This is a genomic window from Nocardioides taihuensis (assembly GCF_042657275.1).
GTDB lineage: Bacteria > Actinomycetota > Actinomycetes > Propionibacteriales > Nocardioidaceae > Nocardioides > Nocardioides taihuensis.
This window is the reverse complement of the sequence record NZ_JBHSKD010000026.1, coordinates 1-56,694: the sequence shown is the minus strand read 5'-3', so window position 1 is coordinate 56,694 and position 56,694 is coordinate 1. Positions and strand designations below refer to the sequence as shown.

Annotated in this window: 52 protein-coding genes and 1 riboswitch (1 of these 53 only partly in view); of the genes, 16 read left to right on the top strand and 36 right to left on the bottom strand. The window is 72.5% G+C overall.

What is annotated here, in order from left to right:
* Positions 1-1,518 carry the 3' portion of a DPP IV N-terminal domain-containing protein gene (locus tag ACFPGP_RS17975; RefSeq protein WP_378592212.1) on the top strand. It extends 357 nt beyond the left edge of the window, so the window shows 1,518 of its 1,875 coding nt (coding positions 358-1,875); the start codon falls outside the window, past its left edge; the stop codon is at positions 1,516-1,518.
* Positions 1,519-1,534: 16 nt separating this feature from the next.
* On the opposite strand, the gene ACFPGP_RS17970 is transcribed toward ACFPGP_RS17975, so the two are convergent.
* A complete protein-coding gene (locus ACFPGP_RS17970; protein WP_378592211.1) occupies positions 1,535-2,071 on the bottom strand; it encodes a hypothetical protein in 537 nt (178 codons plus the stop codon).
* 148 nt (positions 2,072-2,219) lie between these two features.
* Between ACFPGP_RS17970 and ACFPGP_RS17965 the strand changes: the two genes are divergently transcribed.
* Positions 2,220-2,936, top strand: coding sequence for a LysM peptidoglycan-binding domain-containing protein (locus tag ACFPGP_RS17965; RefSeq protein ID WP_378592209.1), 717 nt, complete (start codon positions 2,220-2,222; stop codon positions 2,934-2,936).
* Positions 2,933-3,457 carry an Rv3235 family protein gene (locus ACFPGP_RS17960; RefSeq protein WP_378592208.1) on the top strand — a complete coding sequence of 175 codons (525 nt, stop codon included), beginning with the start codon at positions 2,933-2,935 and terminating at the stop codon, positions 3,455-3,457. The genes ACFPGP_RS17965 and ACFPGP_RS17960 overlap by 4 nt, the downstream gene beginning before the upstream one ends.
* 4 nt (positions 3,458-3,461) lie before the next feature.
* On the opposite strand, the gene secA is transcribed toward ACFPGP_RS17960, so the two are convergent.
* Positions 3,462-6,290 (bottom strand): preprotein translocase subunit SecA, encoded by a 2,829-nt coding sequence (gene secA / locus ACFPGP_RS17955; RefSeq protein WP_378592206.1) that lies wholly within the window; start codon positions 6,288-6,290, stop codon positions 3,462-3,464.
* A 166-nt stretch (positions 6,291-6,456) separates the two neighbouring features.
* Between secA and ACFPGP_RS17950 the strand changes: the two genes are divergently transcribed.
* Together ACFPGP_RS17950 and ACFPGP_RS17945 are read left to right on the top strand one after the other, a co-directional pair.
* Complete coding sequence (locus ACFPGP_RS17950; protein ID WP_378592205.1) at positions 6,457-7,047, top strand: TetR/AcrR family transcriptional regulator; 591 nt, start codon at positions 6,457-6,459, stop codon at positions 7,045-7,047.
* A 37-nt stretch (positions 7,048-7,084) separates the two neighbouring features.
* The gene (locus tag ACFPGP_RS17945; protein ID WP_378592203.1) at positions 7,085-8,200 is read left to right on the top strand and encodes a glycosyltransferase; all 1,116 of its coding nucleotides are present in this window, start codon (positions 7,085-7,087) and stop codon (positions 8,198-8,200) included.
* Here the strand turns inward: ACFPGP_RS17945 and ACFPGP_RS17940 are convergent.
* From ACFPGP_RS17940 to ACFPGP_RS17870, 15 genes are all read right to left on the bottom strand, one after another.
* Positions 8,172-8,660 (bottom strand): VOC family protein, encoded by a 489-nt coding sequence (locus ACFPGP_RS17940; protein ID WP_378592202.1) that lies wholly within the window; start codon positions 8,658-8,660, stop codon positions 8,172-8,174. The genes ACFPGP_RS17945 and ACFPGP_RS17940 overlap by 29 nt on opposite strands.
* 74 nt (positions 8,661-8,734) lie before the next feature.
* Entirely contained in the window at positions 8,735-9,919 is a 1,185-nt protein-coding gene (locus ACFPGP_RS17935; protein WP_378592200.1) for a winged helix-turn-helix domain-containing protein, read from the bottom strand.
* Positions 9,920-9,956: 37 nt separating this feature from the next.
* Positions 9,957-10,613 carry a response regulator gene (locus ACFPGP_RS17930; RefSeq protein WP_378592199.1) on the bottom strand — a complete coding sequence of 219 codons (657 nt, stop codon included), beginning with the start codon at positions 10,611-10,613 and terminating at the stop codon, positions 9,957-9,959.
* Positions 10,614-10,745: 132 nt separating this feature from the next.
* Complete coding sequence (gene hpf / locus ACFPGP_RS17925; RefSeq protein WP_378592197.1) at positions 10,746-11,363, bottom strand: ribosome hibernation-promoting factor, HPF/YfiA family; 618 nt, start codon at positions 11,361-11,363, stop codon at positions 10,746-10,748.
* 361 nt (positions 11,364-11,724) lie between these two features.
* Positions 11,725-12,486, bottom strand: coding sequence for a ComF family protein (locus tag ACFPGP_RS17920; RefSeq protein WP_378592196.1), 762 nt, complete (start codon positions 12,484-12,486; stop codon positions 11,725-11,727).
* A gap of 99 nt (positions 12,487-12,585) precedes the next feature.
* Positions 12,586-14,343, bottom strand: a complete 1,758-nt coding sequence (locus ACFPGP_RS17915; RefSeq protein WP_378592194.1) for an LpqB family beta-propeller domain-containing protein — start codon at positions 14,341-14,343, stop codon at positions 12,586-12,588.
* A complete protein-coding gene (mtrB, locus tag ACFPGP_RS17910) occupies positions 14,340-15,956 on the bottom strand; it encodes an MtrAB system histidine kinase MtrB (RefSeq protein WP_378592193.1) in 1,617 nt (538 codons plus the stop codon). The genes ACFPGP_RS17915 and mtrB overlap by 4 nt, the downstream gene beginning before the upstream one ends.
* A gap of 12 nt (positions 15,957-15,968) precedes the next feature.
* Entirely contained in the window at positions 15,969-16,667 is a 699-nt protein-coding gene (mtrA, locus tag ACFPGP_RS17905) for an MtrAB system response regulator MtrA (RefSeq protein ID WP_378592191.1), read from the bottom strand.
* Positions 16,668-16,725: 58 nt separating this feature from the next.
* Positions 16,726-18,171, bottom strand: a complete 1,446-nt coding sequence (gene ahcY, locus ACFPGP_RS17900) for an adenosylhomocysteinase (RefSeq protein ID WP_378592190.1) — start codon at positions 18,169-18,171, stop codon at positions 16,726-16,728.
* A 125-nt stretch (positions 18,172-18,296) separates the two neighbouring features.
* Positions 18,297-19,226, bottom strand: a complete 930-nt coding sequence (locus ACFPGP_RS17895; RefSeq protein WP_378592188.1) for a DUF808 domain-containing protein — start codon at positions 19,224-19,226, stop codon at positions 18,297-18,299.
* A gap of 9 nt (positions 19,227-19,235) precedes the next feature.
* Entirely contained in the window at positions 19,236-20,312 is a 1,077-nt protein-coding gene (locus tag ACFPGP_RS17890; protein WP_378592187.1) for an acyltransferase family protein, read from the bottom strand.
* A 53-nt stretch (positions 20,313-20,365) separates the two neighbouring features.
* On the bottom strand, positions 20,366-21,403 hold the full coding sequence (locus ACFPGP_RS17885; protein ID WP_378592186.1) for an SIS domain-containing protein: 1,038 nt from the start codon (positions 21,401-21,403) through the stop codon (positions 20,366-20,368).
* 13 nt (positions 21,404-21,416) lie between these two features.
* The gene (locus ACFPGP_RS17880; RefSeq protein WP_378592184.1) at positions 21,417-21,581 is read right to left on the bottom strand and encodes a Trm112 family protein; all 165 of its coding nucleotides are present in this window, start codon (positions 21,579-21,581) and stop codon (positions 21,417-21,419) included.
* On the bottom strand, positions 21,578-22,945 hold the full coding sequence (locus ACFPGP_RS17875; RefSeq protein WP_378592183.1) for a phosphomannomutase/phosphoglucomutase: 1,368 nt from the start codon (positions 22,943-22,945) through the stop codon (positions 21,578-21,580). The genes ACFPGP_RS17880 and ACFPGP_RS17875 overlap by 4 nt, the downstream gene beginning before the upstream one ends.
* A gap of 54 nt (positions 22,946-22,999) precedes the next feature.
* On the bottom strand, positions 23,000-23,368 hold the full coding sequence (locus ACFPGP_RS17870) for a DUF3499 domain-containing protein (RefSeq protein ID WP_378592181.1): 369 nt from the start codon (positions 23,366-23,368) through the stop codon (positions 23,000-23,002).
* Between the two features lie 49 nt (positions 23,369-23,417).
* Between ACFPGP_RS17870 and ACFPGP_RS17865 the strand changes: the two genes are divergently transcribed.
* Positions 23,418-23,849 carry a metallopeptidase family protein gene (locus tag ACFPGP_RS17865; protein WP_378592180.1) on the top strand — a complete coding sequence of 144 codons (432 nt, stop codon included), beginning with the start codon at positions 23,418-23,420 and terminating at the stop codon, positions 23,847-23,849.
* Between the two features lie 455 nt (positions 23,850-24,304).
* On the opposite strand, the gene ACFPGP_RS17860 is transcribed toward ACFPGP_RS17865, so the two are convergent.
* Positions 24,305-24,952 carry a response regulator transcription factor gene (locus ACFPGP_RS17860; protein WP_378592178.1) on the bottom strand — a complete coding sequence of 216 codons (648 nt, stop codon included), beginning with the start codon at positions 24,950-24,952 and terminating at the stop codon, positions 24,305-24,307.
* Between the two features lie 197 nt (positions 24,953-25,149).
* On the opposite strand from ACFPGP_RS17860, the gene ACFPGP_RS17855 reads away from it, so the two are divergent.
* The gene (locus tag ACFPGP_RS17855) at positions 25,150-25,497 is read left to right on the top strand and encodes an STAS domain-containing protein (protein ID WP_378592177.1); all 348 of its coding nucleotides are present in this window, start codon (positions 25,150-25,152) and stop codon (positions 25,495-25,497) included.
* Between the two features lie 39 nt (positions 25,498-25,536).
* Here ACFPGP_RS17855 and ACFPGP_RS17850 read toward each other — a convergent pair whose 3' ends face one another.
* Positions 25,537-26,517 carry a YihY/virulence factor BrkB family protein gene (locus ACFPGP_RS17850; protein ID WP_378592175.1) on the bottom strand — a complete coding sequence of 327 codons (981 nt, stop codon included), beginning with the start codon at positions 26,515-26,517 and terminating at the stop codon, positions 25,537-25,539.
* Positions 26,518-26,545: 28 nt separating this feature from the next.
* Complete coding sequence (locus ACFPGP_RS17845) at positions 26,546-26,884, bottom strand: transglycosylase family protein (protein WP_378592174.1); 339 nt, start codon at positions 26,882-26,884, stop codon at positions 26,546-26,548.
* A gap of 15 nt (positions 26,885-26,899) precedes the next feature.
* A riboswitch (cyclic di-AMP (ydaO/yuaA leader) is annotated at positions 26,900-27,062 on the bottom strand.
* A gap of 91 nt (positions 27,063-27,153) precedes the next feature.
* On the opposite strand from ACFPGP_RS17845, the gene ACFPGP_RS17840 reads away from it, so the two are divergent.
* Together ACFPGP_RS17840 and ACFPGP_RS17835 are read left to right on the top strand one after the other, a co-directional pair.
* Complete coding sequence (locus ACFPGP_RS17840) at positions 27,154-27,609, top strand: GNAT family N-acetyltransferase (RefSeq protein ID WP_378592172.1); 456 nt, start codon at positions 27,154-27,156, stop codon at positions 27,607-27,609.
* A gap of 65 nt (positions 27,610-27,674) precedes the next feature.
* On the top strand, positions 27,675-28,442 hold the full coding sequence (locus ACFPGP_RS17835; RefSeq protein ID WP_378592171.1) for a class I SAM-dependent methyltransferase: 768 nt from the start codon (positions 27,675-27,677) through the stop codon (positions 28,440-28,442).
* Positions 28,443-28,451: 9 nt separating this feature from the next.
* Here the strand turns inward: ACFPGP_RS17835 and ACFPGP_RS17830 are convergent, their stop codons facing one another.
* The 4 genes from ACFPGP_RS17830 to ACFPGP_RS17815 form a co-directional block, all read right to left on the bottom strand.
* Positions 28,452-29,003 (bottom strand): dihydrofolate reductase family protein, encoded by a 552-nt coding sequence (locus ACFPGP_RS17830; protein ID WP_378592169.1) that lies wholly within the window; start codon positions 29,001-29,003, stop codon positions 28,452-28,454.
* Between the two features lie 33 nt (positions 29,004-29,036).
* Positions 29,037-30,476, bottom strand: coding sequence for a DUF5719 family protein (locus tag ACFPGP_RS17825; RefSeq protein WP_378592168.1), 1,440 nt, complete (start codon positions 30,474-30,476; stop codon positions 29,037-29,039).
* Positions 30,473-33,331: a glycosyltransferase gene (locus ACFPGP_RS17820; protein ID WP_378592166.1), complete on the bottom strand. Its 2,859-nt coding sequence runs from the start codon at positions 33,329-33,331 to the stop codon at positions 30,473-30,475. The genes ACFPGP_RS17825 and ACFPGP_RS17820 overlap by 4 nt, the downstream gene beginning before the upstream one ends.
* A gap of 118 nt (positions 33,332-33,449) precedes the next feature.
* Positions 33,450-33,704, bottom strand: coding sequence for a WhiB family transcriptional regulator (locus tag ACFPGP_RS17815; RefSeq protein WP_378592165.1), 255 nt, complete (start codon positions 33,702-33,704; stop codon positions 33,450-33,452).
* A gap of 372 nt (positions 33,705-34,076) precedes the next feature.
* Here ACFPGP_RS17815 and cofD point away from each other — a divergent pair, with 372 nt between their 5' ends.
* From cofD to ACFPGP_RS17800, 3 genes are all read left to right on the top strand, one after another.
* Positions 34,077-35,090 carry a 2-phospho-L-lactate transferase gene (cofD, locus tag ACFPGP_RS17810; RefSeq protein WP_378592164.1) on the top strand — a complete coding sequence of 338 codons (1,014 nt, stop codon included), beginning with the start codon at positions 34,077-34,079 and terminating at the stop codon, positions 35,088-35,090.
* Positions 35,087-36,064, top strand: coding sequence for a coenzyme F420-0:L-glutamate ligase (gene cofE, locus ACFPGP_RS17805; RefSeq protein ID WP_378592162.1), 978 nt, complete (start codon positions 35,087-35,089; stop codon positions 36,062-36,064). Before cofD ends, cofE begins: the two co-directional genes overlap by 4 nt.
* 66 nt (positions 36,065-36,130) lie before the next feature.
* Positions 36,131-36,874 carry a DUF3105 domain-containing protein gene (locus tag ACFPGP_RS17800; RefSeq protein WP_378592161.1) on the top strand — a complete coding sequence of 248 codons (744 nt, stop codon included), beginning with the start codon at positions 36,131-36,133 and terminating at the stop codon, positions 36,872-36,874.
* A 33-nt stretch (positions 36,875-36,907) separates the two neighbouring features.
* Here ACFPGP_RS17800 and ACFPGP_RS17795 read toward each other — a convergent pair whose 3' ends face one another.
* Complete coding sequence (locus ACFPGP_RS17795) at positions 36,908-37,987, bottom strand: mannose-1-phosphate guanylyltransferase (protein ID WP_378592160.1); 1,080 nt, start codon at positions 37,985-37,987, stop codon at positions 36,908-36,910.
* Between the two features lie 55 nt (positions 37,988-38,042).
* On the opposite strand from ACFPGP_RS17795, the gene ACFPGP_RS17790 reads away from it, so the two are divergent.
* A complete protein-coding gene (locus ACFPGP_RS17790; RefSeq protein ID WP_378592159.1) occupies positions 38,043-38,750 on the top strand; it encodes a TIGR03089 family protein in 708 nt (235 codons plus the stop codon).
* A gap of 9 nt (positions 38,751-38,759) precedes the next feature.
* Here the strand turns inward: ACFPGP_RS17790 and ACFPGP_RS17785 are convergent, their stop codons facing one another.
* The 11 genes from ACFPGP_RS17785 to ACFPGP_RS17735 form a co-directional block, all read right to left on the bottom strand.
* Positions 38,760-41,627, bottom strand: a complete 2,868-nt coding sequence (locus tag ACFPGP_RS17785) for an FG-GAP-like repeat-containing protein (protein WP_378592157.1) — start codon at positions 41,625-41,627, stop codon at positions 38,760-38,762.
* A 189-nt stretch (positions 41,628-41,816) separates the two neighbouring features.
* Positions 41,817-42,593 (bottom strand): ABC transporter ATP-binding protein, encoded by a 777-nt coding sequence (locus ACFPGP_RS17780; RefSeq protein ID WP_378592156.1) that lies wholly within the window; start codon positions 42,591-42,593, stop codon positions 41,817-41,819.
* Positions 42,594-42,595: 2 nt separating this feature from the next.
* Positions 42,596-43,489 (bottom strand): ABC transporter permease, encoded by an 894-nt coding sequence (locus ACFPGP_RS17775; protein ID WP_378592155.1) that lies wholly within the window; start codon positions 43,487-43,489, stop codon positions 42,596-42,598.
* A complete protein-coding gene (locus tag ACFPGP_RS17770; RefSeq protein ID WP_378592154.1) occupies positions 43,482-45,524 on the bottom strand; it encodes a glycosyltransferase in 2,043 nt (680 codons plus the stop codon). Before ACFPGP_RS17770 ends, ACFPGP_RS17775 begins: the two co-directional genes overlap by 8 nt.
* The gene (glf, locus tag ACFPGP_RS17765) at positions 45,521-46,738 is read right to left on the bottom strand and encodes a UDP-galactopyranose mutase (protein WP_378592153.1); all 1,218 of its coding nucleotides are present in this window, start codon (positions 46,736-46,738) and stop codon (positions 45,521-45,523) included. Before glf ends, ACFPGP_RS17770 begins: the two co-directional genes overlap by 4 nt.
* Positions 46,739-46,770: 32 nt before the next feature.
* Positions 46,771-47,679: a glycosyltransferase family 2 protein gene (locus tag ACFPGP_RS17760; RefSeq protein ID WP_378592152.1), complete on the bottom strand. Its 909-nt coding sequence runs from the start codon at positions 47,677-47,679 to the stop codon at positions 46,771-46,773.
* Positions 47,676-48,608, bottom strand: a complete 933-nt coding sequence (locus ACFPGP_RS17755; RefSeq protein WP_378592150.1) for a glycosyltransferase family 2 protein — start codon at positions 48,606-48,608, stop codon at positions 47,676-47,678. The genes ACFPGP_RS17760 and ACFPGP_RS17755 overlap by 4 nt, the downstream gene beginning before the upstream one ends.
* Positions 48,609-48,643: 35 nt before the next feature.
* Entirely contained in the window at positions 48,644-50,104 is a 1,461-nt protein-coding gene (locus tag ACFPGP_RS17750; protein WP_378592148.1) for an LCP family protein, read from the bottom strand.
* A 214-nt stretch (positions 50,105-50,318) separates the two neighbouring features.
* The gene (locus tag ACFPGP_RS17745) at positions 50,319-50,948 is read right to left on the bottom strand and encodes a hemerythrin domain-containing protein (protein ID WP_378592147.1); all 630 of its coding nucleotides are present in this window, start codon (positions 50,946-50,948) and stop codon (positions 50,319-50,321) included.
* 10 nt (positions 50,949-50,958) lie between these two features.
* Entirely contained in the window at positions 50,959-51,453 is a 495-nt protein-coding gene (locus tag ACFPGP_RS17740) for an acyl-CoA thioesterase (protein ID WP_378592146.1), read from the bottom strand.
* A gap of 11 nt (positions 51,454-51,464) precedes the next feature.
* Positions 51,465-52,844 carry a wax ester/triacylglycerol synthase family O-acyltransferase gene (locus ACFPGP_RS17735; protein ID WP_378592145.1) on the bottom strand — a complete coding sequence of 460 codons (1,380 nt, stop codon included), beginning with the start codon at positions 52,842-52,844 and terminating at the stop codon, positions 51,465-51,467.
* A 163-nt stretch (positions 52,845-53,007) separates the two neighbouring features.
* Between ACFPGP_RS17735 and ACFPGP_RS17730 the strand changes: the two genes are divergently transcribed.
* The 3 genes from ACFPGP_RS17730 to ACFPGP_RS17720 are packed head-to-tail and all read left to right on the top strand — an operon-like array spanning position 53,008 to position 56,564.
* On the top strand, positions 53,008-54,405 hold the full coding sequence (locus ACFPGP_RS17730; protein WP_378592144.1) for a wax ester/triacylglycerol synthase family O-acyltransferase: 1,398 nt from the start codon (positions 53,008-53,010) through the stop codon (positions 54,403-54,405).
* A 52-nt stretch (positions 54,406-54,457) separates the two neighbouring features.
* Positions 54,458-55,672 carry an LCP family protein gene (locus ACFPGP_RS17725; protein WP_378592143.1) on the top strand — a complete coding sequence of 405 codons (1,215 nt, stop codon included), beginning with the start codon at positions 54,458-54,460 and terminating at the stop codon, positions 55,670-55,672.
* A 7-nt stretch (positions 55,673-55,679) separates the two neighbouring features.
* A complete protein-coding gene (locus ACFPGP_RS17720) occupies positions 55,680-56,564 on the top strand; it encodes a crotonase/enoyl-CoA hydratase family protein (RefSeq protein ID WP_378592142.1) in 885 nt (294 codons plus the stop codon).
* The last annotated feature ends 130 nt before the right edge of the window (positions 56,565-56,694 follow it).

Below are 56,694 nucleotides of genomic sequence, written 5' to 3'. Positions count from 1 at the left end.
GCCGTCGAGCCCGACGGCTCCAACATGGTCACCCTGGTGGCGACGGGCACCGACGAGGCCCAGCCGGCGTACTCGCCGGACGGCGACCGGATCGCCTACCGGAGCTCGGACGCAGGGAGTGCTGACATCTACGTCGCGAACGCCGACGGCACGGACCCGGTGCGGCTGACGTCCAGCCCGGCGGTCGACGACTCCCCGTCGTGGTCGCCGGACGGCCAGCAGATCGCCTTCGACAGCGATCGGTCAGGCTCCTTCGACATCTTCTCCGTGCAGTCGGACGGCTCGGACGTCACGCGCCTGACCTCGACCCCGGCGAACGACTTCTTCGCGAGCTGGGCGCCCGACGGCCGGCGGATCGCCTTCGACCGGGGGGCTGACATCCACTGGATGTCCGTGCCGGGAGGGGAAGTCAGGCGCCTGACGTCAGACTCGGCGAGCACCATGCCTGAGTGGTCACCCGACGGCACCAGGCTCGCGTTCGTCCAGAACGGGCAGGTCGCGGTGATGAACGCAGACGGCACCGGCGTGACCTCGCTGGGGGACGGCAGCTGGCCGGCATGGGAGTCGCTCGGCGGGCAGGGAGACGCCAGCATCTGGTTCCTCAGCGATGCGCACGTCGACGTCGGGCGCAAGGTCTCGCTGGCAGGCTGGCTGTCGATCCCGGGGGCATCGAGTGCGGGCCGTGTGGTCACGGTCGAGGCGCGACCGCCGGGCGGCGCCTTCGCGAGCATCGGCACCACGACGAGTGAGCTCGACGGGCAGTTCCGCTTCACCTCGGTTCCCCACGAGACCGGCACCTGGACCTACCGGGTCACGTGGAGCGAGGAGGGTGCGACTCCCGCGACCTTCCAGGCGACCATCGAGGCGCGCAAGCGTGTCGCGGTCGTTGCCGTGGCGCTCTCGGACCAGAAGCTCCACTACGGGCAGTCCGCCAGGGTGACCGCGCGGATGGAGGACGGCCCAGCGCGGGCGGTCGTCTCCATCTACGGTCAGCCCGAGGGCCGGGCGCGCTTCCTGGTGGACCGAGGGCGGGTCGACCGCCACGGCACCCGCTCGACCACGGTCCGCCCGAAGGCCCACACGACGTACTGGGCGCAGTTCGCTCCGACCAGGGGATGGACGGGGGACCGGTCACGGACGGTCCGCGTGCACGTCGACGCCGCGTGGACGGCACGAGCACGCGGCGGCTACGCGACCGCCGGCCGCTACCGGCTCTACCACTACTCGCGGACCTGCATGTCGAACCCGCCGCAGGGCTGTCCGCAGTACCTGTTCACGCTCCACCCGAAGCACCCCGGGGCCCGCGTGGAGTTTCGCTTCGAGTACCACTTCCGCGGGCGATGGCGGGGCACGAGCTCAACAGGAGAGCTCGGCGACAGGAAGCGGATCCTCGCCTGGACCTGGTACAGGGACGACAGGGTCCTCGGCGTCCCGCTGCGCATGAGGGTGCGGTTCCCCGGCGATGACGACCACGGCGCCGCCTCGTCCGCCTGGGTGTACGCCAAGGTGACTCGCTGAAGCAGCCACGTCCGCCTCACGTCGAGGCGCTCTGCACCGCCGCAACGGCCGGGAAGGCCACCAGCACCTCTCGCCCCTCGGGGCCGCGGCCCTCGACGAAGTCGGCGCCCACACGGGTCGGCACCAGCTCGTGGCGTCCACCGTCGCGGCGGTGCACGACCACCGGCTCGCCGGCATCGGCGAGGCGGCGCAGCGCTGAGCCGAGGCCGAGCCGGGCCACGGCCGGCCACGCGACCTCCGGCACGGCACGCCCGGAGGCGCCGGTGACCGCCGCGACCGCCGCCAGCGGCACGATCCAGTCGTGCCCGGGCCGCTCGAGCAGGCACCACTCCCCCGCCACCCGGACCAGCCGGCCCGCCACGGTCCCGACGCCCGTCACGTCGAGGGCCAGCTCGTCGTCCACGGAGGACATCAGGCGCCCGGCGAGCGTCACCGCGGCGTACTCCGCCCGGGCGCGGTCCCCCAGCTCGGCCGCCCGCTCGGCGTCGTAGAGGGCGGCCGCCTGCTGCTCGAGGTCGTCGAAGGTCGCGAAGAGCCGCTCCTCCCAGTCCACGGGGTCCCCCTTCCGCGGCGCGCCCCGAGCGCGCGGCTGAGCCGACCCTAGGCCACGCCGGGCGCCCCTGGGCTGGGGACGACGCTCTTGCCAAGTGCACGTTTCCATGATTGAACTGGGTCAAACACAAGCAAACTCAAGGTTCGACATGCACATTCTCTCGGGACACCAGCCTCGTGCGGCGCTGTGCTGGGTGCTGCTGACCGCGGTCGTCGCGCTCGCGACGGTCGCGCTGGCGCCGGGGCTCACCGGTTCGGCCACGCCGCGCACCGGGCCGGTCGGCGGGTTCGAGGCGATCCTCGTCCGGGTCTGCGCCGTGTCGGGGCTCGCCAGCCTCGGCTGGCTCTGGGTCGTCGCCACGGTGGTCGTGGTCGACACCCTGCGGGGGCGGACCGGCCCCCGCCGCGGCGTCCCCGAGGGCGTGCGCCGACTGCTGCTCGGCGCCTGCGGCCTCGCGCTGGCCGGGAGCGTCGCGTCGACGCCGGCCCACGCGGGCCAGCCGGAGACCCACCACCCGCGCAGCGGCGTCGCGGGCCTCCCCCTGCCCGACCGGACCAGCGCCGTGTCGCGGATCGCCTGGCTCGTCGACCACCCCCACCGCACCCGCCACCCCGAGCACCACGCACACCCGCGGCCCGAGCCGTCCCCCCGACGGGAGGCGCGGGTGTGCGTGGTCAGCGACGGGGACACCCTCTGGACGCTCGCTGCCGAGCACCTCGGCCCGAGTGCGGACGACGCGGCCGTGGCGCACGCCTGGCGCGCGCTCTACCGCGCCAACCGGGCCGCCGTCGGCCCCGACCCCGACCTGATCCGTCCCGGCCAGCGACTGCGCGTGCCGGACCACCTGCGAGGAGGAACCACATGACCGGCTCGACGCTCGTCCGCACCCACACCGGCACCGTCGTCCCGCTGCGGACCGCACCGGTCGGCAGCATCCAGGGCACGCTGGCCCTCGATCTCGAGCCGGTCGTCGAGCCGCCCGCCCCGCCGCCGCTGCGCGCCCTGGGCGCCGGCGACGTGGTCAGCGTGGACGCCGGTGCGCGCGGACGCCTCGAGCAGTGGTCCCTGCGCTACGCCCAGGCCGCGGCCGAGATCGCCGGCGGCGACCGCCCGGTCGCCCAGCTGCTGCGCTGGACCGACCCCGACGTCTACCTCGACCTCGCGCGCCGGGCGCAGCTCGTGGCCCACGCGGTCGGCCAAGCCGCCGGGCAGGGTCGCGTGCAGTCGGTGCGACCGCAGGTGCTCGGCGTCCGCACCTGCTTCGTCGCCGACGACGCCGCCGAGGTCAGCGCCCACCTGCGCTACGGTGCCCGCTCCCGCGCCCTCGCGATGCGGTTCGAGGTGCGCGGGAGCCGGTGGATCTGCGTGGCGCTGGAGTTCGCCTGACGCCTCAGCCGGCCGGGCGCGCGGTGAGGCCCGTCGGACCACCCGGAGCGCCGTGGCACTTCTTGAACTTCTTGCCCGAGCCGCAGGGGCACTCCGCGTTGCGGCCGACGCCGGCGAACTCGTCGTCGGCGTTGCTGGCAGTGGCCCCGCGCACCTCGACCGCCCCGTCCTCGGTGGGCGCGGAGTAGGAGAGCTGCTGCGGCGTCTGGGGACGCGACAGGCCCTTCGCCTTGATCAGCGGCGACGCCTCGCGGGCAGCAGCGGTCTCGGGGGCGTCCGCCGCCGGCACCGGCTGGCGCATCGGTTCGACGACCTCCTCGACCTCGGGCTCCTCCTCGTCGACCTGGACCTCGAGGTTGAACAGGAACCCGACCGACTCGGCCTTGATCACGTTCATCATGGCCGCGAACATGTCGAAGCCCTCGCGCTGGTACTCCACGAGCGGGTCGCGCTGGCTGTAGGCACGCAGGTAGATGCCCTCGCGCAGGTAGTCCATCTCGTAGAGGTGCTCGCGCCACTTGCGGTCGAGCACGGAGAGCACCACCTGGCGCTCGAGCTCGCGCAGGACGTCGGCCCCGACCTCCTCCTCGCGCCGGTCGTACGCCGCCTGGGCGTCGGCCTGGAGCGTGGTGATGAGCTCGTCGCGGTCGAGGTTCTCCCGGCCGCCGGCCTCCTCCTCGAGCCGGACGCGGTCGACCGAGATCGGGTAGAGCTGGCCGAGCGCGACCCAGAGGGCCTCGAGGTCCCACTCCTCCGCGAAGTCCTCGGTCGCGCCGGAGACGTAGCCCGCGATCACCTCGTCGATGAACGTGCGGATCTGCTCCTGCAGGTCGGCGCCCTCGAGCACCCGCCGCCGCTCGCCGTAGATGACCTCGCGCTGGCGGTTCATCACGTCGTCGTACTTGAGGACGTTCTTGCGGGACTCGAAGTTCTGGCCCTCGACCTGGCCCTGCGCGTTCGCGATCGCGCTGGTGACCCGCTTGTTCTCGATCGGGACGTCGTCCGGGATCTTGAGGACCTGCAGCACGCGGTCGACCCAGTCGGACTTGAACAGCCGCATCAGCTCGTCCTCGAGCGAGAGGTAGAACCGCGACTCGCCCGGGTCGCCCTGGCGGCCGGAACGACCGCGCAGCTGGTTGTCGATGCGCCGCGACTCGTGCCGCTCGGTGCCGATCACGTAGAGGCCGCCGAGCTCGCGGACCACGTCGTGTTCGGTCGCGACCTGCGCCTTGATCGTCTCGAGCGCGGCGGGCCAGGCCGCCTCGTACTGCTCCGCCGTCTCGCCGGCGGGTTCGAGGCCCTCGGCGCGCAGCTTCTGGTCGGCGAGGAACTCGACCGAGCCGCCGAGCATGATGTCGGTGCCGCGACCGGCCATGTTGGTGGCCACGGTGACGGCGCCCTTGTGACCGGCGAGCGCGACGATCTTCGCCTCGTTGGCGTGGACCTTCGCGTTGAGGACGGTGTGCGGGATGCTGCGCTTCTTCAGCAGGCCGGAGAGCAGCTCGGACTTCTCGACCGAGACGGTGCCGACCAGGATCGGCTGGCCCTTCCCGTGCCGCTCGGCGATGTCCTCGACGACGGCGTGGTACTTCGCGATCTCGGTGCGGTAGACCAGGTCGGGCTGGTCGACGCGCCTCATCGGCTTGTTGGTCGGGATCGGGACGACGCCGAGCTTGTAGATCTTGTCGAACTCGCTCGCCTCGGTCATCGCCGTACCGGTCATGCCGGAGAGCTTCTCGTAGAGGCGGAAGTAGTTCTGCAGGGTGACGGTGGCGAGGGTCTGGTACTCCTCGCGGACCTCCACGCCCTCCTTGGCCTCGATCGCCTGGTGCAGGCCGTCGTTGTAGCGGCGCCCGGACAGCATCCGGCCGGTGTGCTCGTCGACGATGAGCACCTCGCCGTTCATGACGACGTACTCCTTGTCGTTGCGGAACAGCTCCTTGGCCTTGATCGAGTTGTTCAGGAACGAGATGAGCGGGGTGTTCACCGACTCGTAGAGGTTCTCGATGCCGAGGTGGTCCTCGACCTTGGTGATGCCGGGCTCGAGCACCGAGATCGTGCGCTTCTTCTCGTCGACCTCGTAGTCGACGTCCTTCTCGAGCTTGAGCGCGATCTTGGCGAACTCGCCGTACCAGCGCACCTCGTCCTGGGTCGGGCCGCTGATGATGAGCGGGGTCCGCGCCTCGTCGATGAGGATCGAGTCGACCTCGTCCACGATGGCGAAGCTGTGACCGCGCTGGACGCAGTCCTCGATCGAGCTGGCCATGTTGTCGCGCAGGTAGTCGAAGCCGAGCTCGTTGTTGGTGCCGTAGGTGATGTCGCAGGCGTAGGCCACGCGACGCTCGGCCGGGCGCATCTCGGGCAGGATCACGCCGGTGGTCAGGCCGAGGAAGTGGTGGATGCGCCCCATCCACTCCGCGTGGTACTTGGCCAGGTAGTCGTTGACCGTGACGACGTGCACGCCCTTGCCGGAGAGCGCGTTGAGGTACGCCGGGAGGGTCGCGACCAGCGTCTTGCCCTCACCGGTCTTCATCTCGGCGATGTTGCCGAGGTGGAGGGCGGCGCCGCCCTGCACCTGCACGTCGTAGTGCCGCTGGCCGATCACCCGGCGGGCGGCCTCGCGCACGGTGGCGAACGCCTCCGGCATCAGGTCGTCGAGGGTCTCGCCGTTCTCGAGGCGCTTCTTGAACTCCCCGGTCATCCCCTGGAGCTCGTCGTCGCTCATCGCGACGAAGTCGTCCTCGATCGCGTTCACGGCCTGGGCCACCGCCTCGAGCTGGCGGAGGATCTTGCCCTCGCCGATACGGAGGAGCTTGTCGAGGATGGCAGGCACGGATGTGTCTCCTGGCAGAGCAGTCGGAAGGCGGACGCAGTAGCGCCCGCCACTCTACCCAGCGGGCGAGAGTGCCACCGATTCGTCGGGGAATCACCGCGGTCGCGCAGATTCCGCGTCAATGGTCGTTGACACGAACTGCATTTTGGTGTCAACTGGCACTCACATGAACTCGACGCGCACCTACACGATGACGGCCCGGGCCCGCTCCGTGGAGCAGACCCGGACCCGGATCCTCGACGCCACGTTCGCGCTGCACTCCGAGCGGCTGGCCGGCGACATCGCCCTCGACGACGTCGCCGAGCGGGCCGGGGTCTCGGTGCAGACCGTGCTGCGGCACTTCGGCAACCGCGACGGGCTGGTGCGCGCCACGGTCGAGCACGCCCGCACCCGGGTCGTCGAGGAGCGGCAGGCCCCGGTCGGCGACGTACGCGCGGCGGTGCGGGTGATCGTCGACCACTACGAACGCCGCGGCGAGGGCGTGCTGGTGCTGCTCGCGCAGGAGGGCACCGAGGGCTTCGTCCGCGAGATCACCGACCGCGGCCGGCAGCTGCACCGGGAGTGGGTGGCCGCGGTCTTCGCGCCGTACCTGCCCGGCGCCGGCGACAGCGCCGCCGACCCCGACGGCGGGGCGCTGCTCGACCTGCTCGTGGTCGCCACCGACGTCTACACCTGGAAGCTGCTGCGCCGCGACCGCGGCCTGACCCGCGCCGACACCGAGGCGCGCATGCTCCGCCTCGTCGAGGCGCTGCTCTGACCGGCTCGACGCCGAACGGCCCTGGGAGGGAGCCACCATGTCCGACATCCTGTTCGTCACCTGGGACGGCGGCGGCAACGTGCCGCCGGCGACCGCGATCGCCCGCGAGCTCGTCGCGCGCGGCCACACCGTGCGCTTCCTCGGCCACGCCGCCCAGGTGGCGGCCCTCGAGGAGGAGGGCGTCGAGGTCGTCCGCGGCCGGCACGCGCGGGCGTACTCGCGCTTCGACCGCTACTCCCCGCTCACGATGATGGCGGTCTTCGGCGACCGCGGCATGGGCCGCGACCTGCTGGAGGAGACCTCGGTGCGCCGCTACGACCTCGTCGTGATCGACTGCCTGATGGTCGGCGCGCTGGCCGCGGCCCGCGAGGCCGGGCTGCGCTACGCCGTCCTCGAGCACCTGTACGACGCGTACTTCCGGCGCACCATCCTCGGCGGCCCGATGGGGCTCAACCTCCGCCTTCGCCGGCTCGCGCCGCAGCGGTCGCTCGAGGACGCAGCGGTGCGGCTGGTCACCTCGCTGCCGGAGCTCGACCCGGTGCCCGACCCGCCGGCCAACCTGCGCCAGGTCGGCCCCGTCGTGCCGCTGTCCGCGCCGGCCACGCAGGGCGGCGACCCGACCGTCCTGGTCAGCCTGAGCACGTTCGGCTACCCGGGCATGACCGCGGCCCTCCAGCGGCTCGTCGACGCCACCCGCGACCTCGACGCCCGGGTCGTGGTGACCACGGGCCCGGCCGTCGACCCCGCCGACATCCGCGCCCCGCGCGGCACCGAGGTGCACCGTTTCGTGCCCCACGCCGAACTGATGCCCGGGCTCTCGCTCTTCGTCGGGCACGGCGGCCACGGGAGCACGATGACGGCGCTGGGGCACGACCTCCCGCTCGTGCTGATGCCGATGGACGGCCTCGCCGACCAGCCGGGGGTCGCCGACAGCGTGGAGCGTGCCGGCGCCGGTCGCCGGGTGGCCAAGAAGGCCTCCCCCGCCGACCTCGCCCCGGTGCTCGCCGCGATGCTCGCCGACGGACCCCACCGCGCCGCCGCGGCGCGGCTCGGTGCCGCGGTCCGGGCCCAGCCTGGCGCCATCCTCGGGGCGGACGCGCTCGAGGTCGCGCTGGACGGTTCGGTCACACCCGGGGGGCGACCTCCGCGCTGAGGTTCTCCGACACCCAGGCCCGGATCTGCTCACTCGACAGGTCGGCGGAGCGCAGCGCCTCCTGCGCGGCCCGCATGAGGTCGTTGGGGCAGGAGAGCTCGAGCGCGATGTTGTCGGGGTCGCGGAAGTTGAGGTGCGAACCCATCTCCATGTCCCGGATCGGCGTGTAGACGACCCCGTGCTGGTCGAAGCGGCGCTGCCACTCCTCGAGCTCCTCGCGCGACGACGCCGCGAGCCCGAGGTGGTCGAGGCCGGTGGTGAGCTCGGTGAACGCCCCGCCCTGCGCACCCTCGTGCCGCAGGACGGCGATGCTGAAGCCGGTCGAGGGGTGCAGCAAGATCCGCCCGTACCCGACGTCCATGACGGTGACGAAGTCGAGGACCTCGGTGTAGAAGCGCTCGCTCACGTCGAGGTCCGTGACGGTGAAGGCCACGTGCGAGATGCCTGCGAAGGTGACCACGGCGACTCCCCTCCCGGTCTGCGGTCACCCCAGCGTCGCACCTACCGTGCCTGCGCGCGACCGGGTTCCCGCCGTCAGTCGACGCGCAGCGCGGGCGCCAGGTCGCCGCGGGGCTCGACGACGATCTCCTCGAGCCCCAGCCATCCGGCGAGCCGCCGCAGCTCGGCCGAGAGCTCCTCGGCGGTCTCGGGCGGCGCGTGCTGCTCGGCGTACGCCGCCTTGACCAGGAGCCGGCCGCCCGGCCGGTCGGCCTTGAGGTCGACCCGGGCCACGATCCGGTCGCCGAGCAGGAAGGGCAACACGTAGTAGCCGTGCTTGCGCTCGGGCGCGGGCACGTAGATCTCGATCCGGTAGTGGAAGTCGAAGAGGTTCTCGGTGCGGTCGCGCTCCCAGACCACGGGGTCGAACGGGCTGAGCAACGTGCGGGCCGGCACCCGACGCGGCAGCCGGACGTCGCGGTGCCACCAGGCTTGGCGGTTCCAGCCCTCGACGGTCACCGGCACCAGCTCGCCGGTCTCGACGAGGACGTCGACGGCGGCGCGGACGTCGGCCTGCAGCATCCGGTAGTAGTCCGCGAGGCAGCGCAGGCTGCCGATGCCGCACGACCGCGCGGCGCGGCGCACCAGCTCGAGGTGGGCCTCCTCCCGCGTCGGCGTCGGCGCCGCCAGCACCGCCGGGGGCAGCACCCGCTCGGGGAGGTCGTAGAGGATCTCGAACTGGCTGTTGCGCGCGGCGATCGCGACCTGGCCCGACATGTAGAGGTAGTCGAGGACCTTGCGGGTCTCCGACCAGTTCCAGCCCCAGTGGTCCTTGCTGCGCGGGAGCCCGTCGTCGAGGTCGCGCGCCGTGGAGGCGCCGCGCTCGCGCACCTCGTCGAGCACCCGCTGCTCGAGCACCGGGTCGCTCGCCACGAACCCCCACTTGCCGCGCTCCGCGCGGTAGCGCTCCATCCGGTGCTGCATCACCGGCCACAGGTCGACGGGCATCAGCGCCTGGACGTGTGCCCAGTACTCGACCAGCCGGCGCGGGCGCCTCTCTGCCGCACGGCGCAGCAGGTCGGGGTCGTAGGGGCCCATCCGGGCGTAGAGCGGCATGTAGTGGGCGCGCTGGAGCACGTTGACCGAGTCGACCTGGAGGACGCCGGTGCGCTCGACGGTGCGCTGGAGCGTGCGCATCGTGGGCGGGTCGTGCGGCTTGTCGAGGAAGCCCTGGGCGGCGAGCACGACGCGGCGCGCCTGGGCGGTGGACAAGGACTGCATGCGCGGGAGGCTAGTGGCGGGGACCGACCGTGGTCGCCTACGGCAGGTCGAGCAGCTTCTCCTTGACCGCGTACATGACCGCCTCCATGCGGGAGTGGAGCTGCAGCTTCTCGAGGATGTTGCGCACGTGGTTCTTCACCGTGTTCTCGCTGATGAAGAGCTCCTTGGCGATCTCGCGGTTGTTCATGCTCTTCGCGACGAGCCGGAGCACCTCGAGCTCGCGCTCGGTGAGCCGGAGACCGGGGACGTGCTCGCGCTCGGGGCGCGACATCTGCTTGAACTCGTCGATCAGCTTGACCGCCATCGACGGGCTGATCAGCGACTGGCCGTCGGCGACCACGCGGACCGCCTGCGCGACCTCCTCGATCGAGGAGTCCTTGAGCAGGTAGCCCGAGGCGCCGCTCTTGACCGCCTCGTAGAGGTCGGCCTCCTCGTCGGAGACCGTCAGCATGATGATCTTGGCCGACGGCACGGTCTCCTTGATCGCGAGGCAGGCCTCGATGCCGGAGCGCTTCGGCATCCGCACGTCGAGGAGCACCACGTCGGGCGCCACGCTCTCCGCGAGCGTCGTGCCCTCGACGCCGTCGCCGGCCTCGCCGACGACCTCGATGTCGGGCTCGGTCGCGAGCAGCATGGTCAGGCCACGCCGGAAGAGCTCCTGGTCGTCGACGACGAGGACTCGCACGGGTTCCACGGCGTTCTCCTGTTGGGCCACACGCGCATCATGGCACGGGCGGGTGGCGAAGTCGTGCAGGTCGGGCCACCGTGACGACGGGGCGGGATGACCCGATCGGGCCACCCCGCCCCGGCAGAGGACCGGCGTTCGTCAGTCGCTGTCGGTGTCCAGCGAGATCACGCCGTAGTCGTAACCGCGACGGCGGTAGACGACCGAGGGCAGCTCGCTCTCCTTGTCGACGAACAGGTAGAAGTCGTGGCCGACCAGCTCCATCTCGTAGAGCGCCTGGTCGAGGGTCATCGGGCTCCCCTTGAACGCCTTCTCGCGGACGACGAGAGGGCCGTCACCGGTGACGGTGATCGGACCGACCTGCCGTTCGATGATTCCCTCGTCGCCGTCGTCCTCCGCACCCGCAGGTGCGTCGGCGAGGGCCTCGGACACGGAGACGGGGGTGTGCCGGCCGTGGTGGACGCGCCGCCGGTCGGCCGCGCGCCGCATCTGGGCGGCCATCTTGTCGATGGCGAGGTCGAGCGCCCCCATCTTCTCCTCGGCCGCCGCCTCGGCGCGGATCACGGGCCCCTTCGAGAACGCCGTGAGCTCCACCTTGACCGCCCGGTCGGCCTGCCGCGGGTTGCGCTCGTTCTCGACCTCGACCTGGACCCGCATGATGCGGTGGTCGTGCTTCTCGAGCCGCGAGAGCTTCTCGGCGACATGACTCCGGAAGCGGTCGGAGAGCTCGCAGTGCCGTCCCGTGACCACAACTTCCATCTGAACCTCCCGATATCCGTTTGGTTTCACCGTGCCTGGCCGCGAACCCCGTTCAGGGGGCCCGGACAGGGCTGGAGTCCGTTCGGCCGACCTGGTCTTCGTCCCCACAGTCGCCTGCTGAGGCTCTCGCAGCTTCTCTGCCACTACTCACCTTCTCCCGCCCGACGTCGTGTCTGACGACGGGGGCGAGGCAGGACTTACGTCTAAGCCGCACCGTGATCACGACCGGGGACTGCTCCCCGGACCGCTTACGTGGACCGTTTCGCCTGCGACTGGCATCGGCTTGCCGTGGGGCCGCCCCGGATGTCCGGAGCGCCCCGACGACGCAACCACGGACCCGAACGGACTCCATGCACAGACGCTAGTCCCTGGGTGGGTACGACGGAACCTCTGGTGCGGATGAGTCCGTCACGTGGGCGATCGCGACGCCGCGTCCGGACGTCGGGTGGCGCCGCACGGTCGCGGCGACGGTGGCGATGCCGGACACCTGCAGGCCGGTCGCCTCGAGCGCGCGCTGGGCCTCGCGCGCCGTCGCGCCGGTGGTCAGCACGTCGTCGGCGACGACCACCCGCAGCCGTCGCCCGGCGAGCCGGCGCAACCGGACGGCGGGGCAGGCCATGGAGCCGGCGAGGTTGGCCGCGCGGGCGGCGGCGTCGAGCCCTGCCTGGTCGCGCACGCCGCCTCGCGAGACCAGCAACCGCGCGACCTCGGCCCGGGTGCCGTCACGCCGCAGCTCGCGGACCGCCTGCACGGCGACCGCACCGAGCGGGTCGTGGCCGCGGGCGCGGGACGCACCGGGACGCGAGGGCACCGGCACCACGACCACGGGGTCGCCGCGGCACGCGGCTGCCACCGACAGCGAGAGCAGCGCCCCGAGGGGCCGGGCCAGCGCGAGCAGTCCGCGCTCCTTGTGGGCCAGCACCATCGCCCGCACCACCCCGTCGTACGCCGTGGGCGCGAAGCAGTCGGCCAGCCCGGGCGGGGTCGGGTCCGGGCACACCGGCAGCGCGGTGTCGGGGAGGCGCGCGACGCAGGCGGGGCACAGCGCCCGGCCCGGCCGCGCGCACCCCACGCAGCGGCCGCCGAGCAGCAGGTCGAGGACGGCGTCACGCACGCCACCCATGGCAGCACCTCGGGCGTGCCGGCGGGACCGGCGCCCGCCCGCCTGTGGACCACCCCGTCCCGACCGCCCGCTGGGGACGTGTCGCGGGTCGGACCGCGGTCAGCCCGCGTAGTCGAGGGAGTCGACGCCGGCGTCGACGTCGATGCCGACGGCCCCGCCGGCGGTGAAGTCGATGAGGGTGTGAGGCGTGACGGCGAAGAGGTTCTGGCTCGGCGCCGGAGAGGCGGCCAGGCCGAGCACGTTGCCCGTGAGGGTGGTCAGGGTGCTGTCGAACGCCGACGGTGCACCGTCGACAGACGCCGGGCGCACCTGCCACAGCGCCGTGCCGACGCGCGACAGCACGACGACAGCGGTCGGGGTGGCCCAGCCGAGGTCGCGCACCCGCAGCTGTGGGTCACCGACCACCGACAGCGGCCGGGCCACGGTGGCACCGAGCACGTGGCCGGTCCGGTCGTGCCTGATCCGGCTGGCGACGAGGCGGTCGTTGCGCCCCTGGATGACCGCGACGAGACGGGTGCTGTCGCGCGAGACCAGGAAACGGGTCACGTCCTCGCCGGTCACACCGGGGACGCGGACCGGCACCGGTCCGTCGTCCGAGAGGTAGGAGACCCGGGCCCCGGAGGCGCGGGCGTCGACCATCCAGAGCCGGTCGGAGAAGTCCCAGGCCGGCCGCAGGAAGTCCTCCGCCTCGCTGGCCACCGGCTGCACCGATCCGTCCTGGCCGCGCACCGAGCTCAGGGAGATCGTCGTGCCGTCGCTGCTGACCGAGGCCGCCCGGGTGGCGGGCAGGTTGACCGCGACGCTGCGCACGTCGTGGTCGCTCTTCCCGAGCGGTCCGGACACCGGGGCGAGGGTGTCGGGCGGGCCCGAGACCAGCATCCCGTCGCGCAGCCCGTAGAGGAGCGAGCTGGCCCCCAGCACGGTCGGGTCGTACTCCGCGCCCTGGTCGTTGACCGGGAACAGGCTGACGCCGTCGGAGAGCACCAGCGGCTCGCCGCCGATGGAGACGCGCAGCGCGGTGATGGTCGGCTCCTGGCGCAGCGTCCAGGCCAGCTGCGCCACGATCAGCTCGCTCGCCTCGGGGGTGAGCTGCCCGCTGAAGCCGTCGAGCTGGACGTCGGCGACCCCGTCGTCCGAGATCGGCACCGACAGGGCGAGCTGCAGGCCCTCGGGGAGCGCCGTCGTGACCACCTGCCGCAGGCTGGGCCCCGGCCCGGCCAGCAGCGCATTGACCAGGGTGCTGGCGAGCTGCTCGCCCTCCGGCACGAACACCGGCTGCGGCACCAGGATCTGCGAGGTCGGGTCGAAGAAGTAGAGGGCGACCTGTCGGAAGTACTGCTCGAACCACGTCGCCGGCACGATCAGCGCGTCCGGTGCCTGGGCGATCCGCCACTCCCCGCCCTCGCGGACCATCGGCAGCCGCAGCCGCTCGCCCAGCCGGCCCAGCCGCCCGACGTACGAACCGCGGGCATCCAGGGTCTGGGCGTCGGACAGACGCAGCGCGACCTCCGTCTCGCCCTCCCGCAGGACCGCCTGCGGCTGGGAGGTCTCGGCGTAGGTGATGGTCGCGTTGTCGGGGCTCCACTCGCCCCGGGCGTCGCTGCTGAGGTACTCCTCCGCGACGGTGACGTTGACCGGGAAGGCCGTCATCGCGTCGAGGAACCCGGTGGCGATGTCGGCTGCCGACGCTCCCGGCGGGGGTGGTCGGGCGTCGCTCCTGACCCCGGCAGCGCCGCTCTCGCCGCCGTCGGACTCGGTGGTGACGACCGGGCCCTCCGTGGGCATTCCGCAGCCGGCGGCGAGCAGCGCGGACAGCAGCGCCACGACCAGCGCCGGGACGGTACGCCGGGGGCTCATGCGACCGGCTCCCCGGCGTCGGCCGGCACGAGCGGCAGCGGGCTCTGGCGGATCACGCCGCCGATCCGTCGTGGCAGCGTCAGCCGGAACTGCGCGCCCTCGCCCGGACGGCCCCAGGCCTGGAGCCAGCCGCCGTGCAGGTGCGTGTCCTCGAGCGAGATCGACAGCCCCAGCCCGGTGCCGCCGCTGGTGCGGGCACGCGACGGGTCGCCGCGCCAGAACCGGTTGAACACGAGCGCGGACTCCCCCGGGTTGAGCCCCACCCCGTAGTCACGCACGGCCACCGCGGCCGCGTGCTCGTCGCCGGCGACGACCACCACGACGCGGCCGGTCTCGGCGTGGTCGATCGCGTTGGTCACCAGGTTGCGCACGATCCGCTCCACCCGGCGCACGTCGGCCTCGGCCAGACAGGGGTGGGCGGGGGCCCGCACCTCGACCTCGGTGCCGCGCCGCTCGGCCAGGGCGCGCGTCATGTCGGCCACCCGGTGGGCCACGTCGACCAGGTTGACGTCGTCGGCCTCGAGGATCGCGGCCCCGGCGTCGAAGCGGCTGATCTCGAGCAGGTCGACGAGCAGCGTCTCGAAGCGGTCGAGCTCGGTCTGCAGCAGCTCGGCCGCCCGGGCGGTGGTCGGGTCGAACTGGTCGCGGGCGTCGTGCAGCACGTCGCCGGCCATCCGCACCGTGGTGAGCGGGGTGCGCAGCTCGTGGGAGACGTCCGAGACGAAGCGGCGCTGCACCCGGCTGAGCTCCTCGAGCTGGCGGATCTGGCGCTGCAGGCTGGTCGCCATCTGGTTGAACGACGTGGCGAGGCGCGCCAGGTCGTCCTCGCCCCGGACCCGCAGCCGCTCCTGGAGCTGCCCGGCGGCCAGCCGCTCGGCCACGCGGCGCGCCATCGCGATGGGGGTCACCACCTGGCGCGTGACCAGCCAGGTGATGCCGCCGACGAGCAGGAGCAGGAGCACCGCGGCGGTGAGCAGCGCGCGGGTGACGAGGGCGAGCGTCTCCTCCTCCTCGTCGAGCGGGAAGAGGTAGTAGAGCGTGTAGCGCTGGCCGTCGGCCGGCAGCGTGATCTGCGAGCCGACGACGATGCCGGGGCCGCTCACCATCCCGCCGTCGGCACCCTCGCGCCGGATCTCGGTGTAGGTCCACGCGGTGTCGGCAGGCTCCGCGAAGTGGTCCTCCAGGGACGCCGGGACGCTCGAGGTGTCGAGGCCGTCGGTGTACTTGGCGCCGCCGTCGGCGATCCGGGTGGCGCCGCTCGGGCCCGACAGCACGACGCTGAAGCCGCGGGTGTCACCGCTCTGGATGATCGGGTCGATCAGCTCGCGCTGCTGGGCGCCGGCGTTGCTGTCGCGACCCGTGGCCGCGCCGAGCCGCTCCTCGGCCTGGCTGGTCTCGTTGTCCGCCTCCGCGACCACGGCGTCGACCCGGTGCTGGAGGAGGCCGTCACGGGTCTGCTGGAGCAGGAACCACCCGACCACGCTCACCACCGCGGCCGACAGCAGGATGGTGCTGACCACCACGCGGGCCTGGATCGAGCGGCGCCAGAAGGCGGGGGTCCAGCGCGCCAAGCCGGTGCGTGGCTTGCCGGGTGGCGGGGCAGGGGTGGACACGGCGGGTGTCCCCTACTTGCCCGCCTTGTAGCCGACGCCGCGGACGGTGACCACGACCTCCGGGTTCTCGGGGTCGTGCTCCACCTTGCTGCGCAGCCGCTGGACGTGCACGTTCACCAGGCGGGTGTCCGCGGCGTGGCGGTAGCCCCACACCTGCTCGAGGAGCACCTCGCGGGTGAAGACCTGCCACGGCTTGCGCGCCAGGCAGACCAGCAGGTCGAACTCGAGCGGGGTCAGGTTCACCTGCTCGTCGCCGCGGGTGACGGAGTGGCCGGCGACGTCGATGGAGAGGTCGCCGATGGTGAGCGTCTCGTTCGCGGGGGCGTCGAAGCGGCGTACGCGCGCCCGGATCCGGGCGACGAGCTCCTTGGGCTTGAACGGCTTGACGACGTAGTCGTCGGCGCCGGACTCGAGACCGAGGACGACGTCGATGGTGTCGCCCTTGGCGGTGAGCATCACGATGGGGACGCCCGACTCGGCGCGGATCTCCTTGCAGACGTCGATGCCGTCCTTGCCCGGGAGCATCAGGTCGAGCAGGACGATGTCGGGCTTGAACTCCCGGAAGGCCTCCATCGCGAGGTCGCCGCGACCGCACATCCGGCTCTCGAAGCCCTCCTGCCGCAGGACGATGGTCAGCATCTCCGCGAGGGACGCGTCGTCGTCGACGACCAGGATGCGGCCCCGCGGGGCCACGTCGGCAGGCTGGCTCATGCGGTCAATAGTGCCAGTCCGCCCCGCGCTGACAGGTCAGCGCGGGGCGGGCGGCTCGTCAGTAGCGGTACTGCTCCGACTTGTAGGGGCCCTCGACCGGCACGCCGAGGTAGTCGGCCTGCGCGTCCGAGAGGGTCGTGAGCCGCACGCCGAGCGAGGCGAGGTGCAGGCGCGCGACCTCCTCGTCGAGGTGCTTGGGCAGCACGTAGACGCCGACCGGGTACTGCTCGGCCTTGGTGTAGAGCTCGACCTGGGCCAGCACCTGGTTGGTGAAGGAGTTCGACATCACGAAGCTCGGGTGGCCCGTGGCGTTGCCGAGGTTCATCAGGCGACCCTCGGACAGCACGATGATCGAGTGCGACTCGCGGCCCTCGACGGCCGGGAAGGTCCACACGTCGACCTGCGGCTTGACGTTCTTGCGCTCGACGCCGGGGTAGGTCTCGAGGCCGGCCATGTCGATCTCGTTGTCGAAGTGGCCGATGTTGCCCACGATCGCCTGGTGCTTCATCCGCGCCATCTGGTCGACGGTGACGACGTCCTTGTTGCCGGTCGCGGTGATGATGATGTCCGCGATCCCGAGCACGTCCTCGAGGGTGGCGACCTGGTAGCCGTCCATCGCCGCCTGCAGCGCGCAGATCGGGTCGATCTCGGTGACGATCACGCGGGCGCCCTGGCCGCGCAGCGACTCCGCGCAGCCCTTGCCGACGTCGCCGTACCCGCAGATGACCGCGACCTTGCCGCCGATGAGCACGTCGGTGGCGCGGTTGATGCCGTCGACGAGGCTGTGGCGGCACCCGTACTTGTTGTCGAACTTCGACTTGGTGACCGAGTCGTTGACGTTGATCGCCGGGAAGAGGAGGGAGCCCTCCTTCATCATGTCGTAGAGGCGGTGCACACCGGTGGTGGTCTCCTCGGTGACGCCCTTGATCTCGTTGGCGATCTTGGTCCAGCGGTCGGAGCTCTCGGCGAGCGAGGCCCGGAGGACCTCGAAGACGACCTTCTGCTCGTGGCTCGCGGCGGTCGCCGGGTCGGGCGCCTCGCCCTTCTTCTCCGCCTCGACGCCGAGGTGGACGAGCATCGTCGCGTCGCCACCGTCGTCGAGGATCATGTTCGCGAACTGGCCGTCGGGCCAGCGGAGGATCTGCTGGGTGCACTGCCAGTACTCCTCCAGCGTCTCGCCCTTCCAGGCGAAGACCGGCACGCCGGCCGGCTGCTCTGCGGTGCCCCCGGGCCCGACGACGACCGCGGCGGCCGCGTGGTCCTGGGTGGAGAAGATGTTGCAGGAGGCCCAGCGCACCTCGGCGCCGAGAGCCACGAGGGTCTCGATCAGCACCGCGGTCTGGATCGTCATGTGCAGGGACCCGGCGATCCGGGCGCCGGCGAGCGGCTGGGACGCGGCGTAGCGCTCCCGCATGGCCATCAGGCCGGGCATCTCGTGCTCGGCCAGCATGATCTCCGTGCGGCCGTAGTCGGCCAGGGACAGGTCGGCGACCTTGAAGTCCATCAGTTGTCTCCTCGGTGGATGGAGCTCACGTCTGCGCCGCGCATCTGCGCGTCGTCGGGATCTCCCGCGCGGACCCGGCCAAGCGTAGGACGACGAGGGCCGGTTGCGGGAATCGTCGGCGAGGGTCAGTGGGCGGACCTGCGCGGCACGACGTGCATGACCGCGAGGACCGCGAAACCGACCACGAGACCGAGGACCGCCGAGGCGGCCGTGTTGACCAGCCAGGCGAGCGCCGCGCCGACGCCCTCGACGGCGTGGTGGACCTCGTCCTCGAGGTGGTGCACCGCGTCGTACGGCGCGTGCCAGCCGAGCTCGTCGATCCCGTTGAGCAGGATGTGCCCGCCGACCCAGAGCATCGCGGCCACACCGACCACCGAGATGACCGACAGCAGCCGCGGCATGGCGTGGACCAGACCGCGTCCGACCTTCTGGGCCGAGGTGGAGCTGCGGCCCGCGAGGAGCAGGCCGACGTCGTCCATCTTCACGATCAGCCCGACCACGCCGTACACGAGGATCGTGATCGCGATCGCGACGACGACCAGGATGATCGCCCGGGGCACGAAGGCCTCGTCGGCCACCTCGTTCAGCGCGATCACCATGATCTCGGCGGACAGGATGAAGTCGGTGCGCACGGCGCCGGAGACCAGGGCCTTCTCGGCCTCGGCGCCCGACGCCGTGGCCAGGGCCTCGTGCTCGTGGCCGCGGATCCGGCCCCAGACCTTCTCGGCGCCCTCGTAGCAGAGGTAGGTGCCGCCGACCATGAGGATCGGCGTGAGCAGCCACGGCAGGAACTGGCTGAGCAGCAGCGCCGCCGGGGTGATGATGAGCAGCTTGTTGCGCAGCGAGCCGACCGCGATCTTGCGGATGATCGGCAGCTCGCGCTCGGCGGCGACGCCGTGGACGTACTGCGGCGTGACCGCGGTGTCGTCGACCACGACGCCGGCGGCCTTGGCGCTGGCCCGGCCCGCGGCAGCACCGACGTCGTCGACCGAGGCCGCCGCGAGGCGGGCCAGGGTGGCGACGTCGTCGAGAAGTCCGAAGAGCCCGGCGCTCATGCGCGAAGGCTAGCGGCTGGCCCCCACCGGCTCGCGCTCGCGTGCGCTCTCCGGCGTCGGCGCGGCCGCTTGCCCGGGCGTCGGCACCGGGCGGCGCCGCGGCTCGGTCGCCCGCAGGATGGCGCCGTAGGGGTCGACCACGGTGGTGAGCCGCCGCGCGACCGGGCCGGCAGCCAGCAGCAGCGCGAGTCCCGTGGCGAGCGCGGTGGTGAGCGGCAGCGAGACCAGCGGGTGGGCGTCGGACCAGTCGTCGAAGCCGGCGTACGCCGCGGTCTTCACCGCGAACCCGTGGAAGAGGTAGACGACGAGCGTCCAGGTGCCCATCTGCGAGAACCAGCCCGCCCGGCGCGGGACGAGCGCCAGGAACGAGAGCGCGGCGGCCAGGCCGATCACGAGCAGCACGCCGCGCGTCGCAGCCCCCTCGAGCGCGCCGGCGCCGAGGTCGGCGTAGCGGCTGCGGTAGTAGAGCCACTCGGTCGAGGCGAGGCGGTCGGTGAAGGCGGCCAGCCCGGCCACGCCGACGAGGACGCCCACGGCGACCGGACGCAGGCGCGGCCGGGCGAGGACGGCCAGCCGCTCGGGGGTGGCGTGCACGCCGAGCGCGAAGAAGGGCAGGAAACCGAGCACCCGCGAGAGGTCGAGCAGCTCCCCGGCGAACACACCGCCGGCCAGGCTGACCGCCACCGACACCGGGATCATCCAGGGCGTCGACCGGAGCGCGGGGGTGGCGAGCCGCCAGAGGAACAGGGCTGCGAGGTACCACAGCGGCCAGTGGGGGTCGGCGAAGACGTCCTCGAGGTGCTCTCCGCCGACGCGCATCCGGTAGAGCGACATCAGCGACTCGAAGACGACGTAGGGCACGGCCACCGTCGTCACCAGCGACAGCAGCCGCGACCGGGTCCAGGTGAAGTTGCGGGAGAGGTAGCCGGTGACCAGCACGAACGCCGGCACGTGCCAGGCGTAGAGGAAGTCGTAGAGCCACTCGTTGACGGCCAGGTCGGGCAGGAGCGTCCATGCGTGCCCGACCACCACCAGGGTGACCAGGGCCATCTTGGCGTTGTCGAGCCAGGCGTCGCGCGACGTCATGGGGGTGCCCCTACCCACCCCCGAGCCGCGGCTAACCGTGGCTCACGCCACGCTCACTCGTCGACCAGCCCCAGGTGGAGGTACTGCGCGGCGTACGAGCCGGAGAGGTAGAGCGAGGCGTAGCGGGCGACCTCGGTGGGCGCGTCGGTGGTGAGCCGCTCGACGCGTACGCCGCGCGCCGCGGCCGCGGCCTGCAGCCGCCCGCGCTCCTCACGCACGACGGCCTCCTCGCTGCCGTCGTCGAGCACGAGCAGCATCGGGCGTCGCTCACCGGTCGCGGGCCCATCGGTGAACGGGTCCGCGAAGGTGTCGACGGGACGGGCGGCCTCGAGCACCGGCAGCAGGTGCTCGGCGTCTCCCGCGAGGGCGCCGCGGCCGCTGGCGCGGCGGATCGACTCCGCGATCCGGCGGGCGGCGCGGGCCGCCAGCACCGACCCGCCCCAGACGACGGGGTTGGTGTCGGCCATGGCGATGGCCAGCATCTTCGCGGGATTGACCGCGAGGTCGCGGAAGGGCGAGCACTCGGTCGCCACCTCGTCGAGCGCGGTCGCCACCGCCTCGGCGTCGGTGCGGGGGCCGAGGGCGACGCGCTCGAGGTACTCGAGCACCACGACCGCGGTGGCCAGCTGGTCGCGGCTGACCGTCGGCAGCACGCTGCTCCAGCGGCCGGCCGCGTGCTCGGCCACCTGTGAGCCAGCAGGGCAGGCGACGACGACCTGGCAGCCGCGGCGTACGGCCTCGGCGACCGCGGAGGCGACGCCGGCGCCGTGGCCGTCGGGCGCGAGGACCACGACGAGGTCGAGCGACCCCGCCCAGCCCGGCAGGTTGGGCGAGGGCCAGGCCACGAAGGGCACCGGGCACCACGGCTCGAGCACCGCCCGCAGCAGCCGGGAGTCGGGTCCGGCGGCGAGGACGGCCCGCGGGCGCGGGGAGTCCTGGGTGCGGGCGACCGCCTCGGTGATCGCGGACTGCGCCTCGCTCGCCTCACGGCGTACGCGGGCCCCGGTCTCGGCGAGTGCACGCAGCGACTCGTCGATGCCGGCCAGGACCTCCCCGTCGTCGAGCCGCGACTCGTCGAACCAGCTCACCACGTCTCGGCCCTCCTCAGGACGGCCGACGGGCCTCGTCGACCAGCAGCACCGGGATGTCGTCGCGGACGGGGTAGGCCAGCCCGCAGCCGGTGCACACCAGCTCCTCGCCCTGCGCCTCGAGCTTCCCGTGGCAGTCGGGGCAGACGATGATCGCGAGCAGGTCGGGGTCGAGGTTCATCGTTGTCTCCTGATCTCGGCGAGGACCTCGTCGCGGACCCTCGTCATGGTCTCGGCGTCGCTGCCCTCGACGTTGAGGCGGAGCAGCGGCTCGGTGTTGGACGGGCGCACGTTGAACCACCAGTCCTCGGCAGTCACCGTGAGGCCGTCGAGGTGGTCGAGCTCGAGCTCGCCGTACTGCTCATCGAGATCGGCGACCACGGCCCGCTGGTCGGTGACGGTGGAGTTGATCTCGCCGCTGACGACGTAGCGCTCGTAGCCGGCGAAGAGCGTGGACGCCGGGACGTCGCTCTCGGCGAGGGCCGCGAGGGCGTGCAGGGCCGCGAGCATGCCGGAGTCGGCGCGCCAGAAGTCGCGGAAGTAGAAGTGGCCGCTGTGCTCGCCGCCGAACACCGCGTCGGTCTCGGCCATCACGGCCTTGATGTAGGAGTGGCCGACCCGGCTGCGAACCGGCGTGCCACCGCACTCGGTGACGATCTCGGGGACGGCGCGGCTGGTGATCAGGTTGTGGATCACCGTCGAGCCGGGGTGCTTGGCGAGCTCGCGGGCGGCGATCAGCGCTGTGAGCGTCGAGGGCGAGACCGCGACGCCGCGCTCGTCGACCAGGAAGCAGCGGTCGGCGTCACCGTCGAAGGCCAGCCCGAGGTCCGCCTTCTCCGCGACCACGCGGGCCTGCAGGTCGACGAGGTTGGCGGGCTCGATCGGGTTGGCCTCGTGGTGGGGGAAGGTGCCGTCGAGCTCGAAGTACATCGGCACGACCTCGACCCGGTCGGCGCCGAGCCGGCCGAAGACCGCCGGGGCGGTGAGCCCTGCCATTCCGTTGCCGGCGTCGATGACGACCTTGAGCCGCCGGCCCTCGACCGGCGCGAGGCGCAGGAGGTGCGCGGCGTACGCCTCGAGGACGTCCTGCTGGCTGATCTCGCCCGGGATCCGGGTGACGGGGACGTCGCCGCTCTCGACGTGGTCGCGGATCGTGGCCAGCCCGGTGTCGGTGCCGATCGGCTGGGCGTGGGCCCGGCAGAGCTTGATCCCGTTGTACTGCGCGGGGTTGTGGCTCGCGGTGAACATCGCGCCCGGCAGCCCGAGGTGCCCGGAGGCGAAGTAGAGCTGGTCGGTGGACGACAGTCCGATCATGACGACGTCGGCGCCGGCGGCTGCCGCGCCCTCGGCGAAGGCCCCGGCCAGCGACGGCGAGCTCGGACGCATGTCGTGCCCGACCACGACCCGACCGGCCCCCGTCAGTGCGACGAACGCACCGCCGGTCAGCCGGGCGAGGTCCTCGTCGACCTGGTCGGGAACGGTGCCCCGGACGTCGTAGGCCTTGAAGGTCGCGTCGAGCACGCCGGGGTCGATGCCTGCTCCCATGAGCGGGAGCCTAGTGGGGAGGCCCGCAGGGTCGCCGCGGCGGCTCGGCGCCACTCAGGAGTTGTCGGTCGTGAGGACGCGCAGGTGGCCTCGGCGCGCGACCTCGCGCCCGCCCTCGGTGGCCAGCGTGATCGGAGCCGGCGGTGGCAGCGGTCGGGCCGCCTCGCGCACCGCGTCGGCCAGCGCCAGCAGGTCGTCGCCGGACGGTCCTCGCTCCTTCGTGTCGCGCGCCAGCCGCAGCACCTCCCAGCCCCGCGGGGCCGAGAGCCGCTCGCTGTGGGCCTCGCAGAGGTCGTACGCGTGCGGCTCGGCGTAGGTCGCCAGGGGGCCCAGCACAGCGGTCTGGTCGGCGTACACGTAGGTGAGCGTCGCGACCGCGCTGCGGCCGCACGCGGTGCGCGAACAGCGGCGGGCGGGACTCACGCACAGGACGGTACCCGGCGATCTGCACGGCGCCGTTTAGGCTCGCGGCGTGGAGCAGGTGAGGCACCGTCGGCGCGACCGACGCGGTCGCGGGATGCGCGGACCGGCGATCGTGCCGCGGGTTCCCGGTACGCCCGAGACCCCGACGCAGCGCGAGCGCTTCGACGACCTGGCCCTCGGGATCGTCACCGAGGTCGACGCCCGCTGGTCCGACCGCCTCGGCCTCGTCGAGTACGCCGTCGAGGACGCGCCGCAGGTCCCCGACGACTGGACTTCGGGCACCGTGCCGCTCTCGTCGCTGGTCCGCGGCTCGGGCACGACCCCCACGCGGCTCGTGCTCTTCCGGCGCCCCATCGAGCACCGCGCCGAGACCCGCGCCGACCTCGAGGCCCTGGTCCTGACCATCGTGGTCGAGCAGGTCGCCGAGCTGCTCGGCATCGACGCCGAGCTCGTCGACCCGCGCTACTTCAGGGACGAGTGAGGTACAGGTCGTCGGTCATCGGCTCGGTTGAGCTTGTCGCGACCACGGCGCCGTCGCCGGCCCCCGGCTCGTCGGTGGGCACCGACGATGTCGATCCCACGTGGTCGCTCGCCGCTGGGGTCCAGGCACCATGTGGGCGCCGTCGTCGGCTCTCCGCGTGTGCCACTCGACCCTCGTGGTTGCGGCCCGACACACGGCCCGGAAGTCTGATCGAATCTTGAGGGTGAAGGCTGTGGAAACCCCCTGATTTGCTGGGGTTCCTGTCGGTGGTGGCTGCTTGAGTGGACCCATGCAGGACCTCTCTCGGGACACCACCCTCCACCACGGAACCGCGCCCACGCTGGCGACCGACTCCTGTCCCACCCACCCGGCCGACCCGGCCACACCTGACCACCCCGCCCCACACCCCGCCCACGGGTGGGGCCAGAGGCATGTCCGGGCCGATCTGCTGCCGGTCAGGCGTCGGGAGCGGCCGCCTTGATGGCATCAGGGCGGAACCCGTGGTCGACACCCCAGAGGACCGCGCGGGTCCGCGTGTCCACGTCGATCTTCCGGTACGCCGAGCGGATGTACGTCTTGACCGTGTTGATGCTGGTGAACATGCGGCGGGCGATCTCGTCGTTGCCCAAGCCCTGGGTGATCAGGGCGATGACCTCCGCCTCACGTGCAGTCAGACCATGGTCACGGCCGGGCCAGTCCCCCAGATCGATGTCGGCCGAGGGCGGATAGTCGGCGCTGACGACGCCGGCCTCGCCCCGCTTGATGCGCTCCAGGGCGTCGGCGAGCTCCTCGGCCGTCAACCTCTTGTCCAGGAAGCCCACCACTCCGAAGCCCGCCCAGGTCTCGATGAGGTCGGGCGCCAGGCTCCAGCTGTAGAACACGTAGTGCTCGGCGTTCGCCTCGGCCAGCACCTGGTTGATGTCGCGGGTCTGCGCGAAGGAGTCGATGAGGGCGATGTCCACCGGCGCCACACCGGGCCGGTTGGTCGACACCTCGACCACCTGGATCCGGTCCTTCATGGGCTCGAACATGCGCGCGAGCCCCTGTACGACCACGTCATAGTCGTTCACGATCGAGATGCGAACCGGAACGCGTGACTCCATCTGCTCAACCTACGTGCGCCGGCGCCGCAGAAGCACCCGAAGGGGTGAACCGTCGTCCTGCGAGGACACCTACGGTGAAGGCACCGGAAGTGTCCGAGCATTGTCAGTCACGACACTGCGCTCCCGGCAACCAGTCACCCGAGGCCCCCATGTTGCTGACTCGATGGGATCGCAAGGTTCGATGGGATCGCAAAGCCGTGAGGCGGCGGCCCGGTGCGACCGACCGCGTGCACACCTCCACGCTCGGGGTGCGGGTGCTCGACCGCGACGACGGCGTGTGGGTGATCCTCCGGGGCGAGGCCGACATCGCCACGCTCGCAGAGCTCGAGGCCGCTCTCGCGCGCGTCGAGCTCGACGTCCCCGGGCCCGTCCACCTCGACGTCACCGAGCTGACGTTCGCCGACGTCGCCACGATCCGCAGCCTCGCCACGTTCGCGCGAGGAGCCGCACGGACCGGTCACGGCGTGCGGACGTACGGCTCCGGGCCGACACTGCGCAAGGTCGCGACCATCCTGGGGTTCGACACCGATCTCGGGATCCTCTGAAGGCAGTCCGGCAGACGGACCGTGCCACGGCGCACCGCCTCAGGACATGGCGACCGCGTGGCCGTGCGGGCGGCCCGGATCGTCGTACGCCGGCTCGGCGTCGCCGGAGCGGAGCGCCTCCAGCTGCGCGCACACCGCGACGCCGTAGAAGAACGCCACGGCGGAGGCCAACGACCACACGAGCAGGGCGACGATCCCGGCGAGCGGGCCGTAGGTGCTGCCGAACGACGAGCTGACCTGCATGTACGCCGCCAGGGCAGCGGTCGCCATCATGGTCAGCACCACCGCGGTGGCCGAGCCGAGGGCCAGCCACGAGAGCGCCGGCTGCCGACGGCGTGGCGCGTGGTCGAGCAGGACGGCGATCGCGACGACCAGCAGCACGGTGCCCACGGGCCACCGCGCCACCTGCCACGCGGTGACCTCGCCGGCGGACCAGGCGTACTCGTCGGCCATGGCACCGGCGAAGGCCCCACCCGCCACGAGCAGCAGGAAGCCCAGGCCCACGGGGAGGGCCAGCACCCCGGCCAGCATCGCCGCACGGCCGTACTTGGCCGCCGCCGGCCGGTCCCGGCGGATGCCGTAGATCCGGTTCGCCCCGCGCTCGACCTGCCCCATCGCGGCGATCATCGAGACCAGCGACAGCAGCAGGCCCAGGACGAGCGCGAGCTCGCCTGCCTCCTCGCTGGAGTCGGAACCGACCACCGCGTTGGCCAGGGCGTCACTGCCCCCCTGACCGGGTGAGACCTGCTCGATCGTCGAGGCGACGACCCGGCCGGGGCGTTGCTGGTCGAGGTCCGCAGCCAGGCCGGTCAGCGCCAGCATGAACGGGATCACCGCCAGGCACGCCTGCAGCGCGAGCGCCCGACTGTGGGTGAAGCCGTCGCCATAGCGGAACCGCACGAACGACGCCACCGCGATCCGCACGAGGCCGTGGCGCCGGGCGAGGTGCCAGGCGTCCTCGGCGTCGAGCTCGTCCCCGTCCATCTCGATGGTCACCGGGACCGTGCGTGCGGTCGTCATGTGGGGATTGAACCAGCCGGTGCGGGCCTCAGCCCTTGCCGATGCGGGCCGAGCAGGTCGGCCAGGCGCCCCAGCCCTGGTGGTTCTTGATCCGCTCGGCCACCTTGATCTGCTGGGCCCGGCTGGCGCGGTGCGGCAGCTTGGCGAAGTGTCTCCCGCCGTAGCTGCGCCACGTGGGCCGGCTGATCTGGAGACCGCCGTAGTAGCCGTTGTGCGTGTTGAGGTGCCAGCGGCCGCTGGACTCGCACTGGGCGAGCCGGTTCCAGGTCTTGCCGCTGGCGGCCTGTGCCGGGGCGTCGAGCGCCACGGCCGGGACCAGGACGGACGTCGTGAGGGCAGCAGCCGCCACGAAGGTGCGCATGCGCATGAGGTTTCCTCCCGGCGCCTGCGAGGTGAGCTGTCGGGTTCGGGCTGGAGCTGCCCGGCCACCGGCTGGTGGCTTCACCCCGAGGACCGCGAGTGCGGTCCGATGGAACCTGTGGGTCCCCCGCTCCTGCCCGTTCGTGTCGTTGCTCGCGAGCCTTCCGACCGGACAGGACTCGGCGCGTACGGAGGGCCGCCCCGCGGATGCGGGACCCGACCACGGTAGGCAACGATCGGCCCGGTCCCAAGTCCGCGCCGTCGTAGGCTCGCTGGATGAGTGCTGAGTCGTTCGTCCCCGAGGGCTTCGTCGCGCCCCGCTCGCTGGTCACCGACGCGTTCGTGCTCGAGCCGCTGGGGCCCGAGCACAACGAGGCTGACCACGCGGCTTGGACGTCGAGCATCGAGCACATCCGGGCCACGCCGGGCTACGCAGACTCCCGGTGGCCGCCGGTCGGGGGGATGTCGCTCGAGGACAACCTCCGCGACCTGCGCCGGCACGCGGCCGACTTCGCCGCCGGCACCGGGTTCACCTTCACCGTCCTCGACCCCGCCGACCGTGACGTCATCGGCTGCGTCTACCTCTACCCGTACGACGGGGACGGCGACGTCATCGTCCACACGTGGGTGCGCGCCGACCGCGCCGAGCTCGACGTCCCGCTGGCCGAGGCCGTCGCGGGCTGGCTCGCCACCGACTGGCCCTGGCGATCGCCGTACCGCCCCGGTCGCTGAGCAGCGGAGTCCTCCGGCAGAAAGTCGCGAGCGTCGAGGGGTCCCCGGGTGGCAGGGTCGTCGACATGCCCGAGCGCGGACTCTCCTTCGGCGCCGTGGCGTCAGCGTACGAGCGGTTCCGTCCCGGCTACCCCGATGCGCTCGTCGACGTGGTGCAGGACTACAGCGGCCGGAGGATCCGGACAGCGCTCGAGATCGGGGCAGGCACGGGCAAGGCGACCCGTCTCTTCGCCGCGCACGGGGTGGCGGTGACCGCGACGGAGCCCGACCCGGCCATGCTCGAGGAGCTGCGCCGGCACGTGCCGCCGAGCGTCCGCGCGGTGCGGTCGACCTTCGAGGAGTGGCCGGGCGGGCCGACCTTCGACCTGGCCTGGGCGGCCGCGTCGCTGCACTGGACCGAGCCCGCCGGCCGGTGGGAGCGCGTCGCCGGGTGGCTCGCGCCCGGCGGCGTGTTCGCCAGCTTCGGTGGCCCGGTCGGCCTGGTGGACCCGGCGGTGGAGGACGCCGTCCGCGCGGCGCGGGCTCCCTACCTCGAGAGCGACGACGTGCCGTCGCCCGACGGGACCCCGCCGGAGCAGGCGATGCAGTGGCCCGGCACCGAGCTGGAGCGCTCCCCCTGGTTCGACGACGTCCGCCAGCTCGTCCTGGAACGGCCACTCACCATGAGCGCCTCCGACTACGTCGGCTACCTGTCGACCGTGTCGGCCTACGTGCAGCTCCCCGGCGCGGACCGGCAGACCGTCCTCGACCGGATCCTGACGGCGCTGCCCACCGCGGTCGAGGTCGCCGCGGACGTCGTCGTCCACCTCGCCCGGCGCGGCACCTCGCCGTAGCCCGGGTGGTCAGCGGGCGACGTCGAGGACGAGCCGGGCGCGCTGGCCGTCCTGCTCGACCGAGCGCAGAGTCAGCCGCTCGGAGGTGATGCGCCGCGGGAGCAGCGGGGCGCCGGCGCCGAGGGTGACCGGGCACATGCCGAGGTGGATCTCGTCGAGCAGCCCGGCGTCGTCGAACTGCCCGACGAGGTCACCACCACCGACGACCCAGCTGTCGCGGCCGGTGGCGTCCATCTCCGCGTGCACGGGGCGCACGTCGCCCTCGACGAAGCGCACGTCCACGCCGCGGATCCGGGGCAGGTCGCGGTGGGTGAAGACCCAGCACGGCCGGTCGCCGTACCACTCCGTCCACCGCTCGGGGTGGTCGAGGAGCGCCTCGTGCTCGACCACCCACGTGTAGGTGGTCGCGCCCATCGCGAGGGCGCCGACCCGGCCGATGAACGCCTCCCACGACGAGTCGTCGCCGGAGGAGGGCACCTCGAAGAGCCAGTCGAGCGAGCCGGCCTCGTCAGCGATGAAGCCGTCGAGCGTGCAGGCCGTGTAGTAGAGCACCTTCCCCATGCCCCGACCCTAGGGCGGGACGCCGACGACGGGTCAGAGCAGACCGGGTCGTACGTCGGGCACCAGCGCGGTGGTGACCGGCTCGGTGAACGGCAGCACCGCGGAGCCGGGACCGGTGACGACGAGCGCGGCGCTGACGGTGGTACGGCGCGGGGTGACGCGCACCAGCGCCGTCTTCGCTGAGAGCTCGAGGGTGTCGCCGGAGCCGGCCGTGAGCTCGACCTCCTTCTCGTCGAGCCGGCGGCCGCGGGCGTCCCACGACGTGACGGTCGCGACTCCGGCGCCGGCGGCGTTCGCGAGGACGACGCTCGGCTCGCCCTCGCCGTCGGACGCGGGGACGGGCAGCGTGCCGGCGACGCCGAGCGCGGGCGCGGGCACGGCGGCAGACAGGTCGTCCTCGACGACCGAGCGCAGCGCGGCGGTGACGGGCGCGGTGGCCGTGATCCGCAGGCCCAGCGCCCCCTTCTTCACCTGCGCGCGCAGCACCGAGCTCAGCGTGACCTGGCGGGTGCTCTGCGGCGGGATCCGGACCTCGTCGATCCCCTCGGGCACGAACGCCGCCTCGTCGGTCTGGATGCGTACCTGCGCCCGCACCTCGTCGTCGCCGGGGTTGGCCAGGGTGAGCTCGTCGTCCCCGTCGCCCTCGGGCAGGCCGAGCAGCACCAGGTCCTCGGCCGGCGCGGGCAGCGACGGCAGCCAGTCCGCCGAGGCCGAGCGGGAGCCGAGGTCGGAGACCTCGTCACGCACCGAGGCGGCGAGGCGACCGCGCGAGACCACGACCTGCAGGGTCAGGTCCTGCCGGCGCGGGACCGCCGTGGCCAGGTCGATCTGCAGCACGTCGTGACCCCGCACGGTCACGCCGCGCAGGTCGGGCACGTCGGAGAGGCCGGAGGAGGAGTAGACGAACACGTCGGCGACGGCGGCCCCGCCGTCGGGGTTGGCCAGCTCGAGCGTCGAGGAGTGCTCGGCACCCGCCCCGACCCCGGTGAACCAGGTCTCCGGACGCGGCAGGGCGCACGACGCAGCCGCCAGCGGCTTCGCGGTCGACCGTACGGCGAGCAGCCCCGGCGCGAGGTCGCCCTCGGCCGACACGACGGCCGAACGGTCGTCGGTCTCCGCCGTGGTGACCTCACCCGAGGTGACCTCGAGCGTCTCGGGCTCCGCACCCGGACCACCGGACCTGACGCTGACCTCGCCGGTGGCGTCGTCGAGCGACGTGGCGACCTGCAGCGCGGCGTCCTTCGCCCCGGGCGCGGCCGGGCAGCCGAGCGCCGCCTGGGTGAGCGCGGTCTCGGTCGGGTCGTGGGTGGCGTCGGGCTGGTCGTGCGTCGGCACCAGCAGCAGCGCGCCGAGCGTGAGCAGCGGCAGCACGACGCACAGCACCGCCGTCGGGTGGATCCGGCGGGCGACGGCCGTCCGGCGACCGCTCTCGGGGGCCACGGCGCGTGCGCGCCGGCGTCCGGGCTCGCTCATGCCTCCACCTCCCGCCGTCGTCGCTGCGAGGTCGGGAAGGCCAGCACGACCACCACGAGCACCGCGAGCCCCTGCACCACGACCAGCACGGTGTGCAGCCACACCGGCGGCCCGGCGAGGGCGTCCTCGTCGACCGGCTGGTCGACCTGCCAGGCGCGGGTCGAGCGGTCCTCGGCGCTGGCCTGGGTCAGGCCCTGGGTCGCGTCGAGCGACGCGGCCACGCTGCCGGCGGCCGGCGCGGGCAGCACGACGTACTCGATGCCGTGCCCGGGGAGGTCGGCGACCACCTCGGGCGACGGCGCGGCGACCATGGCCGCGACGTCCTCGGTGAGCTGCTCGTCCTCGCCCGCGAGGGCGAGGATCTCGTCCTCGCCGAGCGTGGTGCCGTCGTCGCGGATCACGGTGTAGGTCAGGCCGTCGGCCACGTCGCCGCGCAGCACGAGGATGCCGTGCGCCTCGCCGGTCATGGCCTCCTGGACCATGTACTCCGGGATGCCGTCGTCGGTCACGTCGCGCAGGTGGCCGTGGCCGCCGATCACGAACCAGGCCAGGCCGACCGCGGGCACCGCCACCGCCGGGATCGCCACCAGCGCGGCCACCACCCGGCGCCACGAGCCGAGCCCGCCGAGCACGAACCCGTGCGTGCCGAGCACGGTCGCGACCACGAACGTGGCCTGCAGGGCGACCACCAGGAAGCCCAGCCCGGCGCCGGTGATCGCCGCGGAGACGGTCACCTCCAGCATCCCCAGGAGGACGGCGAGCAGCGCGGTGACCAGGGCCACCACCCAGCACACCAGCACCCAGATCCGCGTGCGCGAGGGCAGCAGGGCCAGCAGCGCGAGCACGACCAGCAGCAGGCCCAGCCACTCCGGAGCCCCGGAGTCGCCCATCCGGCCGAGCAGCAGCTCGCGGGCGCCGACGGTCGACATCGGCACCGCACCGGCGTCGAAGAACAGGCCCGGCCACCCGCCGCGCACGACGAGCGAGATCCACCAGGGCGCCAGCAGCACCGGCACGGTGGCCACGGCGGCGGCCGGCGGACCCCACACCGAGCGGTCGCGCATCGCCCGCGGGGCGATCACGAAGCCGGCGGCGACCAGGAGGGCGGCGAGCGACAGGCCCCACCACCAGATCACCGGCGCGAACGCCGCGCCCAGGGCGAACACCAGCGCCGAGCGCCAGGTCGCGCGCCAGCGGCGGTCGGGATCGGGGTCGGCGAACCCCAGGCCGGCGTGCGCCAGCCAGGGCAGCAGCACCGCGGAGGCGACGACGCCGAAGCGTCCCTCGCCCCACGCCCCGCTCACCACGGGCACCAGTGCGTAGGCGATCGCGCCCCACGCCAGCAGCCAGGTCGGGAAGCCGGAGGGGTGCACGAGGCGGCCCACGACGCGCAGCAGCCGCCACGCGCCCCACAGCGACAGCGGCACGGCCAGCACGAGGACGAACGACAGGGCGGCGCTGGTGCTGCCGAGCAGCACGCTCGAGAGCACCGCCATCACCACGACGTACGGCGGGGCGGGGATCGCCGTCCCCTGCGCGAGCGGGTGCCAGCCCTCGACGTGCAGCCGCCACCAGTCCGCGGCGTCGGCCGGCACGGGGGACAGCGCACCGCCCGACACCGCGCCGAAGGCGTCGCGCGCGCCGATGACCGCCAGCACGACGACGACGGTGACCATCACCGCGACCGGGTTGGTCAGGTAGCGCACCAGCCAGCCGGACTCCTCGGTCAGCAGCGCCTCGTCGTCGTCCTCCTCGCGGGGCCGCCGGGGTGCCTGACCCGACTCGGCGAGCGCGGCGGCCCGCCGGCGTTCGGCGACGTCGGCGGCCTGGTTGGTGGCCGCCGCGGCGAGGTCGCTGAGGAAGTCGAGCCCGTGGCGGTAGGGCAGCCAGCGTGGCGCCAGCAGGCGTCGCACCTCGGCCGGCGGCACCTGCAGCTGGCCCTGCCGGGTCTTGCGCGCCGAGAGGATCTCGCGCGGGCTGGAGTAGAGCGAGACCAGGGCGGCGAGCTCGTCGAGCGCCTCGCCGACCGAGCGCAGCAGCAGGAAGCCGATCATCCGCAGCAGGGTCCCGAAGCCGAGCCGGACCAGCTGGAAGGGCAGCGTGCGCGCCCGCGAGTTCACCAGGAGCGTGTAGAGCGCGGCCCGCCGCTCCTGGTAGTGCGTGTGCCGCCCCGTGAGCGGCGTACGACGCGCCCCGCGGTGGGCGGCCTCGGCGTGGAAGACGACGGCCTGCGGCACGACGATCGTCTTGTAGCCGGCGGAGGCCGCCCGCCAGCCGAAGTCGATGTCGTTGCCGAAGATCGGCAGCTGGGAGTCGAAGCCGTGCAACGCCTCCAGCGCCTCGCGCCGCACGAGCATGCCCGCGGTGTTGACCGCGAGCACCGTGCGGACCTCGTCGTGCTGGCCCTGGTCGTACTCGCCGCGCTCGAGGCCGGTCTCGCGGCGGCCGGTGCCGCTGATGGTGACACCGAGCTCGAGCAGGCGGCGCAGCGACGGCCACTCGCGCAGCTTCGGGCCGAGCACGTCGGCGTCGGGGTCCGCCGCCGCGGCAGCGAGGAGCTCGGCGAGCGCGTCGGGAGCGGGCGTGGAGTCGTCGTGGAGGATCCAGATCCAGTCGCTGTCGCCGACGTGCTCGAGGCCGAGGCGGACCGCGGCCGGGAACGACGTCGATCCGGTCGCCGTCACCACGTCGCCGAAGGCCTCGGCGAGCAGCGCTGGGCTCTCGTCCCGGCTGGTGGTGTCGACCGACACGACGCGGTCGGGCGGGCGGGTCTGGGCCTTGATCCCGTCGATCACGGTCGGCAACCAGCGGGCACCGTCATGACTGACGACGAGGGCGGCGACCGAGGGACTCACGGACGACGACACTAACGGGGTCGCCCACAGCGGCCCGACCCCGGAGGGGGACCCGGGTGACGCCCGTCTCAGTCAGCCCAGGAGACCGGACGGGCGTGCACCGGGGTGCCCGGCGCGGTCAGACCGCGCGCTTCTTCAGCTTGCGCCGCTCGCGCTCCGAGAGGCCCCCCCAGATGCCGAAGCGCTCGTCGTTCATCAGCGCGTACTCCAGGCAGTCGTCGCGGACGTCGCAGGTGAGACAGACCTTCTTCGCCTCCCTGGTCGACCCGCCCTTCTCGGGGAAGAACGCCTCGGGGTCGGTCTGGGCGCAGAGCGCACGCTCCTGCCAGCCCGCCTCCTCGGCGTCTCCGTCGATGAGAAGAAGTTCTCGCACGGCTGTCGCCTTTCGACCCGTCACGGGGCGTGGGCCCCGTGTTCCGTCGGGGCCCCATGCCCCCCAATGTTGTGTCCTTGCGATGCCGTGACCCGAGGGCCCCGGCGGAGCTGACAGACCCGAAACCCGTCGCCCTTGCTCCCACTCGGCTTGCTCCCACTCCCCGCGGATCCCGATGCTAGAGGGAATCCACGAAGAACACTGTGGGAATTACACGCTTGTCATGCACGTGAAGTCAAGCCCGGGTCTGCTATAAGCGCAACCACCCATTCGGGCTATATACCCAGGGACGGTCCGTGGTGGCCGGCCGAGGGGGCCCGGCGAAGGGCCCCCGTCGGGCACTCCGGCCGCCCCATGCGGCACCCTCGTGGCATGCGTGCGATCACGGTGCTGTCCGGCGGGATGGGCGGCGCGAAGTTTCTCCAGGGCGTCCTCCACGGCATCCGCCACGGGCTGCTGCCCGGTGTCGCGGAGGACGCCGTGGTCACCGTCGTGGCCAACACCGCCGACGACCTCTGGGCCCACGGCCTCAAGATCTGCCCCGACCTCGACACGGTCATGTACACCCTCGGGGACGGCATCGACCCCGGGCGCGGGTGGGGACGTCGCGACGAGACGTGGAGCGCGAAGGAGGAGCTCGCGGCGTACGGCGTGGAGCCGACGTGGTTCGGCCTCGGCGACCGCGACATCGCCACGCACCTGGTCCGCACCCAGATGCTCGACGCCGGCTACCCGCTCTCCGCGGTGACCGAGGCTCTCTGCCGGCGCTGGCTCGTGCCCGTGCTCGGCGACGCCGTCCGGCTGCTGCCGATGACCGACGACCGCGTCGAGACGCACGTCGCCATCGCCGACCCCGACAGCCCCAGCGGCCGTCGCGTCGTGCACTTCCAGGAGTACTGGGTGCGCCTGCGCGCCGAGGTGCCCGCCGAGGCCCTCCTCTTCGTGGGGCTCGACGAGGCCACGCCCGGCCCGGGCGTGATCGACGCGATCACCGACGCGGACCTCGTCGTGCTCCCGCCGTCCAACCCGGTCGTCTCGATCGGCACGATCGTCGGCGTCCCCCGGGTGCGCGAGGCCCTCCGGGCGACCCGCGCGCCCGTCGTCGGCCTCTCCCCCATCGTCGGCGGCAGCCACGTGCGGGGGATGGCCGAGCAGCTGCTGACCACGATCGGCGTCGAGGTCAGCGCCGCGGCGGTCGGGCTGCACCACGGCAGCCGGGCGGACGACGGCATCCTCGACGGCTGGCTCGTCGACGAGCGCGACGCCGACCAGGTCGAGCGGGTGCGGGCCGGGGGCCTCGCCTGCGCCGCGGTCCCGCTGATGATGACCGACCCCGGCGCGACGGCTGCGATGGCCGCTGCGGCGATCCGCCTGGTGGCCACGTGACCGGCCCCGCCCTCACGGCCGTCGCGCCCGAGGGCGTCCCCGAGGTGCGTGCCGGCGACGACCTCGCCGCGCTGCTGCTCGACCGGGTCGACCTCGAGGACGGCGACGTCGTGCTCGTGACCAGCAAGGTCGTCGCCAAGGCCGAGGGCCGCGTCGTCCCCGGCACGCGCGAGGACGCGCTCGACGGCGAGACCGACCGCCTGGTCGCGCGCCGCGGCCCCACCAGGATCGTGCGCACGCACCACGGCCTCACCCTGGCCGCCGCGGGCATCGACGCCTCCAACGTGGAGCAGGGCCACGTCGTCCTGCTCCCCCGCGACCCCGACGCCTCCGCCGCGCGCCTGCGGCAGGCGATCCACGAGCGCACCGGGCGCAGCGTCGCCGTGCTCGTCACCGACACGGCGGGGCGCGCGTGGCGGCAGGGCCAGACCGACATCGCGGTCGGCTCCTCCGGCCTCCGGGTCCTCGACGACCACGCCGGCCGCCACGACGCACACGGCAACGAGCTGCTGGTCACCGCGCCGGCGGTCGCCGACGAGCTCGCCTGCGTGGCCGAGCTGGTCGCCGGCAAGCTGGGCGGACGTCCCTTCGTCATCGTCCGCGGCCGCGCCGACCTGGTGCTCGGCCCCGACGACGACGGCCCCGGGGCGCGGGCGCTGGTGCGCCCCGAGGCGGAGGACATGTTCGGGCTCGGTGCGCGCGAAGCCGTCGTGCGCGCCCTGACCGGCGGGAGCGACGCGGCGCGCGGCTTCGGACGCCCGGCGCCGGCCGCCGACCTCGCCGCCGCCCTGACCGAGGTGCTCGGCCCGAGCGGCGTGGCGGTCGTCGCGGACGACCACGTCACCTGTCCCCGCGACCGCACGGACGCCGTGGCCGCGCTGGCCCGCGCCCACGGCTGGCTGGTCGAGACGGGGACGGGCGGTCCGGACCGGCAAACCGGCACAGATGCCTCGCTGCGACCGGGCAGTCCGTAGACTCTGCCCGCGGGTGCCCCCGGCGCCCCTTCCGATTCCCTGCCGCACACCGAGGAACCGCGACCCGTGGCCAAGCCCGCCAAGAACGACCGCCAGAAGGTCATCGACGACATCCGCAGCAAGCAGAAGGGTGCCGAGCGCAATCGTGGCCTGGCCATCGTCGGCGTCTGCGTCGTCGTCGCCGTCCTGATCCTCGCCTACCCGCTGTACGGCATCATCAAGGACAAGAAGCAGCAGTCGGAGTTCGAGTCGATGAACCTCGACTCCATCGGTGCCCCGGCCTCGGTCTGCCAGGACGTCACCACCAAGCCCGCCACCGGCAACCAGCAGCACGTCGAGCCCGGCACGCCGATCCCCTACGAGGACGCCCCGCCGGCGTTCGGCACGCACTACAACATGTGGGACACCATCGAGCGGAAGATGTACACCGCCGAGGACCGTCCCGACCTGGGCGAGCTCGTGCACAACCTCGAGCACGGCTTCACGATCCTCTGGTACGACGAGACGATCGCCAAGGACGACAAGGCGATGAACGAGCTCGAGGGCATCGCGGCGAAGTTCGACACCGACGACGACAACTACCGCAACAAGTTCAAGATCGTGCCGTGGACGTCCGAGGACGAGAACGGCGCCTCGTTCCCCGACGGCCAGCACATCGCCCTGACCCACTGGTCGGTCGGCGGCGACGCCTCCGACACCTCCAAGCAGGTCGGCGTGTGGCAGTACTGCTCGGCCGTCAGCGGCGCGGCCGTGTACGACTTCGTGCAGGAGTACCCCTACACGGACTCGCCGGAGCCCAACGCGATCTGACGGCGTCCCCCAGGGGCGGCCCGGAGCGGGGGGTCAGGCCAGGTCGTCGCGACCCTCGTCGCGCAGGCGCGCCACGGCGTGCTTGACGTCCTGCGCGCGTGAGCGCGTGGTCACGAGGAGCACGTCACCGGTGTCGACGACCACGACGTCGTCGAGCCCGATCACGTGCACGCGGCGGCCCGACGCGGCCACGACCAGCCCCGAGCTGTCGCTGCCCCGCACCAGCCCCTCGTCGCCGAGCACCACCAGCCGGCCGTCGTCCGCCGCCAGCGACGAGGCGAGCGAGTCGAAGTCGCCGATGTCGTCCCAGCCGAACGACGCAGGTACGACGGCCACCCGGCCGGCGTCCGCGGCGGGCTCGGCGACCGCGTGGTCGAGGGCGATGCGCGGCAGCGAGGGCCACAGCTCCTCGAGGCGGCCCGGGTCGGCGGCGATCTCGCGCAGCCGGGCCGCGAAGTCGGCGTGCCAGGTGCCGAGGAGGTCGAGCAGCACCCGCGGCCGGACCACGAACATGCCCGCGTTCCAGCGGTAGCGGCCCGACGAGACGTACTGCTCGGCCACGTCGACCGAGGGCTTCTCGACGAAGGCGTCGACGGCCAGGGCGCCGGGGTGGCCGGCGAGCTCCGCCCCGAGCTCGATGTAGCCGAAGCCGGTCGCGGGGTGGGTCGGCGCGATCCCGAGCGTGACCAGCCAGTCGTCGCGGGCGACCTGCTCCGCGACCCGCACGGTCGCGCGGAAGGCCTCGGCGTCGCCGATCACGTGGTCGGCCGCGAACGAGCCCATCACGGCGTCGGGGTCGCGGCGCTCGAGCAGCGCGGCGGCGAGGCCGATGGCGGCCATCGAGTCGCGCGGCGACGGCTCCGCGACCACCGCCTCGTCGGGCAGCCCCGCGAGCTGGCGTCGTACGGCGTCGAGGTGCAGCGCCCCGGTGACGACGACGATCCGGTCGTCGACGAGCGGCGCGAGCCGGTCGACGGTGCCCTGGAGCAGCGAGCGGCCGGAGCCGGTGAGGTCGTGGAGGAACTTCGGCGACGACGACCGCGACAGCGGCCACAGCCGGGTGCCTGCACCGCCGGCAGGCACGACGGCCCAGAACCGCTCGAGGGAAGGCATGGGGAGAAGGGTAGGGCCAGCCCGTCCCGGGCGCGTCACCCTAGTGTGGGGTCCGATGACCACCTTCCCCACGCTGCTGGCCCGCCTCCTGCGCGCCGACGCCGCCCGACCGCTGATCACCTTCTACGACTTCGCCACCGGCGAGCGCACGGAGCTGTCCGTGACGACCTGGGCCAACTGGGTGGCCAAGACCGGGTCGCTGCTCGTCGAGGAGCTCGACCTCGAGCGGGGCGACCGGCTGCGCGTGGACCTGCCGACCCACTGGCTGGGCCCGGTCTTCCTGGGCGCGGCCTGGTCGGCCGGACTCGTGGTCGTGCTCGAGGGCGACGACCCCGGTGACGCCGTGGCCTGCGGCCCCGACGGGCTGGCGCGGTGGACCGGCGCCGGGGTGCCGGTGGTGGCCAGCGCCCTGCTGCCGCTCGGCGTCCGCTTCCCCGAGCCGCTGCCCGGGGGCGTGCACGACTTCGGCGTCGAGGTCTGGTCGCAGCCCGACTCCTTCGTGGCGTGGGACCCGCCCACGCCCGAGGACGACGCCGTGCCGGGCACCACCCAGGCCGAGCTGTGGGCCGCGGCCGCCGCCGGGAGCTTGCTCACCGACGGCGACCGCGTCCTCACCGAGGAGAACCCGGCTTCCCCGTCCGGGCTGTCCTCCTTCACCGAGCCGCTCGTCCGAAGCGGGTCGGTGGTCCTCGTCGCACACGCGGGGCCCGAGCAGCTCGACGCGACGTACGCCGCCGAGCGCGCCACCGTGCGCGTGCCGTGACTTGGCGGGTCACCCCACCAGGTCGTAGCGGTCCATGCCCCCTCCCAGGAAGCGCGGCGCCCCGAAGCCCTTCGGCGTCGAGCGCAGCGCGTAGAGGTCACCGGCACGGGTGCGCACCAGCAGGTCGGAGCGTCCGGCCCCGGTGAGGTCGCTGACGCCGACCATCCAGTCGTAGCGCCGGACGTCGCCGGAGACGGCGTGCGAGGTCATCAGGCCGCCCGGGCCGTTGCCGCGGAAGTACACGAGCTGGTCGCCCCGCCGGAACAGCGAGTCGGGCGCGCCGTCCTTGTCCCAGCGGCCGAGGCCGACCTGGCGCCCCGCCTCGATCGGGCTGTGGGCGACGTACCCCGCGCCCATCTCGCGCAGGCCGCGGCCGGGGTAGATCCTCATGGAGCCACCGCTCGGCTGGCCCATCAGGTCGGGGAAGCCGTCGCCGGTCATGTCACCGACCGCCGCGAGCAGGCGCACCTTCCCGAAGCCCTCGCCGATCTTGACGCCGTCGGAGAAGCCGCCGCGGCCGTCGCCGAGCCGGACGAACAGGGTGCCGTCGCTGGCCCGCCGGGTGACGATGTCGTTGTGGCCGTCGCGGTCCCAGTCGCCGACGTTGAGGAGGCGGTCCGCACCCGAGACGTCGAGGCCCGTGGCGATCGGGGTGCCCAGGTCGCGGTGACCGTTGTTCTGGAAGGTGAGCAGGTCGTCGCCGCGGCGGGCGACCACGTCGGCCGCGCCGGTGCCCATCACGTTGCCGACGCCGAAGAGGCGGCCGCCGGTCGCGAGCCGGTCGTAGGGGCCGTGCCGACGGGTGAAGGTGCCGTCCCCGCGCCCGCCGAGCACGTACGCCGCGCCGCCGCGCACGCGGACCAGGAGGTCGGCGTTGCCGTCGCGGGTGTAGTCGGCCAGGCCGGTGATGCTGTCGTAGCGCCCCCACCCGTCACCGGCCACCGCCACGGGGTCCCCGAGGTTCCGGGTGCCCGTGCCGGGCAGCAGCCACAGGTGACCGGACCGGTCGCGCGCGACGAGGTCGGCGTTGCCGTCGCCGTCGAGGTCGCCGGCACCCGCGAGCAGGTCGTAGGAGCTGAGGTCCACGTCCGTGGCGCGCCGGGTCAGGCTGCCGTTGCCGCCGCCGAGGTAGACGTTGGCGAGGCCCGACTCCTTGTTGCGGGCCACGAGGTCGTTGTCGCCGTCGCCGTCGAGGTCGCCGGCGGCCGTGACCAGGTCGCGTCCGGCCAGGGCGTCGGTGGCCCGGATGCCGGTCCCGAACCCGGTGTCGCTGCCGGGGCGGACCACCGCGCGGCCGGTCTCGGCGTTGCGCGAGACGAGGTCGCCGATGCCGTCACCGGTGAGGTCGGGGGAGCCGATCACGAGGTCGCGGCCCAGCCAGACGTCCGGGGTGACCCTCGTCTTGTCGAAGCCGAGCAGACCGCCGGTCGGGATGATGAAGGCCTTGCCGTCGCCGGCCCGCCGTACGACCAGGTCGGGGTAGGGAGCCGCGGCGATGTCGGACTGCAGGTCACGGCCCGCCCAGCTGCGCTGGGCGGCCTCGGCGTACTCACGGATCGTCGGGAGCTCGGCGTAGAGGTGCCGCCCGGGACACGCCGTCGACGCAGCGTCGCGGTGGCCGTTGATCGCCTGGAAGTGGGTGCTGCCCACGAGCTGGTCGGTGGACCCGGCGTCGACACCGTGCAGCGAGAGCTTCCAGGCGAAGAGGCTGCCGTAGGCCTGCAGCATCACGTCGCGCGGCCGGGTGGTCTCGAAGTTGCCGATGGCCGACATCGCGAAGGAGTACTCGTTGTAGTACAGCGTGTGCGCGCCGACGACGGGGCGGTCGACGCCGCCGTAGCGGCCCTCCCAGACACGGCCGAACTTGTCGACGAGGAAGTTGTAGCCGATGTCGCTCCAGCCCCGCGACTGCACGTGGTAGGCGTAGATGCTGCGGATGATCCCCGGCACCTCGCGGCGGGTGTAGTCGTTGGCGTTCACCGTGTGGTGGACGAAGCCGGCGTGCACCTCGTAGTAGTGCAGCGAGCTGCGATCGCGCAGCCGCTCGTTGGCGCCCCACTGCGCGCGGGAGTAGATGGTCGGCTCGGGGGTGACCCGCGTCTTCGCGCTCGTGGTGGCGCGCTGCGCGGTGGTCGCCGCCGTGGTCGAGGAGCCGGTGTTCGCCACGACACCGTCGGAGGTGGCCTGGAAGGCCGCCGGCGCCTTCTCGGTCGCCTCGGGGTGGCCGGGGTCCACCACGGCCAGGGACATGCCGGCCGGCTGGGTCGCGGTGCTGGTCGAGCGGACCTGCACCCGGTCGACCTTGCCGACGAGCAGGATGTCGGTCCCGGGGCGGGCGTGGCGGGCCTCGGCGGTGCCCGGGTCGGGCGCGTGCTCGGGGTCGTAGGGGATGTCGATCCACGACGACCAGGTGCCGTCGGTCAGCAGGCGCGCGGAGAAGGCGAGGTCGGCGCCGGGCGGGGTGGCGCCCCGGTCCCAGGTGATGCCCACCGAGCCGTAGCCCTGCACCCGCTCGGGGCGGCTGACGAGCACGGTGCCGGCGTTGGCGACCCTGCGCGTCACCACCCCGAGCGGGGCACGGGACGGCGAGGACTCCCCCGCCGTCGAGGTCCGGCGGCCGGTCGCCGCAGTCAACGGGTACTCGTCGACCTGGGCTTCGACGGGACCCGCGGGCAGCACCGACGAGCGGTGCTCCTCGCGGGCGTACGCCGAGAGTGCGACGACCGGCGCCTGGCGGCCCGGGTCAGCGCCGGCAGGCGCGTCCCGGACCACGTCGAGGGAGACCACCGCGGCCGCCGGTGTGAGGACGGCACACACCACCGCGAGAGCCAGGAGCTGCTGGCAGGTGGTGACGAAACGGGCCTGGCTCGGACGCATGGGGGGCTACTCCAGTGTGCGGCGGGAAGTTCACACGAGTAGCAAGTTTCACACCAGTCACACGGGTGACCGCAAGGGAACTGAGTAACTACACGACTGTAATTTCCAGTCGACACGCCGCGAAGGACCCGGTTCGTCGGTCCACGGGCCCGGGTGGTCCAGACCGTGCGGCGCCCGTCCCCGGGAGGCTCAGATGTCGGCGCCGAGCTCGTCGTCGGCCTGCAGCTCCTCGTCGCCCTCGTCACCGTCGTACTTGAGGTACCGGATGCCCTCGGGGACGGGACCGTCGTACCCCAGGCGCCCGTCCTCGAGCACGAGGACGCGGTCGCACATCTTCCTCACGGAGCCCGGGGAGTGACTCACGTAGAGCAGAGTCCGGCCGCTGTCGCGGACCTCCTGCATCTTGGCCATGCACTTGCGCTTGAACGGCTTGTCACCGACGGCGAGCACCTCGTCAGCCAGGAAGATGTCGCTGTCGACGTGGATCGCCACCGCGAAGCCGAGCCGGGCGAACATGCCTGAGCTGTAGTGGCCGACCGGGCTGTCGAGGTGCTTGCCGATGTCGGCGAAGTCGACGATCTCGTCGAACTTGGCCCGCGTCTCGGCCTCGGTCAGCCCGAGCACGGCAGCGTTGAGGAAGACGTTGTCGCGGCCGCTCAGCTGCGGGTGGAAGCCCGCGCCGGTGGCGATCAGCCCGGCGATCCGGCCCCGGGTGAGCACCTCCCCCGCGTCGGGCCGCATGATGCCGTTGATCAGCTTCAGCAGCGTGCTCTTGCCCGAGCCGTTCAGGCCCATCAGGCCGATGGACTCGCCCTGCTGGATGGTGAACGACACGTCGTTCACGGCCAGGAACGTGTCGCTGAGGTCCTGACGACGCACGCTCGCGAGCGCCATCTGCTTCAGGGTTCGGTGGTACCGCAACGTGAACCGCTTGGACACGTTGCGACAGACGATTGACTCGGTCATGCCTAGAGACGCTCCGGAACTCTGCCCTCGAGGCGGGTGAAGACCTTCTGCCCGATCACGAGGAGCACCAGGCCGGTCGCCAGCGCGGCCAGGCCGCGCTCGAGGAGGTGGTCGGGCATCTCGGTGGCGTTGGAGAGGTCGGGGTGCTCGGTCGTGCCGATCCAGAAGGCACGCTGGATCAGCAGGACGGCGATCGTGAGCGGGTTGTAGAGGATGAGCTGCGCACCGACGGTGCCCAGCCGATCGTCGGCCATCGAGTAGGACCAGATCATCGGGACGCCGAAGCGCACGAGGTTGGTCATGATGCTCAGGGCGTTGCTGATGTCACGCAGGAACACGTTCGCGCAGCTGAGCGTGAGCGCGATCGCGATGCCGAGCGTCATCGCGATCAGCAGGGCGATCACGAACCCGACCATTCCGGCTGGATCGGGTATCCACCCCAACCAGGCGCAGGCGACCGTCAGGATGACCAGCTGCGGCCCGACGTGGAACGCCGACACCAGCATCGAGGCAACGGGGAACATCTCCCGCGGCACGGCCATCTTCTGCACCAGCGACTTGTTCTTCACGATCGAGCGCGTGCCGGCGTTCATCGTCTCGTTGAAGAAGTGGACGACGATCAGCCCGCAGAAGATGTGGACCGCGAACTGCTCGACCTCCTTGTGCAGGTTGAGGATCTTGCCGATCACGAACCAGTAGATGAGGAACTGCGAGAGCGGGTTGACGTAGGACCAGATCAGGCCCAGCACCGTGCCCTGGTAGCGCGCCATGATCTCGCGGCGCACGAGCAGGGTGAGGAGGTAGCGCCGGCGGAAGACCTCGAGCAGGCCGCTGGTGGCGGACGGTGAGGTGAGCGGGAGGTGCGCGACGTCGTACGCCGCCCGCTGCTCACTCATCGCGGTCCAGCCACGGGCCGAAGGTCTTCTCCCACTCCTCCGGCGAGGTGATCTCGTCGAGGGCCGCGCGGTACTGCCGGGCGAGGTCGTCCCACTCGGCCGCGAGCCGACGGTGGATCGCGACGGTCCGCTTGAGCAGGTCCGCGAACTTCTCGCGGTCGCGGCGGTACATCGCGGCGGCCGTGCCGTCGGGCATGGTGACGATCGCGGAGTCGTAGCGTGCGATCTTGTGCCACTTGGCGTCCTGGGCCATGATCTCGGCCTCCGGGTGCACCTGGGCGAGGTCGCGCGGCTTGCGCAGCTGGCGCAGCGGCTGGAGCAGCGCCTGCACGGTGGCCTGACGGCCCGAGATCACGGGCGAGGCCTCTTTGCCCTTGCGGGGCAGCTTGTGCCGCTTGACCTCGGGGAAGGCCGCCGCCGGGTCGGAGGCGAGCGTGGCGTCGTCGAAGCCCTTCACCATCTCGCGGATCTCGGGCAGCGTGGTCGGCAGCAGGGCGTGCAGCCCGTGCGGACCGGCGAGGACGTCCTCGAGCGCCTTGTGCCTCAGCTCGACGGTGGAGTACTGCATCGAGACCAGGTGCTTGACCTGGTGGTTGAAGCTCTCGCGGATCAGGCGCCCGCCGCGGGGGTACTGCGAGTGCAGCAGCGCCGCGATGAACCGGTTGCGCTGGTGGAAGTAGGACTGCCAGTCGAGCGCGTCGTTCTTGTCGGTCCACGGCACGTGCCAGACCGCGGCACCCGGGAAGGTGACGGTCGGGTAGCCGGCCTCCTTGGCCCGCAGGCCGTACTCGGAGTCGTCCCACTTGATGAAGAGCGGGAGCGAGAGCCCGATGTCGGCGATCACCTCGCGCGGGATCAGGCACATGAACCAGCCGTTGTAGTCCACGTCGATGCGGGCGTGCAGCCAGCGGGTGGAGCGGATGTTGCGCGCGCCGAGGTCCCAGCCGGGGAAGACGCCGGGGGCCGAGCCCCACCAGAAGGTGTACGGCGCGACCCGCTCGCCCCAGCTGTGGAGCTGGGTCTTGTGGAAGAGGCTGAACATGTGGCCGCCGACGATCGTCGTCTTGCGGCACAGGTCGCCGAAGGTGACCGCCCGGATGATGCCCTCGGTCTCGATCTCCACGTCGTCGTCGAGCATCATCACGTAGCGCGAGCTGGACTTGAGGCCCTCGTACTGCGCCCGGGCGAAGCCGCCCGAGCCGCCGATGTTGCCCTGCTCGATGATGCGCAGCTTCTCACCGAGCGCCTTCTCGGCCGCGGGGAAGAACTCCGAGTCGACGACCTTGTCCTTGCCCTGCTCCATCACGACGACCTCGTCGAGGTAGCCGTCCAGCATCAGCGAGTCGCCGAGCTGGGAGAGCAGCTTGGCGCAGAAGTCGGGGCGGTTCATGGTGGTGATGCCGATGGTCACCGTGCCGTGGTCGGCGCGGTCGGCGGGCACCTCGGCGGACCACTCGGCCGTCTCGACCACGCAGTCGTCGTCGGCGGCGACGACGTCGTACCAGTACCAGCCGCCGTCCACGAAGGGCTTGAGCGTCAGGTCGAAGGAGTACTCACCGGAGGCCCCCTCGTTGGTGGCGCTGTCGACCCGCTGCGAGCGGCCGTTGGCCAGCGAGCGGTAGACGGTCACGGTGGCGCCGGCGCCGCGCAGGCGTACCGTCAGCCGGACCTCGTCGACGATCGTCCAGCGGCGCCAGTACGACGCCGGGAACGCGTTGAAGTAGGTGCCGAACGACAGCTTGTCGCCCATCTTGAGGCGGTACGCCGTGCGCGACTCGATCTGGTCGGGGTGCACCTGGGTGCCGGTGCCGACGGCCTGCCGCATCGCGACGGCGTTGAGCTCCTGCGCCTGGCGGTTGTGGCCGATCTCGTACTTGTCGGCGTCGAGGACGGCCGGGTCCGGGTCGACGTAGAGGCGGATCACGTCGGTGTCGCGGCCGCGCGGCATGATCTGCCGCTGCAGCAGGCGACGGACGGTGCCGGGCGTGCTCGTGCTCTCGGGGTCCGCGTGGGTCTGGGTGTGGGTGACGCTCACTCGTCGACTCCTCCGCTGGTCAGCTCGGCGCCCTCGGCGAAGTGCGGGCGGAGCACGTTGTCGTACATCGACAGCGCGGAACCGATCGCCATGTGCATGTCGAGGTACTTGTAGGTGCCGAGGCGACCGCCGAAGAGCACCATCGGCTCCTTCTTGGCCAGCTCGCGGTAGCGCAGGAGCTTCTCGCGGTCCTCGGCGGTGTTGATCGGGTAGTACGGCTCGTCGCCGATCTCGGCGGCCCGGGAGTACTCCCGCACGATCACGGTCTTGCCCTTCGCGTCGGCGTACTCGCGCTCGGGGTGGAAGTGCTTGAACTCGTGGATCCGGGTGTAGGGGACCTCGCGGTCGTTGTAGTTCATCACCGAGGTGCCCTGGAAGTCGTCGACGGCCATGACCTCGGGCTCGAGGTCGACGGTGCGCCACGACAGGCGGCCCTCGGAGTTGCCGAAGTACTCGTCGACCGGACCCGTGTAGACGATCGGGACCTTGCCCTTGAACTCGTCGGCGACGTCGAAGAAGTCGGTCTCGAGGCGGACCTCGATGTTGGGGTGGTCGGCCATCCGCTCCAGCCACGCGGTGTAGCCGTCGGTCGGCAGGCCCTCGTACTTGTCGTTGAAGTAGCGGTTGTTGAACGTGTAGCGGACCGGCAGCCGGGTGATGATGTCGGCGCTCAGCTCGGTCGGGTCGGTCTGCCACTGCTTGGCGGTGTAGCCCTTGACGAACGCCTCGTAGAGCGGGCGCCCGATCAGGCTGATCGCCTTCTCCTCGAGGTTGGTGGCGTCCTCGGTGGCGATCTCGCTGGCCTGCTCCGCGATCAGCGCGCGCGCCTCGTCGGGCGTGTGGCTCTTGCCGAAGAACTGGTTGATCAGCCCGAGGTTCATCGGGAAGGAGTAGACCTGCCCCTGGTAGCGGGCGAAGACGCGGTGCTGGTAGTTGGTGAACGTCGTGAACCGGTTGACGTACTCCCACACCCGCTCGTTGGAGGTGTGGAAGAGGTGCGCCCCGTAGACGTGCACCTCGATGCCGGTCTCCGGCTCCGCCTCGCTGTACGCGTTGCCGCCGAGGTGGTGGCGACGCTCGAGCACCAGGACCTTGAGGCCGAGATCGGTCGCACAGCGCTCGGCGATGGTCAGCCCGAAGAAGCCGGATCCGACGACGACGAGGTCAGGGAGGCCGGACTGCGCGCGGTCGGTCACGGGGGCGGGGGCGGTCAAGACATCTACTCCTCGGCGGTTGCGGCAGTTGGTCAGTCTACGGTCGTGGGCGGGAGACTCCGCATTCCCCGCGCGGCGCGCATGGCCCGGATCACATTGGACGCCTCGGCACGTCCGCCGCGCACCGGGCTGAGCAGCACGACGACCGCGGTGATCAGCCACGGCTTGAGGCGGACCAGCACGTTCTCGCCGTACCGGAGGTGGACGACGAAGAGGTTCCGGTACATGTAGAACCCCTTCCACGTGTCGAGGGCGTGCTGCTGGCTGAAGTCGAGCTGGCGCACCAGCACCGCGTCGCGTACGCCGAGGATCCGGAAGCCGGCCCGCCGTGCGCGCAGGGCGAAGTCGACGTCGTCGTAGAAGATGAAGTACGACGGGTCGGGCATGCCGATCGTGTCGACTACCCGGCGCCGCACCATGAAGCCCTCGAAGGCGACGTTCTCGAGCTCGACCGTCGGCGGCATGGCCGACCGCTCGCCGTACGTGGTCTCGACCATCGCGGTCTTCGGCTTGATCGCGAACGGGCTGGAGAGGTCGAAGCGCAGCGCCGCCTTCTCCACGAGGTGACCGTTCCGGTCCTCGCGGACCGCCATCAGGCAGTCCCCGTCGTACGACATCAGGACCGCGAGGCAGTCGGGCGCTGGCACCACGTCGTCGTCCATCAGCCACACCCGGTCGAACCCCTGGGCGTGGGCGGTCTTCATGCCGAGGTGGAAGCCGCCGGCCCCGCCGAGGTTGTCCTCGCTGCGCAGCACCTGGAGGCCGGGGAGGTCGTGGAAGGCGAGCACGTCGGAGGTGTGGTCGCCACTGGCGTTGTCGACGACGATGACCGCGTCGGGGGCGTGGGTCTGCGCGCGCAGGCCGTCGAGCATGTGCAGGAGCAGGTCGGCGCGGTTGTGGGTGACGACGACGACCGCGACGGTCTCGGGCGCGGTGCTCACCGGAGGAACCTCTCGTGACCCGTGAAGTCACCGCGCAGCCCGGCCCGCATCGCCTCGAGGCTGAGCCGCAGGCGGGCGGGGTCGCGGCGGGTGAAGGTGTAGAACCACACGGTCTTGGCGACGAACGCGAGGGCGTGCGGCCACCCGCGGTAGTCACGCAGGTTGAGCAGGTTGTTGCGGGCCATGCAGTAGTGCTTGAGGTCGCTCGGGCTGTGGTTGTAGGTCGTGCGGCCGAACATCATCGGCGTCCCGAGGTCGCCGACGCTGGGGTGGCGGACGGCGGTGTCGACGACGGTCGCGACCCGGCCGCCGGCGCGCTCGGCGCGCAGGCGGTACTCGTGGTCGTCGCCCCAGATGAAGAACTCCTCACGCGGCAGCCCGATCCGCTCCACCAGCGCGCGGGTGACCAGCACGCCGTTGAACGGGATGACGACGTCGCGGATCACGCCGCCGGTGGCCGCGGCGCGGACGTCGCGCATGTCGTGGACGACGCGGGTGCCGCCGGGCAGGCGGATCGGGAACACCAGCCGGGCGGCGTCGGCCTCGTCGACCACGACCGGGCCCCAGAAGTCGAAGTCGTGCAGCAGGAGCGCGCCGAGGCAGCCGGCGTCGGGCAACCCGTCGTCGTCCATCAGCCACACCAGGTCGGCACCGCGCTCGACGGCCACGCGCAGCCCCTCGTGGAACCCGCCCGCGCCACCCCGGTTGCGGTCGAGCTGCACGGGCACGAGCACCGGCCCGTCCGGTTCCTGCGCCGCCCGGGCAGCCAGCCACGCCCCGGTCCCGTCGGTCGAGGCGTTGTCGACGACGACCACCTCGGCCAGCAGCGGCTCCTCGTGCAGCCGCGCCACCAGCCTCTCGAGCAGGGCCAGCCGGTTGAAGGTGACGACCACCGCGACGATCCGTCGTCCGTCGCCGTCGCCCACCACGGCTGACACCCTACGATCACCCGCCGAGGTGGCAGTCAGCAGGCGGAGCCGAGGTCGTCGGAGGAGTTGGCCGCGTAGCCGGTGGACAGGGAGCCGATGGAGCCGCCGGTGGTCGTCTGGGGGGCGCGGTGCTTCTTCTTGCCGTCGCCGGAGCCGGCAGCGGGCTCGCCGCTGCGCGAGCGCTCCAGGGCGTCGACGATCGTGGACTGGATCAGCGGGATGTCGGGGTGCGCGGTGTCGATGAGCGGCGGCACCAGCGAGACGGTGGAGACCTTCTGGCTGCGCGCCTTGAGCGCGAGGTCGATGAAGTTGCCGACGTCGGCCGCCGGGATGTTCGTGGAGACCATGTCGGAACTGGCGCTCGCGATGGCCTCGAAGTTCTTCAGGGCGACCTGCGGGCTGATCTGGTGCAGCATCGCGTTCATCACGCACTTCTGGCGGGCCATGCGGGAGTAGTCGTCGGAGTCCTCGCGGGTGCGGGCGTACCAGAGGGTGTCGTAGCCGTCGAGGTGCCGCACGCCGGGCTGGATGTAGCCCTTGACGTTCTCGCCGATGCCACCGACCGCGATCGGCTGGCGCACGTTGAGCGTCACGCCGCCGACGGCGTCCACGAGGTCCTTGAACCCCTCGAGGTTCACCATCGCCCAGTAGTTGATCTTCAGGCCCGTGATGCCCTCGACCGCCATGATCGTGGCGTCGATGCCGGGATTGTCAGAGTGGGGGAAGAGCTGCGGGTTGTCCCCGGCCCAGGTGCTCACGGCGTTGAGGTAGCAGCCGTCGCAGTCGAAGCCGTGGGGGAACTGCTGGTGCATGACCGACCCCTTGCGGAACGGGACGTCGGCCATGTTGCGCGGCAGCCCGATCAGCACGGTCCTGCCCGTCTCCTCGTCGATGCTGGCGACCGTCATGGAGTCGGTGCGGAGCCCCACGCGCCCGGCACCGGAGTCGCCGCCGACCAGCAGCACGTTGTAGCGGCCGTCGGTGGGGCTGCTCGTGGCGCCGTCGCCGAACATCGCCAGCGTGAAGTCGCGCTGGACGGCGACCAGGTGGGCGCCGAAGAGCAGCACGCCGGCCACGGTGAGGCTGAGCACGCCGTTCACGCCGACCACCGCACGGCGGTGGTTGATGCTCAGGCTCAGCGGCTGGCCCAGCCGCCAGGCGTCCATGAAGAGCATGGCCCAGCCCACGGCGAGGGCCATCAGCAGCAGACGCAGCGCGGCCAGGGCCAGCGGGTCGAAGGCGAACCAGAAGACGAACCCGTGCCACAGCAGGCCGGCGACCGCCGACCCGACGGCGACGACGAGCACGGTGAACCAGACGTAGAGCGCGATCAGGCCGACCCGCCGGTTGCCGGCCACCACCTGGGCCGAGCCGGGCAGGACGAGCGTCATCAGCATCAGCGCCACCGCCCGGCGGAAGCGCACGCGCGCGGCGCGGTCACCGGCGCTGCGGCCGTGCCGCGGGCCGGGGGTAGGGGCGGGCAGCCCAGTCGCCATGGGCGGGGCCTCTCTGCTGGGCACAGCCGCTCGGGGCGGCTGCGGGGGAAGAGCAGTGCCCCGCAAGTATCACCAGTCACACCCGTCACACGCGGGAGCGACGCGCCCGCACCCGGCGACCATTTCTCCCTCCTCGCGTCGCCATCTCTCCCACCTCGCGTCGCCATTCCTCCCACCTCGGCGGGCCGGCGCCGCCACCTCGGCGGGCGGGGGGTCAGCGCCAGACGGAGGCGATGGAGCGGCGGTAGCCGCGGCCGAGCACGCCGCTGAGCACGGTCAGGACCGGCCGGGGGATGGTGTCGGCGAGGAACTGCTGGGCCTCGGGCGAGCCGCCGTCGCGCAGCCACGCGAAGTACCAGCCCGCCTCGACCGGCGGCATCGTGCGCAGCTGCTTCTCCACGGCCTTCCAGCCGTCGGAGCCGAGGTAGGGCGCGATCGCCGGCTCGAGCTCGGCCTCCTCGTGGGCGAGGTGGCGCTCGACCACGTCGGAGCCGCGGCGCACCGCCTCCCCCGCCGCGTCGGCGTCGGCGCGGCTCGCGGACCCGGCGTACGCCGTCATCGCGGCGTCGAGGTCGCCGAGCGCGGTCATCATCGCGTCGTGCTCGGACTCCATCGTCGCAACCAGGGCGGGGTCGACGCCGAACCCGACCACCGCGGGGAAGATCAGCTCCTCCTCCTGCCGGTGGTGCTTGTCGAGCTTGTCGTGCACGAACGCCCAGCCCCGGTGCAGGTCGGCGGCGCGTTCCCGGTCACCCTCGCGCGCGCTCCCGAGTGCGGCGTCGAGGCGGGCCAGGTCGCGGCGGACCGCAGCGTGGATCACCTTGTTCATCGAGTCGACGGCCATGCCGACGACCTTAGGACAGGCGATCGCTCTCGATCGCGTTCTTCCGGGCGAGGCGGTGCCGGCGCCGGATCTCCGCCTCGCGCATCCGGCGCTCCTCGTCGGGCGTCTCGGGAGCCAGCCCCGGCACCGGCCGCGGCCGGCCCGCCTCGTCGACCGCCACGAAGACGAAGTACGCCGAGGCGACGTGCCGCGGCGCGTCGGAGGCGTCGTTCCACGGCTGAGCCTCGACCCGGACGCCGATCTCCATCGACGAGCGGCCGGCCCAGTTGACCTGCGCCGAGGTGCGCACGATGTCGCCCACGTGCACCGGATGCAGGAAGGCCATCTCGTCCATCTGCGCGGTGACGGCCGGCCCGCCGCTGTGCCGCGACGCGACGGCCCCGGCGGTGGAGTCGGCGAGCTTCATGATCTCGCCGCCGTGCACGTTGCCGAGGAGGTTGGCCTCGGCGCTGTGGGTCATCAGCGCCAGCGAGACACGGGCGTACGACGGCGGGCGGGCGTCCATGGCCCCGCAACCTAGCGCGCCGTGGTCTCCTCCGGCTCGCGCGCCATCGCCACCAGCCGCAGCAGCTCCTCGTGGAAGGCCTCGACCAGCCGGTCGGGGTGGGTGATCGTGTCGGCGTCGGTCTTGAAGCCCACGTGCACGTTGCCGTCGTAGGTGAAGATGCAGGTGCCCAGGGTCTGGTTCCCCGACTGCGGCACCCAGCCGAGCATCGAGGTGATCCGGCTCCCGGCCAGGTAGCGCGGCTCCCGCGGGCCCGGCACGTTGGTGGTCACGCCGCTGGCCTTGTCGGCGAAGAAGTCGACGAGGTGACGCTCCATCTCGCGCCCGGTGCGGCCGATGCCGCGGATGATGCCGAAGGTCAGCACGGCCTCGGGCGAGTGCTTGATCTCGTCCATCCGGCGCTTGGTCTCGGCCAGCCGCGCGAACGGTGTCTCGAGCCCCGAGGGCAGGCTCAGCAGCACCAGTGCGAACTTGTTGCCCAGCTCGCGCGGCGGCGGCTCGTCGGCCGAGCGGAGGTTGACCGGCACCATCGTCGGCAGGTCCACGGCGTCGCCGTCGTGCTCCTGCAGGTAGGTCGAGACAGCGCCGGCCAGCGCAGCGACCAGCACGTCGTTGACCGTGGTGCCGGTGCGGTGCCCGACCTCCACGACGTCGGCGAGCGGGAACGGCGGTGCCCACACGGCGTGCTTCCCCTGGCCGGCCGACCCGATCAGCGCGGTCGCCGGGCGGTGGCTGAGGGTCAGCTTGGCGGCCACGGAGGCGGTCTTGCGCGCCAGCGTGAAGGCGTCCTCGGGGAGGTGCGGCGTGATCATGTGGCTGAGGTCGAAGAGCGCGGCGCCCGCGGCCTCGGCAGCGTGCACCGCGGCCCCGAGCGGGCCGTGGGACGACTCGTGCCCGGCAGTCGCCGCGGCCGGCTCCGCCGGCGCGGCCTGGCCGTCGGTCACCGACAGCAGCACCTGCAGCAGCGCAATGCCGTCGGCCAGCGCGTGGTGGAGCCGCGAGTAGATCGCGGCCCCCTCGCCGTACCCATCGAGGAGGTGCAGCTCCCACAGCGGTCGGTCACGCGGCAGCGGCCGGTCGATCCGGCCGTTGACGTAGTCCTGCAGGGCGCGTTCGGGGTCGTCCCCCTCCAGCGTGTGCCGGTGGAGGTGCCGTTCGATGTCGAAGCCGTCATCGTCCTCCCAGTGCGGCATCGCCAACGGCACACGCGAGAAGACCGGGCGCTGCCGGAAGACCGGGTAGCGGTCGACCACGCGCTCGGCGAAGGTGTCGCGGAGCCGGTCCCAGTCCACAGGGTCCGCGCAGGTCATCAGGCTCTCGATGACCATGAGGTTGTTCGGCCGGTCCATGTTCAGCCAGATGGTGTCGACGGGGTCGATCGGCCTGCGCACGGCGTGTCCCTCCACTCTCCCCGCTGCTCGCACCCGCGGTGGACCACGCGGGTGTCCACCCCCAATCTCGCCCGGGGTCCTGCCGGGGCACAGGGTCTTTTGGCCCACCCGCGAGGTACGTCGGGCCCGGGACGGTGCGGGCCGGCGCGGTCAGACTGGGGCCGTGACCGACCGGCTGACCCCGCTCGCCGACGCGTTCCTCGAGGTCGAGGACGTCGACCCGGACGTCACGCTCGCGATCGGCTCGCTGGCGGTCTTCGCCGGCCCTCCGCCGACGCTCGAGGAGCTGCGGACGGCGATCGCCGGCCGGCTCCCGCTCATCCCCCGCTACCGCCAGAAGCTGCGCCGGGTGCCCCTCGGCCTGGCCGCGCCGACCTGGGTCGACGACCCCGACTTCGACCTGACCCACCACCTGGTCGAGGCCACGGTGGCGCCGCCGGGCGGCAAGGCGGAGGTCGCGACGCTGGTCAACGACCTGATGGCGACGCGGATGGACCGCGACCGCCCGCTGTGGGAGTACACGCTCGTGCAGGGCATCGCCGGTGGGCGCTGGGGGCTGCTGTCGAAGGTCCACCACTGCGTCGTGGACGGCGTCTCCGGCACCGAGCTCTACCAGCTGCTGCTCGACCTGACGCCCGAGCCGGGCCCGGCCGTCCCGGACACGTGGGAGCCGGCCCCGCCCGAGCCCACCTGGCGGTTCACCACGACGGCGGCCCGCGAGATGGTGGCCTCGCCCCTGCACGCCGCCGCCGCGGTGACCCGGGCCGCACGCCGACCGGTGCGCCTTGCCCGCACGACGTACGGCGCGCTGACCGGCCTGCTGCCGATGACCGCCGCCCTGCGACCGGTGCACACCACCTCGCTGCACGGCCCGGTCGGCCCGGGACGGCGGTGGACGTGGACCGACGTGGCCATGGACGACGTGCAGGCGGTCCGGCACGCCCACGGGGTGTCGGTCAACGACGTGGCGCTCGCCGCGCTCTCCGCCGGCTTCCGCACGCTGCTCGACACCCGCGGCGAGGCGCCCGACCGCCGGGCCCTGCGGGCCCTGGTGCCGGTCTCGACGCGAAGGCCCGGCGAGGAGTCGATCCCCGACAACCGGGTCACCCTGCTGATGCCGTTCCTGCCGGTCGACGTCGCCGACCCCGTCGAGCGGCTGGGCGTCGTGCACGAGCGGGTCGCCGGGCTGCGCGCCTGGCACGAGCCCGAGGCCGGCGAGGGGATCACCGGCGTGGCCGGCGTCAGCCCGTTCCCCTCGGTGCACTGGGGACTGCAGATCGGCTGGCGACTGCCCCAGCACATGGTCTCGACCGTCGCGACCAACGTGCCGGGTCCGCCGGTGCCGCTCTACGCGCTCGGGCGGGAGATGCTCGAGGTCATCCCCTACGTGCCGATCGCCAACCGCGTGCGGATCTCGACCGCGATCTTCAGCTACCACGGCCGGCTGGCCTTCGGCCTCACCGGCGACCGGGCGACCACGCTCGACCTCGACGTGCTCGCGGACGGCATCGTCGAGGGCGTGCGCGAGCTCGTCGCCACCGTGCCGCAGACCACGCGCTGAGCCGCCCTCGGCCCGCGTCGACCTCCCCGAGGCGCGCGGTACCGTCCTCTCCATGCCTGATCGCCCCCGCGACGGAGCCCCCGAACCGGGCACGCCCGAGTACGACTGGCTCTACGGCTCCCGCCCCGGCCAGGGCGCTCCCCCGCCGCCGGACGCCACCCGGGCGCTGCCCCAGCAGCCGGCCGGGTCCGCCACCCCGCCGCCCCCGCCCCCGGGCGCCGGCCGCGGGACCCCGCCTCCGGGACCGTCCAGCCGGCCGGTGCCCCCGCGCCCCACGCCACCTCCCGGCGCCCCGACGTCCTCGGGTGGCAGGAAGCGCAACCTCCACCCCTGGCGCTGGGTGGTCGCGCTGCTGCTGCTGTGGGTGGTCTACCTCGTCGCGGTGCCGCTGTTCGCGTGGTCGAAGGTGGAGAAGATCGACGCCTTCCCCGACGGCGACCGTCCCGACGAGCAGCCCGGCACGACGTACCTCATGGTCGGCAGCGACTCGCGCGGCGACCTGACCGCGGAGCAGCGCAAGGAGCTCGGCACCGGCAACGCCGAGGGCCAGCGCACCGACACCATCATGATCCTGCACACCGGCTCGGGCCCCAACCTGCTGATGTCGATCCCGCGCGACTCGATCGTGTCGATCCCGGGCCATGGCGACGCCGAGAAGATCAACGCCGCGTACGCCTACGGCGGGCCGAAGCTGCTGGTGAAGACCGTCGAGAACGAGACCGGCATCCGGATCGACCACTTCGTGGAGATCGGGTTCGGCGGGTTCGTCGGCCTCGTCGACGCGGTCGGCGGCGTCGAGATCTGCCCGAAGGAGGACATGAAGGACCCCCTCGCGCACCTCGACATCGAGAAGGGCTGCCAGGAGGCCGACGGCGTCACCGCACTGGGGTACGCCCGGGCCCGCCACGCCACCGAGAACGGCGACCTCGACCGCATCGCGCACCAGCGCGAGGTGGTCTCCGCGATCGGGCACGAGGCGGTCTCGCCGTGGTCGGTGCTCAACCCGGTGCGCTACTGGCGGCTCAACATGGCCGCGCCGGACGCGGTCGCGGTCAGCGAGGGCACCGGACCGCTGCAGATGGCGATGTGGGCGATGGCGATGACGCGCGTCAACGGCGACACCGGCCTGACCTGCAGCGTCCCGGTACGCGACTTCGCGGTCAACTGGGACGAGGAGCGCGCCCAGCAGATGTTCGACGCGATCAAGGACGACGACACCTCCTCCATCGGCAAGGACCTCTGCACCACCACCGGGCTGCCCCGGTGAGGACGCGATGACCCGGGTCGGCGCCGACTGGGAGACCCTGCGCTGGGAGGTGGACGACGACGGTGTCGCCACCCTGACCCTGCACCGGCCCGACGCGCTCAACGCCTTCGACCTCACCATGGCCCGCGAGCTCGAGCAGGTCTTCCTCGACGCCGCTCGCGACGACGACGTGCGGGCGGTCGTGGTGACCGGGGCCGGGCGAGCCTTCTGCGCCGGCATGGACCTCGCGGCCGAGGGCAACGTGTTCGGCCTCGACGAGTCGGTCCGTCCGACGCCCGCCGGGCTGCGCGCCCACCTCACGGAGTCGCCGTACGCCGAGGGGGTGCGCGACACCGGCGGCAAGGTGACGCTGGCGATCCACGCCTGCCCCAAGCCGGTGCTCGCCGCGATCAACGGCGCGGCCGTCGGCATCGGCGCCACGATGACGCTGGCCATGGACCTCCGGCTGGCCTCGACCCGCGCGCGGATCGGCTTCGTCTTCGGCCGGCTCGGCATCGTCCCCGAGGCCGCGTCGACGTGGTTCCTGCCCCGGATCGTGGGCACCGCCCAGGCCCTGGAGTGGATCTACGCGGCGGACGTGCTCACCGCCGAGCAGGCGCTCGAGGGCCGCCTGCTGCGCTCGGTGCACGAGCCCGACGACCTGCTGCCGGTGGCCCGGGAGCTGGCGCGGTCGTTCGTCGTCGACCGCTCGCCGGTCGCGCTGGCGCTGGCCAAGCGGCTGGTCTACCGCAACTCCGCGGCCGCCGACCCCCTCGAGGCCCACCTGTCCGACTCGCTCGCGATGTGGTGGACCTCGGTCGGCGACGGCAAGGAGGGCGTCGCCGCCTTCCGTGAGAAGCGGGCCCCGCGGTTCGCCGGCCGCGCGTCGGAGCTGCCGGAGATCTTCGACTGATCCGAGTGACGGCTCGACCGATCTGGGTGACGGCTCGACCGATCTGAGTGACGGTTCGACGCCTAGCTGTTCTGCCCGGGGAGGTTGGGCACGCGGTCGATGGGTGACTTGCCGTTGAGGCTGGTGTGGC

Coding starts and splice junctions, on each gene's coding strand:
- ACFPGP_RS17965 (WP_378592209.1), top strand. CDS start 2,220: ATGCACATTCTCTCGGGACACCAGCCTCGTGCGGCGCTGTGCTGGGTG.
- ACFPGP_RS17960 (WP_378592208.1), top strand. CDS start 2,933: ATGACCGGCTCGACGCTCGTCCGCACCCACACCGGCACCGTCGTCCCG.
- ACFPGP_RS17950 (WP_378592205.1), top strand. CDS start 6,457: ATGAACTCGACGCGCACCTACACGATGACGGCCCGGGCCCGCTCCGTG.
- ACFPGP_RS17945 (WP_378592203.1), top strand. CDS start 7,085: ATGTCCGACATCCTGTTCGTCACCTGGGACGGCGGCGGCAACGTGCCG.
- ACFPGP_RS17935 (WP_378592200.1), bottom strand. CDS start 9,919: ATGCAGTCCTTGTCCACCGCCCAGGCGCGCCGCGTCGTGCTCGCCGCC.
- hpf (WP_378592197.1), bottom strand. CDS start 11,363: ATGGAAGTTGTGGTCACGGGACGGCACTGCGAGCTCTCCGACCGCTTC.
- ACFPGP_RS17920 (WP_378592196.1), bottom strand. CDS start 12,486: ATGGGTGGCGTGCGTGACGCCGTCCTCGACCTGCTGCTCGGCGGCCGC.
- ACFPGP_RS17915 (WP_378592194.1), bottom strand. CDS start 14,343: ATGAGCCCCCGGCGTACCGTCCCGGCGCTGGTCGTGGCGCTGCTGTCC.
- mtrA (WP_378592191.1), bottom strand. CDS start 16,667: ATGAGCCAGCCTGCCGACGTGGCCCCGCGGGGCCGCATCCTGGTCGTC.
- ahcY (WP_378592190.1), bottom strand. CDS start 18,171: ATGGACTTCAAGGTCGCCGACCTGTCCCTGGCCGACTACGGCCGCACG.
- ACFPGP_RS17895 (WP_378592188.1), bottom strand. CDS start 19,226: ATGAGCGCCGGGCTCTTCGGACTTCTCGACGACGTCGCCACCCTGGCC.
- ACFPGP_RS17890 (WP_378592187.1), bottom strand. CDS start 20,312: ATGACGTCGCGCGACGCCTGGCTCGACAACGCCAAGATGGCCCTGGTC.
- ACFPGP_RS17880 (WP_378592184.1), bottom strand. CDS start 21,581: ATGAACCTCGACCCCGACCTGCTCGCGATCATCGTCTGCCCCGACTGC.
- ACFPGP_RS17875 (WP_378592183.1), bottom strand. CDS start 22,945: ATGGGAGCAGGCATCGACCCCGGCGTGCTCGACGCGACCTTCAAGGCC.
- ACFPGP_RS17860 (WP_378592178.1), bottom strand. CDS start 24,952: ATGGAGTCACGCGTTCCGGTTCGCATCTCGATCGTGAACGACTATGAC.
- ACFPGP_RS17850 (WP_378592175.1), bottom strand. CDS start 26,517: ATGACGACCGCACGCACGGTCCCGGTGACCATCGAGATGGACGGGGAC.
- ACFPGP_RS17845 (WP_378592174.1), bottom strand. CDS start 26,884: ATGCGCATGCGCACCTTCGTGGCGGCTGCTGCCCTCACGACGTCCGTC.
- ACFPGP_RS17840 (WP_378592172.1), top strand. CDS start 27,154: ATGAGTGCTGAGTCGTTCGTCCCCGAGGGCTTCGTCGCGCCCCGCTCG.
- ACFPGP_RS17835 (WP_378592171.1), top strand. CDS start 27,675: ATGCCCGAGCGCGGACTCTCCTTCGGCGCCGTGGCGTCAGCGTACGAG.
- ACFPGP_RS17830 (WP_378592169.1), bottom strand. CDS start 29,003: ATGGGGAAGGTGCTCTACTACACGGCCTGCACGCTCGACGGCTTCATC.
- ACFPGP_RS17825 (WP_378592168.1), bottom strand. CDS start 30,476: ATGAGCGAGCCCGGACGCCGGCGCGCACGCGCCGTGGCCCCCGAGAGC.
- cofD (WP_378592164.1), top strand. CDS start 34,077: ATGCGTGCGATCACGGTGCTGTCCGGCGGGATGGGCGGCGCGAAGTTT.
- ACFPGP_RS17795 (WP_378592160.1), bottom strand. CDS start 37,987: ATGCCTTCCCTCGAGCGGTTCTGGGCCGTCGTGCCTGCCGGCGGTGCA.
- ACFPGP_RS17790 (WP_378592159.1), top strand. CDS start 38,043: ATGACCACCTTCCCCACGCTGCTGGCCCGCCTCCTGCGCGCCGACGCC.
- ACFPGP_RS17785 (WP_378592157.1), bottom strand. CDS start 41,627: ATGCGTCCGAGCCAGGCCCGTTTCGTCACCACCTGCCAGCAGCTCCTG.
- ACFPGP_RS17780 (WP_378592156.1), bottom strand. CDS start 42,593: ATGACCGAGTCAATCGTCTGTCGCAACGTGTCCAAGCGGTTCACGTTG.
- ACFPGP_RS17775 (WP_378592155.1), bottom strand. CDS start 43,489: ATGAGTGAGCAGCGGGCGGCGTACGACGTCGCGCACCTCCCGCTCACC.
- ACFPGP_RS17750 (WP_378592148.1), bottom strand. CDS start 50,104: ATGGCGACTGGGCTGCCCGCCCCTACCCCCGGCCCGCGGCACGGCCGC.
- ACFPGP_RS17745 (WP_378592147.1), bottom strand. CDS start 50,948: ATGGCCGTCGACTCGATGAACAAGGTGATCCACGCTGCGGTCCGCCGC.
- ACFPGP_RS17740 (WP_378592146.1), bottom strand. CDS start 51,453: ATGGACGCCCGCCCGCCGTCGTACGCCCGTGTCTCGCTGGCGCTGATG.
- ACFPGP_RS17725 (WP_378592143.1), top strand. CDS start 54,458: ATGCCTGATCGCCCCCGCGACGGAGCCCCCGAACCGGGCACGCCCGAG.
- ACFPGP_RS17720 (WP_378592142.1), top strand. CDS start 55,680: ATGACCCGGGTCGGCGCCGACTGGGAGACCCTGCGCTGGGAGGTGGAC.